The sequence below is a fragment of the Mesorhizobium temperatum genome, assembly GCF_002284575.1.
In the GTDB taxonomy this organism is placed as follows: domain Bacteria; phylum Pseudomonadota; class Alphaproteobacteria; order Rhizobiales; family Rhizobiaceae; genus Mesorhizobium; species Mesorhizobium temperatum.
The window spans coordinates 1-55,884 of record NZ_NPKJ01000044.1; the positions used below are offsets into that span (position 1 = coordinate 1).

Annotated in this window: 53 protein-coding genes, 1 tRNA gene, 1 rRNA gene and 1 pseudogene (1 of these 56 only partly in view); 22 read left to right on the forward strand and 34 right to left on the reverse strand. The window is 63.2% G+C overall.

From position 1 onward, the window contains the following. Positions 1-286 precede the first annotated feature (286 nt). The 3 genes from rrf (at position 287) to CIT26_RS14610 (ending at position 1,186) form a co-directional block, all read left to right on the forward strand. Positions 287-401, forward strand: a 5S ribosomal RNA gene (rrf, locus tag CIT26_RS14600). Between the two features lie 223 nt (positions 402-624). Continuing rightward, a tRNA-Met gene (locus CIT26_RS14605) sits at positions 625-701 on the forward strand. Between the two features lie 257 nt (positions 702-958). Further along, positions 959-1,186, forward strand: coding sequence for a DUF6429 family protein (locus CIT26_RS14610; protein ID WP_143747844.1), 228 nt, complete (start codon positions 959-961; stop codon positions 1,184-1,186). A gap of 186 nt (positions 1,187-1,372) precedes the next feature. Here CIT26_RS14610 and ftsZ read toward each other — a convergent pair whose 3' ends face one another. Together ftsZ and CIT26_RS14620 are read right to left on the reverse strand one after the other, a co-directional pair. Continuing rightward, positions 1,373-2,380 (reverse strand): cell division protein FtsZ, encoded by a 1,008-nt coding sequence (gene ftsZ, locus CIT26_RS14615; RefSeq protein ID WP_095493256.1) that lies wholly within the window; start codon positions 2,378-2,380, stop codon positions 1,373-1,375. Positions 2,381-2,643: 263 nt separating this feature from the next. Further along, the gene (locus CIT26_RS14620) at positions 2,644-3,429 is read right to left on the reverse strand and encodes an SDR family NAD(P)-dependent oxidoreductase (protein ID WP_095493257.1); all 786 of its coding nucleotides are present in this window, start codon (positions 3,427-3,429) and stop codon (positions 2,644-2,646) included. A 76-nt stretch (positions 3,430-3,505) separates the two neighbouring features. Between CIT26_RS14620 and uxuA the strand changes: the two genes are divergently transcribed. Further along, positions 3,506-4,690: a mannonate dehydratase gene (uxuA, locus tag CIT26_RS14625; protein ID WP_095493258.1), complete on the forward strand. Its 1,185-nt coding sequence runs from the start codon at positions 3,506-3,508 to the stop codon at positions 4,688-4,690. A 16-nt stretch (positions 4,691-4,706) separates the two neighbouring features. On the opposite strand, the gene CIT26_RS14630 is transcribed toward uxuA, so the two are convergent. From CIT26_RS14630 to CIT26_RS14655, 6 genes are all read right to left on the reverse strand, one after another. Then, complete coding sequence (locus CIT26_RS14630) at positions 4,707-5,600, reverse strand: sugar phosphate isomerase/epimerase family protein (protein WP_095493259.1); 894 nt, start codon at positions 5,598-5,600, stop codon at positions 4,707-4,709. Positions 5,601-5,727: 127 nt separating this feature from the next. Then, the gene (locus tag CIT26_RS14635; protein ID WP_095493260.1) at positions 5,728-6,666 is read right to left on the reverse strand and encodes an ABC transporter substrate-binding protein; all 939 of its coding nucleotides are present in this window, start codon (positions 6,664-6,666) and stop codon (positions 5,728-5,730) included. A 78-nt stretch (positions 6,667-6,744) separates the two neighbouring features. After that, on the reverse strand, positions 6,745-7,743 hold the full coding sequence (locus CIT26_RS14640) for an ABC transporter permease subunit (protein WP_095493261.1): 999 nt from the start codon (positions 7,741-7,743) through the stop codon (positions 6,745-6,747). After that, on the reverse strand, positions 7,740-9,284 hold the full coding sequence (locus CIT26_RS14645) for a sugar ABC transporter ATP-binding protein (RefSeq protein WP_095493262.1): 1,545 nt from the start codon (positions 9,282-9,284) through the stop codon (positions 7,740-7,742). Before CIT26_RS14645 ends, CIT26_RS14640 begins: the two co-directional genes overlap by 4 nt. Then, positions 9,281-10,660, reverse strand: a complete 1,380-nt coding sequence (locus tag CIT26_RS14650; RefSeq protein WP_095493263.1) for an FGGY-family carbohydrate kinase — start codon at positions 10,658-10,660, stop codon at positions 9,281-9,283. Before CIT26_RS14650 ends, CIT26_RS14645 begins: the two co-directional genes overlap by 4 nt. Then, positions 10,657-11,439 carry a DeoR/GlpR family DNA-binding transcription regulator gene (locus CIT26_RS14655; protein ID WP_095493264.1) on the reverse strand — a complete coding sequence of 261 codons (783 nt, stop codon included), beginning with the start codon at positions 11,437-11,439 and terminating at the stop codon, positions 10,657-10,659. The genes CIT26_RS14650 and CIT26_RS14655 overlap by 4 nt, the downstream gene beginning before the upstream one ends. A 200-nt stretch (positions 11,440-11,639) precedes the next feature. On the opposite strand from CIT26_RS14655, the gene CIT26_RS14660 reads away from it, so the two are divergent. The 4 genes from CIT26_RS14660 to ggt all read left to right on the forward strand — a co-directional run bounded on the left by CIT26_RS14660 (position 11,640) and on the right by ggt (position 16,507). Then, the gene (locus tag CIT26_RS14660) at positions 11,640-12,683 is read left to right on the forward strand and encodes a class II aldolase/adducin family protein (protein ID WP_095493265.1); all 1,044 of its coding nucleotides are present in this window, start codon (positions 11,640-11,642) and stop codon (positions 12,681-12,683) included. 1 nt (position 12,684) lies between these two features. Further along, positions 12,685-13,971, forward strand: coding sequence for an FGGY-family carbohydrate kinase (locus CIT26_RS14665; protein WP_095493315.1), 1,287 nt, complete (start codon positions 12,685-12,687; stop codon positions 13,969-13,971). Beyond that, positions 13,968-14,822, forward strand: a complete 855-nt coding sequence (locus tag CIT26_RS14670; RefSeq protein WP_095493266.1) for a TIGR01459 family HAD-type hydrolase — start codon at positions 13,968-13,970, stop codon at positions 14,820-14,822. Before CIT26_RS14665 ends, CIT26_RS14670 begins: the two co-directional genes overlap by 4 nt. A 98-nt stretch (positions 14,823-14,920) precedes the next feature. Beyond that, on the forward strand, positions 14,921-16,507 hold the full coding sequence (ggt, locus tag CIT26_RS14675; protein ID WP_095493267.1) for a gamma-glutamyltransferase: 1,587 nt from the start codon (positions 14,921-14,923) through the stop codon (positions 16,505-16,507). On the opposite strand, the gene CIT26_RS14680 is transcribed toward ggt, so the two are convergent. From CIT26_RS14680 to CIT26_RS14705, 5 genes are all read right to left on the reverse strand, one after another. Continuing rightward, positions 16,501-17,301, reverse strand: coding sequence for an ABC transporter ATP-binding protein (locus tag CIT26_RS14680; protein ID WP_095493268.1), 801 nt, complete (start codon positions 17,299-17,301; stop codon positions 16,501-16,503). The genes ggt and CIT26_RS14680 overlap by 7 nt on opposite strands. Then, the gene (locus CIT26_RS14685; protein WP_167391413.1) at positions 17,298-18,200 is read right to left on the reverse strand and encodes an ABC transporter ATP-binding protein; all 903 of its coding nucleotides are present in this window, start codon (positions 18,198-18,200) and stop codon (positions 17,298-17,300) included. The genes CIT26_RS14680 and CIT26_RS14685 overlap by 4 nt, the downstream gene beginning before the upstream one ends. Next, complete coding sequence (locus CIT26_RS14690) at positions 18,197-19,027, reverse strand: ABC transporter permease (RefSeq protein WP_095493269.1); 831 nt, start codon at positions 19,025-19,027, stop codon at positions 18,197-18,199. The genes CIT26_RS14685 and CIT26_RS14690 overlap by 4 nt, the downstream gene beginning before the upstream one ends. After that, entirely contained in the window at positions 19,024-20,010 is a 987-nt protein-coding gene (locus tag CIT26_RS14695) for an ABC transporter permease (RefSeq protein ID WP_095493270.1), read from the reverse strand. The genes CIT26_RS14690 and CIT26_RS14695 overlap by 4 nt, the downstream gene beginning before the upstream one ends. A gap of 275 nt (positions 20,011-20,285) precedes the next feature. Continuing rightward, positions 20,286-21,896 (reverse strand): ABC transporter substrate-binding protein, encoded by a 1,611-nt coding sequence (locus CIT26_RS14705; RefSeq protein WP_095493271.1) that lies wholly within the window; start codon positions 21,894-21,896, stop codon positions 20,286-20,288. Positions 21,897-22,166: 270 nt separating this feature from the next. Here CIT26_RS14705 and CIT26_RS14710 point away from each other — a divergent pair, with 270 nt between their 5' ends. Then, entirely contained in the window at positions 22,167-23,357 is a 1,191-nt protein-coding gene (locus CIT26_RS14710) for a M24 family metallopeptidase (protein WP_095493272.1), read from the forward strand. A 101-nt stretch (positions 23,358-23,458) separates the two neighbouring features. On the opposite strand, the gene CIT26_RS14715 is transcribed toward CIT26_RS14710, so the two are convergent. From CIT26_RS14715 to CIT26_RS14725, 3 genes are read right to left on the reverse strand one after another with little or no spacing between them, the layout of a single operon-like run. Further along, positions 23,459-23,878 (reverse strand): cupin domain-containing protein, encoded by a 420-nt coding sequence (locus tag CIT26_RS14715; protein ID WP_095493273.1) that lies wholly within the window; start codon positions 23,876-23,878, stop codon positions 23,459-23,461. Positions 23,879-23,882: 4 nt separating this feature from the next. Further along, positions 23,883-24,752 (reverse strand): phosphoenolpyruvate hydrolase family protein, encoded by an 870-nt coding sequence (locus tag CIT26_RS14720; RefSeq protein ID WP_095493274.1) that lies wholly within the window; start codon positions 24,750-24,752, stop codon positions 23,883-23,885. 11 nt (positions 24,753-24,763) lie between these two features. Further along, positions 24,764-25,960, reverse strand: a complete 1,197-nt coding sequence (locus CIT26_RS14725; protein ID WP_095493275.1) for a Tm-1-like ATP-binding domain-containing protein — start codon at positions 25,958-25,960, stop codon at positions 24,764-24,766. A gap of 112 nt (positions 25,961-26,072) precedes the next feature. Between CIT26_RS14725 and CIT26_RS14730 the strand changes: the two genes are divergently transcribed. The 7 genes from CIT26_RS14730 to CIT26_RS14760 all read left to right on the forward strand — a co-directional run bounded on the left by CIT26_RS14730 (position 26,073) and on the right by CIT26_RS14760 (position 32,768). After that, positions 26,073-26,756, forward strand: a complete 684-nt coding sequence (locus CIT26_RS14730) for a TetR/AcrR family transcriptional regulator (RefSeq protein WP_095493276.1) — start codon at positions 26,073-26,075, stop codon at positions 26,754-26,756. Positions 26,757-27,114: 358 nt separating this feature from the next. Next, on the forward strand, positions 27,115-28,431 hold the full coding sequence (locus CIT26_RS14735) for an ABC transporter substrate-binding protein (protein WP_095493277.1): 1,317 nt from the start codon (positions 27,115-27,117) through the stop codon (positions 28,429-28,431). A 73-nt stretch (positions 28,432-28,504) separates the two neighbouring features. Then, positions 28,505-29,410 (forward strand): carbohydrate ABC transporter permease, encoded by a 906-nt coding sequence (locus CIT26_RS14740; protein WP_095493278.1) that lies wholly within the window; start codon positions 28,505-28,507, stop codon positions 29,408-29,410. A gap of 1 nt (position 29,411) precedes the next feature. Then, positions 29,412-30,371 (forward strand): carbohydrate ABC transporter permease, encoded by a 960-nt coding sequence (locus CIT26_RS14745; protein WP_095493279.1) that lies wholly within the window; start codon positions 29,412-29,414, stop codon positions 30,369-30,371. Continuing rightward, complete coding sequence (locus CIT26_RS14750) at positions 30,368-30,577, forward strand: hypothetical protein (RefSeq protein WP_095493280.1); 210 nt, start codon at positions 30,368-30,370, stop codon at positions 30,575-30,577. Before CIT26_RS14745 ends, CIT26_RS14750 begins: the two co-directional genes overlap by 4 nt. Then, positions 30,574-31,683 (forward strand): ABC transporter ATP-binding protein, encoded by a 1,110-nt coding sequence (locus tag CIT26_RS14755; RefSeq protein ID WP_095493281.1) that lies wholly within the window; start codon positions 30,574-30,576, stop codon positions 31,681-31,683. Before CIT26_RS14750 ends, CIT26_RS14755 begins: the two co-directional genes overlap by 4 nt. Further along, on the forward strand, positions 31,683-32,768 hold the full coding sequence (locus tag CIT26_RS14760; protein WP_095493282.1) for an ABC transporter ATP-binding protein: 1,086 nt from the start codon (positions 31,683-31,685) through the stop codon (positions 32,766-32,768). Before CIT26_RS14755 ends, CIT26_RS14760 begins: the two co-directional genes overlap by 1 nt. Before the next feature lie 51 nt (positions 32,769-32,819). On the opposite strand, the gene CIT26_RS14765 is transcribed toward CIT26_RS14760, so the two are convergent. Continuing rightward, the gene (locus CIT26_RS14765; RefSeq protein ID WP_095493283.1) at positions 32,820-33,791 is read right to left on the reverse strand and encodes an AraC family transcriptional regulator; all 972 of its coding nucleotides are present in this window, start codon (positions 33,789-33,791) and stop codon (positions 32,820-32,822) included. Positions 33,792-33,883: 92 nt separating this feature from the next. Between CIT26_RS14765 and CIT26_RS14770 the strand changes: the two genes are divergently transcribed. Both CIT26_RS14770 and CIT26_RS14780 read left to right on the forward strand, forming a co-directional pair. Next, entirely contained in the window at positions 33,884-35,098 is a 1,215-nt protein-coding gene (locus CIT26_RS14770) for an MFS transporter (RefSeq protein ID WP_095493317.1), read from the forward strand. Positions 35,099-35,311: 213 nt separating this feature from the next. After that, complete coding sequence (locus tag CIT26_RS14780; RefSeq protein ID WP_095493284.1) at positions 35,312-36,607, forward strand: amidase; 1,296 nt, start codon at positions 35,312-35,314, stop codon at positions 36,605-36,607. Between the two features lie 7 nt (positions 36,608-36,614). Here CIT26_RS14780 and CIT26_RS14785 read toward each other — a convergent pair whose 3' ends face one another. From CIT26_RS14785 to CIT26_RS14800, 4 genes are all read right to left on the reverse strand, one after another. Continuing rightward, entirely contained in the window at positions 36,615-37,595 is a 981-nt protein-coding gene (locus tag CIT26_RS14785; protein WP_095493285.1) for a hydroxyacid dehydrogenase, read from the reverse strand. 1 nt (position 37,596) lies between these two features. Beyond that, positions 37,597-38,313 (reverse strand): FadR/GntR family transcriptional regulator, encoded by a 717-nt coding sequence (locus CIT26_RS14790; RefSeq protein ID WP_095493286.1) that lies wholly within the window; start codon positions 38,311-38,313, stop codon positions 37,597-37,599. Between the two features lie 2 nt (positions 38,314-38,315). Next, the gene (locus CIT26_RS14795) at positions 38,316-39,485 is read right to left on the reverse strand and encodes a mandelate racemase/muconate lactonizing enzyme family protein (RefSeq protein ID WP_095493318.1); all 1,170 of its coding nucleotides are present in this window, start codon (positions 39,483-39,485) and stop codon (positions 38,316-38,318) included. A gap of 68 nt (positions 39,486-39,553) precedes the next feature. After that, positions 39,554-40,441: a sugar phosphate isomerase/epimerase family protein gene (locus CIT26_RS14800; protein ID WP_095493287.1), complete on the reverse strand. Its 888-nt coding sequence runs from the start codon at positions 40,439-40,441 to the stop codon at positions 39,554-39,556. 400 nt (positions 40,442-40,841) lie between these two features. Here CIT26_RS14800 and CIT26_RS14805 point away from each other — a divergent pair, with 400 nt between their 5' ends. The 3 genes from CIT26_RS14805 (at position 40,842) to CIT26_RS14815 (ending at position 44,288) form a co-directional block, all read left to right on the forward strand. Next, on the forward strand, positions 40,842-41,897 hold the full coding sequence (locus tag CIT26_RS14805) for a sugar phosphate isomerase/epimerase family protein (RefSeq protein WP_095493288.1): 1,056 nt from the start codon (positions 40,842-40,844) through the stop codon (positions 41,895-41,897). Positions 41,898-42,050: 153 nt separating this feature from the next. Further along, positions 42,051-43,238 carry a Gfo/Idh/MocA family protein gene (locus tag CIT26_RS14810; RefSeq protein ID WP_095493289.1) on the forward strand — a complete coding sequence of 396 codons (1,188 nt, stop codon included), beginning with the start codon at positions 42,051-42,053 and terminating at the stop codon, positions 43,236-43,238. A 162-nt stretch (positions 43,239-43,400) separates the two neighbouring features. Continuing rightward, a complete protein-coding gene (locus CIT26_RS14815; RefSeq protein ID WP_095493290.1) occupies positions 43,401-44,288 on the forward strand; it encodes a sugar phosphate isomerase/epimerase family protein in 888 nt (295 codons plus the stop codon). On the opposite strand, the gene phnE (CIT26_RS14820) is transcribed toward CIT26_RS14815, so the two are convergent. The 13 genes and pseudogenes from phnE (CIT26_RS14820) to phnG all read right to left on the reverse strand — a co-directional run bounded on the left by phnE (CIT26_RS14820) (position 44,276) and on the right by phnG (position 55,337). Then, positions 44,276-45,826 (reverse strand): phosphonate ABC transporter, permease protein PhnE, encoded by a 1,551-nt coding sequence (gene phnE / locus CIT26_RS14820; RefSeq protein ID WP_095493291.1) that lies wholly within the window; start codon positions 45,824-45,826, stop codon positions 44,276-44,278. The genes CIT26_RS14815 and phnE (CIT26_RS14820) overlap by 13 nt on opposite strands. A 4-nt stretch (positions 45,827-45,830) precedes the next feature. Continuing rightward, positions 45,831-46,805: a phosphonate ABC transporter, permease protein PhnE gene (gene phnE, locus CIT26_RS14825; protein WP_095493292.1), complete on the reverse strand. Its 975-nt coding sequence runs from the start codon at positions 46,803-46,805 to the stop codon at positions 45,831-45,833. A gap of 74 nt (positions 46,806-46,879) precedes the next feature. Next, positions 46,880-47,788, reverse strand: a complete 909-nt coding sequence (phnD, locus tag CIT26_RS14830; RefSeq protein WP_095493293.1) for a phosphonate ABC transporter substrate-binding protein — start codon at positions 47,786-47,788, stop codon at positions 46,880-46,882. 146 nt (positions 47,789-47,934) lie between these two features. After that, positions 47,935-48,792, reverse strand: a complete 858-nt coding sequence (phnC, locus tag CIT26_RS14835) for a phosphonate ABC transporter ATP-binding protein (RefSeq protein WP_095493294.1) — start codon at positions 48,790-48,792, stop codon at positions 47,935-47,937. 93 nt (positions 48,793-48,885) lie between these two features. Then, positions 48,886-49,559: pseudogene (locus CIT26_RS14840) on the reverse strand (DUF1868 domain-containing protein). Between the two features lie 82 nt (positions 49,560-49,641). Further along, a complete protein-coding gene (locus tag CIT26_RS14845; RefSeq protein ID WP_143747845.1) occupies positions 49,642-49,998 on the reverse strand; it encodes a hypothetical protein in 357 nt (118 codons plus the stop codon). A gap of 162 nt (positions 49,999-50,160) precedes the next feature. Then, positions 50,161-50,778, reverse strand: coding sequence for a DapH/DapD/GlmU-related protein (locus tag CIT26_RS14850; protein ID WP_095493296.1), 618 nt, complete (start codon positions 50,776-50,778; stop codon positions 50,161-50,163). Continuing rightward, complete coding sequence (gene phnL, locus CIT26_RS14855) at positions 50,775-51,482, reverse strand: phosphonate C-P lyase system protein PhnL (RefSeq protein WP_095493297.1); 708 nt, start codon at positions 51,480-51,482, stop codon at positions 50,775-50,777. The genes CIT26_RS14850 and phnL overlap by 4 nt, the downstream gene beginning before the upstream one ends. A 2-nt stretch (positions 51,483-51,484) precedes the next feature. Then, positions 51,485-52,261 (reverse strand): phosphonate C-P lyase system protein PhnK, encoded by a 777-nt coding sequence (phnK, locus tag CIT26_RS14860; protein ID WP_065009749.1) that lies wholly within the window; start codon positions 52,259-52,261, stop codon positions 51,485-51,487. Continuing rightward, on the reverse strand, positions 52,258-53,151 hold the full coding sequence (locus CIT26_RS14865; protein WP_095493298.1) for an alpha-D-ribose 1-methylphosphonate 5-phosphate C-P-lyase PhnJ: 894 nt from the start codon (positions 53,149-53,151) through the stop codon (positions 52,258-52,260). Before CIT26_RS14865 ends, phnK begins: the two co-directional genes overlap by 4 nt. Continuing rightward, complete coding sequence (locus CIT26_RS14870) at positions 53,148-54,260, reverse strand: carbon-phosphorus lyase complex subunit (RefSeq protein WP_095493299.1); 1,113 nt, start codon at positions 54,258-54,260, stop codon at positions 53,148-53,150. Before CIT26_RS14870 ends, CIT26_RS14865 begins: the two co-directional genes overlap by 4 nt. 1 nt (position 54,261) lies before the next feature. After that, a complete protein-coding gene (phnH, locus tag CIT26_RS14875) occupies positions 54,262-54,873 on the reverse strand; it encodes a phosphonate C-P lyase system protein PhnH (RefSeq protein ID WP_095493300.1) in 612 nt (203 codons plus the stop codon). Further along, the gene (phnG, locus tag CIT26_RS14880; protein WP_095493301.1) at positions 54,873-55,337 is read right to left on the reverse strand and encodes a phosphonate C-P lyase system protein PhnG; all 465 of its coding nucleotides are present in this window, start codon (positions 55,335-55,337) and stop codon (positions 54,873-54,875) included. Before phnG ends, phnH begins: the two co-directional genes overlap by 1 nt. 122 nt (positions 55,338-55,459) lie before the next feature. On the opposite strand from phnG, the gene phnF reads away from it, so the two are divergent. After that, positions 55,460-55,884, forward strand: the 5' portion of a protein-coding gene (gene phnF / locus CIT26_RS14885; RefSeq protein WP_095493302.1) for a phosphonate metabolism transcriptional regulator PhnF. The gene runs 325 nt beyond the window's last position; the window shows 425 of its 750 coding nt (coding positions 1-425); it begins with the start codon at positions 55,460-55,462; its stop codon lies beyond the right edge, outside the window.

Here is a 55,884-nt window from a genome sequence, read left to right on the forward strand (position 1 = left end):
GTGTGGAAGAGCGGCAACGCTTGAAGCTTACCGGTACTAATAGTTCGATCGGCTTGATCGTTCTCATTCCCTATGCCCATCGCCAGCGCAATCCAAAGGATTGTCGCCCGACACGATGGTCTTTACCAGCGCTCACGCATGAGCGGCCCTACGGGCCAAAGCTTAAGCGAGGGCGCCGGAAAACCGGCGACGTGCAGTCGCGCTTGCGGGCTTATGCCCGAAGCAACCTGCAGAAAACGTCGCTTTGGCACAAAAACAGCTTCTCGAGCAACGTGCGCTTTGCCGACCTGGTGGTTATGGCGGAGCGGCTGCACCCGATCCCATTCCGAACTCGGCCGTGAAACGCTCCAGCGCTGATGGTACTTCGTCTCAAGACGCGGGAGAGTAGGTCGCTGCCAGGTCTGCAAAACGCATGTCGAAAAATCCAAATCTTCTCCTTACCAACAGGCCCGCCAATCGGGAGCTCGGGCCGCGCAAGCGGCCCTTTCATTTGGCGGNTGTCGAAAAATCCAAATCTTCTCCTTACCAACAGGCCCGCCAATCGGGAGCTCGGGCCGCGCAAGCGGCCCTTTCATTTGGCGGAACTTGTACCTAAGTAAAGCGCTGACTTGCTTGAAAAGTTGACGCGGGGTGGAGCAGCCCGGTAGCTCGTCAGGCTCATAACCTGAAGGTCACAGGTTCAAATCCTGTCCCCGCAACCAAATACACAAAACGGCCCGCCTCGCGCGGGCCGTTTTTGCGTTTGGGCCTGGCGACCGGTTTTGATCCTCGTCAGGGCCTGCAGAGGCAAAGCCGACACAGCGGGACAGAGAAAGTCAAATCCTCTCCCGGCAGCCAGTTTCGACATAAAACTCAAGCAATTTCTGGCGTCGGCGTCACACTGCACGCAGAGAAAGTATCCGTCCGGTGTGGGCCTCTGCAGACGCCGTTTTCCCGTGTTAGACTGCGTGGCATGGAGATGGACACCGACAAGATCGACAATGCCGTTCTGGGCCTGCTTTGGCTGACGCTGCATGAAGAGAGGCGCGCCTGGAAGGGGTTGGATTGGGATGCCCTGGATCGCTTGCACCAGAAGGGGCTGATCGCCAATCCAGCAAACAAGGCGAAGTCGGTGATTCTGACAGATGAAGGCCTGCGACGTGCCGAGGAGCAGTTTCGCACCCTGTTCACGCGGCCGGCGCCATGAGCGCTGGGCTGACCTTCCAATCCGCGGCAAGAGCCGCGCAGATGAAAGCGATAACTTAACCCGCAGGCTCATCCCGCAACAATTGCGGTTGGCAAGCCGTCCGCCCGACCACCGTCTGGCGGCGGTCTCCAGAGCGGCGTACCTTCAGTCGAAACCTGCCGCCGGCGCCGCCCATGGGGGCCCGGTTCAGTTGATACGGTTTTCCGACCCCGCCGTCAGCGGTATCTCAAGCCCCCGCCGCAATCCCGTCGCAACGACCGACACCCTGAATTTTCCTGCGAGCGCCTTGTCGAAAATGGCGCCGACAATGATATCGGCATCGGCGTCGACTTCCTCGCGTATGCGGGTGGCGGCTTCGTCGACCTCGAACAGCGTCATATCAGTGCCGCCCGATATCGAGACAAGGACGCCCTTGGCGCCCATCATCGACGCTTCGTCGAGAAGCGGGTTTGCGATCGCCGCTTCGGCCGCCTTCCTGGCGCGATCCTCCCCGGTGGCTTCACCGGTTCCCATCATCGCACGACCCATGTCGCGCATCACCGACTTCACATCGGCAAAGTCGAGATTGATCAGCCCTTCCTTGACGATGAGATCGGTGATGCAGCCGACGCCGGCGTAGAGGACGCGGTCCGCCATGGCGAAAGCGTCCGCGAACGTCGTCCTGGCATCGGCGATCCTGAAGAGGTTCTGGTTCGGGATGACGATGACGGTATCGGCGCTTTCGCGGAGCCGCTCGATGCCCTCATTGGCCGCATGCATTCGGCGGTTCCCTTCGAAGACGAACGGCTTGGTTACGACGGCCACGGTCAGTATTCCCGCATTCCGCGCGGCCTGCGCTATGACCGGTGCCGCACCAGTTCCGGTTCCGCCCCCCATACCCGCGGTCACGAAACACATATGCGTTCCCGCGAGATGATCCATGATTTCGTCGATCGATTCGACGGCCGCGGCATGGCCGACGTCGGGCAGGGAGCCTGCACCCAGGCCTTCCGTGACGTGCGCTCCCAATTGGATCAGCCGCGTTGCCTTCGACATGGTGAGCGCCTGAGCATCGGTGTTGGCAACGATAAATTCGGTGCCTTGCAAGCCTTCGGCGATCATATTGTTGATGGCGTTGCCGCCACCGCCGCCAACTCCGATGACGGATATCTTGGGCCTCATCTCCGAGATTGCCGGCCTCGTTGCGGTGTTCATTTGCCGTCTCTCCCCTTGAATGCGCTAGCGCAGCGGTCGGTGGAAGGCTTGTTATCCGCACACTGCAAGATTTTGGACAGTGAGCGAATCAGGACAGCCCAGCGTAACCAAGGGAATCAGACCGTTGAACCGGCTGCAAGTGCAGTATGCAAACTCGCGCATGTTACGCGCCATTGGTTTGCCGTCGGTGCTTCAGTTAGCGCCCTAGCCGAAATTGTCTGATGTCAGCGCCTCCCGGTAAGGCCGAGACCGATCTTCCTGTTCTACTTCACGCCGATGCCGGCCGTCAGGCCGCCATCGATCCTGTAGTCCGCGCCGGTGCAGAACCCAGCCTTCGACGAACACAGAAAGGCGATGAGTTCCGCCACTTCCTCCGGCTCGCCGATGCGTCCGATGGGGTGGGCTTCGCCGAAGCGCCTGTAGGCGGCCTCGACATCGGCATCGGTGCCATTCTCGCCGCGCGCCGCCTTTTCCAGGATCGGGGTGCGGATCGAGCCCGGGCTTACGGAATTGACGCGAATGCCGGAGCGCGCGTAGTCAAGCGCCAGCGAGCGCGTCAGCGTGTGGATGGCGCCCTTGGTCGTAGCATAAGCGGCGACGTTCTGCTGGCAGGCGAAGCCCTGCACCGAAGCCACGTTGACGATGGCGCCGCTGCCCCGCCTGATCATTTCCGGGATGCCGAAATGCGCGGTCAGGTAGATCGAGCCGACATTGACGGACATTGCCCGGTTCCAGGTGTCGAAATCGGTGCTAACAGCGGTTCCATATGGATGGACCGCCGCGGAATTGACGACGATATCGAGGCCGCCGAACCGCTCGACACCGGCCGCGACCGCGTCGCGAACCTGATCCGGCATGGAGACGTCGACGGCCATGACCAGCGCCCCGGCGCCGGAGCTGTCCAGTTCCGCTGTCATCGCCGCGTTGGCCGCGCGATCGATGCCGCAGGCGATGATCGCCGCGCCGCCCGCCGCAAGACGTCTGGCGGTCGCCAGGCCGATCCCGGTCGTCCCCGTCACCAGAGCGATCTTGCCGTCGAAATCCTTCATTGCGCAAACTCCTTTAATTTGACTTCCATTGTGGCCCAACAATACGGTTCTATTTTATCGCAAAGGGAAAGCCTCGATGGAACAGTGTTGGCGCTGGTATGGCCCGAACGACCCGGTGACGCTCGATCATGTCAAGCAGGCCGGAGCCACGGGCGTCGTATCCGCCCTGCATAATATCTACGACGGCCGCGCCTGGCCTTTGACGGACATCCTGGAGCGCAAGCGGATCATCGAGGCCGAAGGGCTGACCTGGTCTGTTGTGGAGAGCATTCCCGTCCACAATTCGATCAAGATCGGCTCGGCGGAAAGGCAGCGTTACGTGGGTTGGTACCAAGATACCATCCGCGCGCTGGCGAAGGCCGGCATAAAAACCATCTGCTACAATTTCATGCCGGTGGTCGACTGGACCCGCACCGACCTTGCCTATCGGCTTCCGACGACGGGCTACGCCCTGCGTTTCGATGCGATCGATTTTGCCGCATACGACATTTTCGTCCTGAAGCGCAGGAATGCCGAATTCAGCTATAGCGCGTCACGTATCGCCGAAGCGGAATCGCGACTGAAGGTACTGAGCGACGAGCAGATCGACAGGATTGAGCGCAATCTCATTGCCGGCCTGCCGGCGACCGAGCGCAGCTACGTCAGGGATAGTTTTCGCGAGGCATTGGCGGAATATGACTCGATCGGGCCGAAGGAGTTGCGCGACAATCTTGCCTGGTTTTTGCGCGAGATCATTCCGGTGGCCGAGCAGGAGGGAGTGCGCATGTGCATCCATCCCGACGACCCGCCATTCTCGCTCTATGGCTTGCCGCGGATCGTTTCGACCGCCGAGGACGCGCGTTTCATCCTCAACGCCGTCGACAGCCCGGCGAACGGCCTGACATTCTGCACCGGCTCCTACGGTACGCGCGCCGACAACGACATTGTCGGCATGGTCAAGGAATTCGCCGACCGGATCCATTTCGTCCATCTGCGCAATGTAACCATCGAGGATGACGGCTCCTTCTATGAAGCCGAGCATCTGGAGGGCGGCACCGACATGGCGCATGTCATCCTCGCTTTGATGCGGGAAGAGACGCGCCGTCGCAAGCAAGGCCGTGCCGACTGGCGGATTCCCATGCGTCCCGACCATGGCCATCTGCTCGCCGACGACATCGGCAAGACCAGGATCAACCCCGGCTACTCGTTGATCGGCCGCCTGAAAGGCCTCGCCGAACTGCGTGGCATCATGCGCGCTGTGGAACGTTTTGACCTGGCCTGAGGATCGCAAACAGGTGCTAAAGCTGATGGCTTGATGAAACAAGCTCGGCCTTGCGCCGTGCCGTCTCCAACCCGATGGCGATGAAGCGGCGCGCATGCCGGGCCAGTTCCATATTGTCGGTCCACAGATTGCGCCAGATGGCGGTTTTCTTCGACAGGTTCTCGTCAACGATCTCCGACGAGAAGGATTCGAAACTGAGGTCGTCGCTATAGCCGATTGCGGTCAGCGCATCGAAGGTCGCGGCGAAGTCGATGTTGCCGGTGCCGAGGAAGCCGCGATGGCTCTCGCCGATATGGACATAGCCGATCTTGTCAGCGGCGTGGCGGATGGCCAGCCCGATATCGGCCTCCTCGATGTTCATGTGGAAAGTGTCGAGATGCAGGAAGATGTTGTCGGAACCGATGTCCTCGATGAAGGCCAGCCCTTGCGCGGCGGTGTTGAGCAGATTGCTCTCGAAGCGGTTGACGATCTCGAGGTTGAGCGTAACGCCGGCGGCCTTGGCGGTCTCCGCGACCTTGGCAAGCGTTCCGGCGCTGCGGTTCCATTGATCGCGCGTCGGCGCCTGCGCCTGCAATCCATGGCTGGTGCTGAGGATGCCGGCGACCTTCTGGCCGCCGAGATCGCGGGTGAGCGCGATCGTGCGTTTCAGGATTTCGACGCCATGCGCGGCAATCGCCTTGTCGGCGCTTGAAATGTCGCCGTCGGCCGGTAGTCCGATGCTGATCGCCACGCCGAGATCGAGCTCGGCGATGCGCTTGGCCAGTCTGCCAATGTCGACATTGGCAGGGTCGAGATAGGAGAATTCGATCAGGTCGAAGCCGGCCTCTTTGGTGTTGGCCAGCGTCCGCTCGAGGTCGCCTTGCGCCGAGCTCGCCGACCAGACGAAAGAATGGATTCCAATGCGCGACATGATCGTCTCCTGCTGCTCGAGAGCATCGGACCCAAAGTGGGAACCGGTTCTGGGAAAAATCCGATGCTCAAACAAAAAATTCGTGCGGCCGGTCGTCCCGGCCGCACCAGCCCTGGGAGGCTCTAAGCTAGCGGGCCGCGGTCCAGCCCTTGTAGTCCTTCAGGTTCTCGGCCGTGATCAGCTGCGGGTCGAGCAGCACCGTCGCCTCGGCCGGCTTTTTGCCGGCAAGCACTTCAGCCGCCATCTGCAGCGACTGGCCAGCCATGACGTAAGGATCCTGCGAGGCCGAGGCCTTGATCATCGACGTGCCGGAAGAGAGTTCCTTCTCGATATCGGGCGCGCCGTCGACCGCGGTGAAGATGAACTCAGAGCGGTTGAGCTGCTTGGCCGCAAGCTGGGCGCCGATCGCCGTCGGATCGTTGATCGCGAACACCGCATCGATCTTGTCGAAACGGGTCAGCAGCGACTGGAACACCTTCAGCCCGCCGTCGCGCGAGCCTTCGGCATTCTGGTCGTCGGAGAGGATCTTGATATCCGGGTGTTTCGCGAGCACGTCCTTGCAGCCCTTCACCCGCTCCAGGATCGACGACGATGCCGGACCGTTCAGGATGACATAGTCACCCTTGCCGCCGGTATGGTCGACGAGGTACTGGCAGGCCGCTTCACCGGCCTTGACATTGTTGGTCATCACGGTGACGTCGGCGCCCGGCGCCGAGACGTCGAACGCGGCAACAACGATGCCCGCCGCTTGCGCCTTCTTAACCGCTGGTGCGATGGCCTTAGCATCGACGGCGTTGAGCATGATCACGTCGACGCCGGCCGCGATGAACGAGTCGACCTGCGAGACCTGCTTGTTGAGGTCGTAGTCGGCCGACACCGACGTCACCTCGACATTCGGGTTGATTTTCCTGGCCGCGTCCTCGATGCCCTTGATGGTGGCGACGAAGAACGGGTTGCCGAGCAAGCCGACCGATATGCCGACCTTGTTCAGATCCTTGGCCGAAGCCGGTGCGATGGCGACGGCCGCGAGGGCAACGCCGCAGAGCAGTTTAGCGATGGTCTTCATTGTTTTCCTCCTGATGCCCCGCGCCTCTCACGGTGCGTTACATGAAACCGGGTCGTTGACGCCGGCGACAAAGGTCAATCACGTTCTTGCTCCTGCCTGGAGCCTGTAGCGGTCGAGGGCGACCGCCACGATGATGACCAATCCCTTGATGATGTACTGCCAGATGTCCGAAACACCGGCCAGGATGAGCCCGTTGGAGAGCACTGCTATGATCAGGCCACCGATCAGCGTGCCCCAGATCGAGCCGACGCCGCCGACGAAGCTGGTGCCGCCGAGAATGACCGCGGCGATGGCGTCGAGTTCGTAGGACTGCCCAAGCTGCAACCCATTGGCAGCGTAGAGCCGGGCCGCCGACATGGCGCCGCCAAGGCCCGCCAGAAGGCCGGAAACGCCATAGACGAAGAGCAGCACCAGCGGCACCTTGATGCCGGTGAGGCGGGCGGCCTCGGCATTGCCGCCGACGGCATAGATCCAGGTGCCGAGCACGGTGCGCTTGAGCACCAGCCAGGACAGCACCACGACCGACAGAGCGATGATGACCAGCCAGGGGATGCCGAATAGCGAACCGTTGCCGATGAAGTCGAACGGCAGGTCCGAGTTGAACACTGTGGTGTCCTGGCCGAGCAGGCGGGCGACGCCGCGCACGGCGGTCAGCGAACCCAGCGTAACGATAAAGGGCGGCAGCTTGATATAGGCGACGAGCAGCCCGTTGATGACGCCGAAGCCGAGGCCGACCAGAATGGCCGCCGGCACGCCGAGCATACCCCACTCCGGCACCAGCGACACCATCACCGCCACCATCGCCGATGCGGCAAGAATGGAGCCGACGGACAGGTCGATGCCGCCGGTCAGGATGACGAAGGTCATGCCGGCCGCAAGCACGATGTTGATCGACGACTGCTGCGTGACGATCAACAGGTTGGTCTCGGTGAGGAAGCGCGGGTTCATGATCTGGAAGCCGGCCGCCAAAAGGATCAGGACCGGCAGCATGCCAAGGGCGGCGAAGGCGGTGCGCAGCCGCCGGCTCCTGCCGACAGCCTGGTCGCCCGCGCTCATCTCGGTTGCCTTGTCGGTCATCCCTTGGCCGCTCCCGTTGCAAGTTCCATGATTGCCTCCTGACTGAGCGGCTGGCCTGCGGATGCCGTCACCTCGCCAGCGATAGTGCCGTCGCGCATCACCAGCACGCGGTCGGCGACGCCGATCACCTCCGGCAGTTCGCTGGAGATCATCAGGATGGCGATGCCCTTCTTGGCGAGATCGTCGATCAGCCGGTAGATTTCCGACTTCGCCCCGACATCGACGCCGCGTGTCGGCTCGTCGAGGATGAGAACCCTCGGCTCGGTTTCGAGCAGGCGGGCGAGCAGCACCTTCTGCTGGTTGCCGCCCGACAGCGAGCCGGCGTTGGCCTGCACCGACCTGGTGCGGATGGAGAGGTCGGAAACGGCCTTGGCGGCGCGCCTTTCGGCCGTGGCGAAGTCGCGCAAGCCGCCGGCCCGCGCGTCCCTTGCGAGCACGCCCATGCTGATATTGTCGGAAATCGACATGTCGAGGAACAGGCCGAGTTCCTTGCGATCCTCGGTGAGATAGGCGATGCCGGCGTCCAGCGCCTCGCGCGGCGAGCCGATGGCTATTGGCTTGCCGTCGAGTTCCAGCGTGCCTGATGTGTGCCTGTCGGCGCCGAAGATCAGCCGTGCGAGCTCGGTGCGGCCCGAGCCGACCAGGCCCGCCAGCGCCAGCACTTCGCCCTTGTGCAGGTCGAAGGAACAGTCCTTCAATAGATTGCCGTCCGACATGCCCTGCACCGACAGCGCGATCGCGCGCGTGCTGTCCGGCGGGCGGTGATCCTTCTTGTAGAAGGCGGACAGGTCACGGCCGACCATCATCGAAACGAGGCGCGAGGCATTCAGGTCGGCGCATTCGAGCGTGCCGACATAGCCGCTGTCACGCAGCACGCTCACGCGATCGGCAAGCTGGTAGACCTCTTCCATGCGGTGGCTGATATAGATGATGGCGATGCCTTGCGACTTCAGCGTCGCAATGACCTCGAACAGCCTGTCCGTCTCGCGCGAGGTCAGCGAGGTGGTCGGCTCATCCATGACGATGATGCGCGCGCTGGTCGACAGCGCGCGGGCGATTTCGACCATCTGGCGTTCGCCAAGCGACAGGCTGGAGACCGTGGCGCGCGCCGAGAAGGAAACGCCGAGCCGCGCGATGATTTCCTTGGCGCGCCGATTGCACTGTTCGCGGTCGACGATGCCGAACTGTCTCGGCTCGTTGCCCAGGAAGATGTTCTGCGCGACCGTCAGATTGGGCGCCAGCGACAGCTCCTGATAAATGACGGCAATGCCGTTGGCGCGCGCCTTGATCGGGTCGCCGGTCGCGACGGGTGCGCCGTCGATCAGGATATCGCCGCCTGGATCCGGCCGATAGGCGCCGGACAGCACCTTCATCAGCGTGGACTTGCCGGCGCCGTTTTCGCCCATCAGCGCGTGCAGTTCGCCGGCGTGGACGGTCAGCGACACATCCTGCAAAGCGCGGATCGGGCCGAACGTCTTCGAGATGTGCCGCATCTCCAGCACCGGCTGGCGCACTGTTTCGATTTGGGCAGCGGCGGTCATCGGGCGTCTCCCGCTGCTGCAGCAACGATGCCGCGGTCGGCGGCGAGGCCGCGCCAGCTGTCGCGATAGAAGGCAAGCCCGGCGAAGCTTGAAGCGCGAACAGGCTCCGGCGCCTCGGCGGCAAATTCGCGTCCAACACTCTCGAAGGCAAGAGCCGCCGCTCCGGTGGCGCTGCCCTCCAGAGTGGCGCCCTGCATAAAGGCCTGGCCGGGACGCAGTTGCGCCAGCAGGGCGGCGAGCAGGCCGCCACTGTTCAGCCCGCCATCGACGATTACGGTGTTGTTCGAATGGATCAGGTCGAGACACAGATCGACCATCAGCGCGACATAGAGCAGCGCCACGGCCGCGCGCTCCTCCGCGTTGGGTGTGCGCCCGACCAGTTCGCCAGGATGGCCAGGCATCGGCCCGCCCGGCGCGAAGCTGGGCAGCGCCATGATGCCGGCGTTGATTACCTGCTGTAGCGTGGAGCGGGCGATGATGCCCTGCCAGCCGGCGCTGATCGTCGCGAATTCACGGCCGCCCATGAAGCGGATGGTCGGCACCGGACCGCCGTCGACATCGACATTGACGAGCATGTCGCGGTCGCGATCGAGCGCGTCGAGCGGGCAGTCCGGATTGAGCACGACGACCCAGGTGCCGGTCGAGACGACAGTGACCGGCCCAAGCTCCTGGCGGCGATAGGCATGGAGCGCCGCATTGCTGTCATGGACACCGTTGTGGATGGCGATCGGCCGCGCCGCCTCGCCGAAGCGCTGCTCGCCGATGACCGCGCCGGCACGCTCGAAGGCGGGCATCTGGCCGCGCCAGCCCTCGGCGTCAACCAGCGAGGAGAAATCGCGCTTGCGCGGCGCCCACAGATGCGAGTGGCAGCCGAGATAGGACACCTCCGACACCGCCCGGCCACCAAAGCGCCAGCTCCAGTACTGGGGATAACCGAGGATCGATTTGGCGGCGGCGAACGCGCTTGGTTGCACCGTCTTCAGCCACAGCATGTGGCGACCATAGTTGAAGCCGAGCGGCAGATGCGGCGAGAAGGTCTCGGCAAAATCCGGAATGCGGCGATCGATCTGCGCGGCAATCTCGGCCGGCGGCTCCTGCTCGTAATCGAGGATCGGATGCGTCAGCGCTGCATCGTCAATCAAGGCAAAGGTGCAGCCATGGCCCGAAACCATCAGCCCCTCTATGCCATTGATATCGACCGCCTCGCCGACGGCGCGAGCCGCCCAATCATGAAGCGCTGCCTCATCGAGCACGCTGAAGCCGCCTTTGCGCGTCCATTTCGGCTGGGTCCGGCGCTCGTCGAGGATCTGCCCGTCCTGATCGAAGACGAACAGCTTCGAGTTGGTCTTGCCGAAGTCGAGGACGGCCACTTTCACGGGACGGCTCCCGAGGAAGAGGCGATCCGCACCATGACGCCGGCGTCCTCCAGCATGCGCGCGTCGGCATCGTAGAGGCCGTCGTCGGTCACCAGCGTGCCGATGCGCGACAAGGGCAGCGCGACGTTGCGCGCATGGATCGACAGTTTGCGGCTGTCGGCCAGCACCACGATCTGGTCGGCGCAGAGGCTGAGTTCGACAATGGAGCGGACCAGCAGCGGATGCGATTCCAGCACGCCCTCCGGGCCGATGCCTTGCGCGCCAAGAAAGAACTTCGATGCGTAGAAAGGCACCGTCTGGGTGAGCGAATGAATGATGCCAGGCTCGCGATGAAGTTCACCCCCGGCAACAGTCAGGCTGCAATGGCCGTGGTCGCTCAAATAGGCGATGAGCGGCATGGAGTTGGTGTAGAGCCGGATGTTGCGGTCGGCGAGCTTGGCGCCGAGATGGAAACAGGTCGAACCGCCATGCACGATGACGGCGTCGCCATCGCGCACCATGGTGGCAGCGAGAGCGGCGATCTGCCGCTTGGCTTCGACCGCTAGATCGCGGTTCTCGTCGTAGGGCCTGGCATAGACGACGCCCGCCTGCGAAGCGCCATCGAGCGCCGAGATGCCGCCATAGACCTTTCGCGCTTCGCCGGCCTCATCGATCTTGTCGATATCGCGCCGCACCGTCGCAGCCGACACGCCGAGCCGCTCCTGCAGCTCGCGCACCGAGGCGAAAGGGCGGTCCCGCAACAATTCGACAATCTGACGCTGGCGGCCGGAGTCGCTCAACGGATACCCTCCCGAAATGCCATTTTGCCACGGCAATTGGTGCAACTTACTCAACGCGGATCAGATTGCAAGCTCGATTTGATGGGATAAGATCACTATTGACGTAACTTACTCGCATCTGCGATACCAGCGTCACTCGTTATTCCGGCTACGGGATATCCAAAGCCGTGGCCACGCGGCCGGTTTGTGAAGGAGTTTCGATGGTAATCAATGCGGATGCGCAGGAATTGGCTGCTTTGCGGTCGCTTTCGGCCAATATCGGGCGCGACCCGCATTTGACCCAGGCCGCGGGCGGCAACACTTCGCTGAAGGCCGGCGACACGCTCTGGATCAAGGCTTCCGGTACCTGGTTGAAGAATGCGCTCACCGAAGACATCATGGTTCCAGTGGCGATCCCGCCGCTGCTGAGGGCCGTCGAACAGCGCGACCCGGCCGCCGATCAGCCACAGGGGTTCGCCATCGAGGACCTCAACACACGCAGGCTGCGCCCCTCGATCGAGACCACGGTTCATGCGCTGATGCCGCAGCGCGTCGTTCTGCATGTCCACTGCGTCGACACCATTTCGCTCGCCGTGCAGGCCGACTGCGAGGCTCAAATCGCCAAGCGCCTCGATGGCCTCGAATGGGCGTATGTCCCTTATCGCCGGCCGGGCCTGCCGCTTGCCCAGGGCATTGCCGAGCGCCTTCGGCCTGGGGTCGATGTGCTGATCCTCGCCAATCACGGCCTGGTCGTCGCAGCCGAGACCGTCGCCGGCGCCGAGGCGCTACTGCGTCGCGTCACGCGACTTCTGGCGCGGCCGCCGCGCGAGGTGGCGGAGCCGGACATTGCCGCATTGACGGCGTTCATCGGAAAAACCGGCTATAGGTTGCCGGCGGATCGCGAAGCGCATGCGGTCGCGATCGATCCTGAAAGCTGCCGCATGGCGTCGGGGGGCAGCCTCTATCCCGATCACGTCATCTTTCTCGGCAAGGGTTCGGTCGTGGCGCGGCCTGGCGAGGACGTTCTGCGCGTCACCGAGCGGTGCGGCACGGCACCGGTGGCAATCCTGTTTCCCGGGCTTGGCGTGTTGATACGCGGCGACGCCAGTGCCGGCGCCGATGCCATGCAACGCTGCCTCGCCGACGTGACGGCGCGGGTCGACGTCGCGGCGAAGCTGAACTATCTGACCGCCGCAGAGAACGACGAACTGATCAATTGGGACGCCGAGCAGTATCGCCAGAAACTCAATGCAGCCGGCGGCTGACATGGCGCGTCCAATTGGCCCGCTTTCCATCGGTATCGACATCGGCACCTCAGGTGCGCGCGCCGTCGCTATGCGGTCGGACTTTTCGATTGCCGCGCGTTCCGCCGTCCCACTCGACAGATTTGGCCAGAACGCCCGCGAGCCCTCGGTGTGGTGGTCAGCGGTCGGCGCGGCGCTAACGGAACTGCTTGCAGGCGTCGATCTCGCGGCGGTCCGGTCGATCGCCGTCGACGGCACTTCGGGCACGTTGCTGCCGGTCGACGGCGCCGGCCGGCCGCTGGCCGAGCCGTTGATGTACAACGACAAGGTCGACGACGACGCCATTCTGGCCGTGATCGCGCGCGAGGCGCCGGCAGCGAGCGCAGCACGTGGGGCGACGTCCGGTCTCGCCAAGGCGCTGTGGTTTCAGCGCCAGTCCGGGGTCGCCGTTGTGCTGCATCAGGCCGACTGGATCGCGGGAAGGTTCTCCGGCCGCTTCGATATCAGCGACGAGAACAATGCCCTGAAAACCGGCTACGACATCGAGGCGCGGCGTTGGCCGGACTGGATCGCGGCGACCGGCATGCGCATGGAATTTCTTCCTCGTGTCGTCAAGCCGGGCGACGTCACGGGAACGCTAACCGCGAGCGCAGCGGACCTGTTCGGCCTGGCGCGTGACGTCGCCGTGGTCGCTGGGACGACCGATGGCTGCGCGTCGTTCCTGGCGACGGGTGCTGCGGCAGTTGGCGACGGCGTCACCGCGCTTGGGTCCTCGCTGACCCTCAAGATCCTCTCCGACCGGCCGATCTCGGCGCCGCAGTTCGGCATCTACAGTCACCGGCTGGGAGGTGCCTATCTGGCAGGTGGTGCGTCGAATTCGGGCGGCAAGGTGCTGGCGCAGCATTTTTCGCTCGCGCGCATTATCGAGCTGAGTGCAGCGATCGATCCCATGACGGAGACCGGCCTCGACTATTATCCGCTTCCCGCCGTCGGCGAACGCTTCCCCGTAGCCGATCCTGCTTTGCCGCCACGCTTGACGCCGCGGCCGGCGGACGACGCCGACTATCTGAAAGCGATGTTGGAGGGCATTGCCGAGATCGAGGCGCTCGGCTATCGCCGGCTTGCCGAGCTCGGCGCGCCTCGGCTGCTCTCGGTGAGAAGTGTCGGCGGCGGTGCGGCAAATCCCGCCTGGACCGCGATCCGGCAGCGCAAGCTGGGAGTCGGTTTTCTGCCGGCGCTTTCGGACGAGGCGGCCGCCGGCACGGCGCGGCTGGCGCTGATGGGCGCAATCGAAGCGGGGCTTTTGTGAGCACGAAAACGGTTGAACATCTCGACGGCATCGGAGCGCTGGTTGAGCGCTATCAGGTGTTCCTGCTCGATCAGTTCGGCGTGCTGCACGATGGTACGAACCCCTATCCGGGCGCTGTGGCGGCATTGTCGGCGCTGAAGCGGGCAGGCAGGACGATCGTGCTGGTCTCGAACTCCGGCAGGCGGGCGCGGCCCAATGAGGCCCGGTTGCTGAAGCTCGGCTTCGAACAAGGAAGCTGGGATCAATTTGTCTCTTCCGGCGAGATCGCGTGGCGGTCCTTTCACGAAATGGCGGTATCCGGAACGCTGCGCCCAAACACAAAGTGCCTGCTGATCAGCCGCGAAGGCGACCGCTCGGCGATTGAAGGCCTGCCGTTCGCGTTGACCGGGGACGGCGACGATGCCGAGCTGGTGCTGATCGCCGCCAGCGAGGGCGATCGCTACGACATCGAGCACTATCGCAGACTATTTGCACCGGCAGCGATGCGGCAGGTGCCGTGCTTCTGCACCAATCCCGACAAGATCATGCTGACGGCAGTGGGGCCTCGCTTTGGCGCCGGTCAGCTTGCGGATCTCTACGAGAGCCTCGGCGGCAGCGTCACCCGCATCGGCAAGCCTTACACCCCGATCTTCGACGCCGCGCTGGCGCTGGCGGGCAACCCGGACCGCAGCACCGTGGTCTGTGTCGGCGACAGCGTCGAACACGATATCGCTGGTGGAATTGGTGCCGGCGTGGCGACTGCGCTGGTCTTGTCCGGAATATTGGCGGATACCCCTGACCTGCCCGACCTTTTCGACAGTCTGGACGCCTACCCCGATTACACCACGGATAGTTTCAAATTCGCTGATTGACGCCGGGAATTTCCCAGGGTGATCACTGCCTCCTGGTCGTGCTACTTTCGAGGGCACAACTCTTGGCACCATCGCTAGTTCGGAGGCTATTGAACTGCATGCGTGATTTTCAACTCCCCGGGCGCTCGCCGGTTCGTGCGACGGAAGCGATGGCAGCGACATCACACCCGCTGGCGACGCTGGCGGCGGTCGAGATGCTGCGCTCCGGCGGCAATGCGATGGACGCGGCCGTGTGCGCGGCTGCGGTGCAGGCAGTCGTCGAGCCGCAATCAACCGGTATCGGCGGCGACTGTTTCGTCCTCTACTGTCCTAACGGCCAAGGCGAGGTTCTGGCCTTCAACGGCTCCGGCCGCGCACCGGCCGCGGCAGAGGCGCAATGGTATCTGGACAGGGGGCATGATGAACTGCCTGAGTCCGGTCCGCATGCGGTCACCGTACCGGGCGCCATCGACGCCTGGTGCCGGCTGCTCGAGGATCACGGCAAAAAGGGCATCGACGCCGCGCTCGCGCCCGCCATTCGCTACGCCGAGCAGGGCTACGTCGTCCAAGACCGCGTGGCCTTCGACTGGGCTGAAAGTGCTGCCTTGCTGGCCGCGGACGAACATGCGGCGCGGATTTTTCTGCCGGATGGAAAGGTGCCGCTGGCCGGCGAGCTGCACCGGCAGCTGCAACTGGCCGATACCTTGCGCATCGTCTCGCGTCGTGGCCGCGCCGGATTCTATGAAGGCGAGGTCGCCGACGACATGGTGTCGCGTCTGCGCGCCCTTGGTGGGCTGCATTCGCTCGAGGATTTTGCAGCCACGAAGGGGGACTATGTCAGGCCGGTCGGCACATCCTATCGGGGCTACGACATCCATCAGATGCCGCCGAACAACCAGGGGCTGACGGCACTGATCATGCTGAATGTGCTGTCAGGCTTTTCGCTCGACTCCCTGGAGCCGAACGGCGCCGAGCGCTTTCACCTCGAGATCGAGGCGGGGCGGCTTGGCTATCAGGACCGCGACAATTTCATCGGCGACCAGAACCATGTCCATGTTCCCGTGGAGCAGTTGTTGTCCAGATCCCATGCGGACCAGCTTCGCGCCGAGATCGATCCGGCGCGCGCGATGACGCATCTGCCTCGGCTTGAGCTTCAGCCGAGCGATACCGTCTACATCTCAGTGGTCGACCGCGACCGTAATGCGGTCAGCTTCATCAACTCGACCTTTGGTTCGTTCGGCAGCGGGGTGGTCGGCCCGAGGACTGGGGTCGTCCTGCAGAACCGCGGCAGCAGCTTCCGCCTGGCGGCGGACCACCCAAACCGCATCGCCCCGGGAAAACGCCCGATGCACACCATCATGCCGGGCATGGTGACAGCCAAGGGCCGGGCGATCATGCCGTTCGGCGTGATGGGCGGCGGCTACCAGCCGTTCGGCCATGTCCACCTGCTCACCAACATGATCGATTTCGGCATGGACCCGCAGGAGGCGCTGGATGCGCCACGAGTGTTCTACAGACAGAATACTGTGGAGGCGGAACGTGGCGTTCCGGCCGATGCGATCGCCGGCCTGCGCGAGCGGGGCCATCAGCTGTCGATCGCGACCGAGCCGCATGGCGGCGGCCAGCTGGTGCTGATCGACTGGGACAAGGGCACGCTTACCGGCGCATCCGATCCACGCAAGGACGGTTGCGCGCTGGGTTACTGACGATCGGCCGCGCCCTGCGAGGTCCTGTTCAGTTTTGGCGCCGCCGCCACCAGCGCCTTGCCGATCGCCGACTGCGGGGCACCGATGACCGCACGGGCGTTGCCGCTCTCGGCGACGCGGCCGGCATCGAGAATGACGACACGATGAGCGATGGCGCTAATGACGCCAAGATCATGCGAAATGAATAGATAGGCGATGCGTTCCTGGCGCTGCAGATCGAGCAGCAATTGCAGGATCTGTCGGCGCACGGATACGTCGAGCGCGGACACCGCTTCGTCGAGCACGATCAGCGACGGCTTTGTCGCGATGGCGCGGGCGATTGCGATGCGCTGGCGCTGGCCGCCCGAGACCTCGTGGATGGCGCGAGCGGCCAGATCAGCGCTCAGGCCGACGCGCTCCAGCAAAGCAGCGATGCGGCGCGTGCGCTCCGGTCGAGAGGCGACGCCATGGGTGCGCAAAGGATCGTCAAGCACGCGCGCTACCATGGCGCGCGGGTTGAAGGCGGCGAGCGGGTCCTGGAACACCATTTGCAAACGCGCGCGCCGGGCGCGCAAGGCAGCGCCGTTCAGGGACAGGAAATCGCCGCCCTCGAACTCGATATGGCCGGCGTCCGGTTCGATCAGCCGCAGCACCAGCCTGGCGATGGTCGACTTGCCGCTGCCGGACGGCCCGGCCAGCGCCAGCGTCTCGCCGGGCTCGATGTGGAAGGAAATGTCATCGACGGCGGCGATCGTCTTGCCGCCACGACGATATCGTTTGGTCAGGCCGGAAACGGCCAGCAATGGACTGCTCACCTCGTCGCTCCTGCCTGCCGCAGCAGCGGTTCGGCATCGAGGCCGAGATGGGCGTCGAGCAGCGCTCTTGTGTAGGCGTGGCGCGGGCTAGCGATGATCTGCGCCGTCGCACCGAGCTCGACCAGCTCGCCGTGCCGGAACACGGCGATGCGCTCGGCCAGCTCGGCGGCCAGCGCGATGTCGTGGCTGACGAACAGCAGCGTCATGCCGTCCTCCGCCACCAATTGCCGGATCAGCGCGACGATTTCGGCCTGCACGATTGTGTCGAGCGCGCTGGTCGCCTCGTCGGCGATCAGCAGTTTCGGACCGGCCGCGATCGCTGCGGCGATCGCCACGCGCTGCTTCTGGCCGCCGGAAAGCTGGTGCGGATAGGCGCGCAGAGCGGCGTCCGGGTCGGGCAGGCGGACACGTTCGAGCAGGGATTTTGCCTTGGCATAGGATTGCGACCAAGTAAGGCCGAGATGCGTGCGCGCGACTTCCGCGATCTGCTCGCCGATCGCCATTACCGGATCGAGGCTGGCCGACGGATCCTGGAAGACGAAGCCGATGTCGCGGCCACCGAGGGGCATGTGGCTTGTCGCAATGGCGGATGGCCGGCGCTCTGTCGCGCCCCCCTCTGTCCTGCCGGACATGTCCGGCAGGACAGAGGGGGGCGCGAAGGAATGAGGCAATCGAAGGTTGGGTAACTTCCACTCGATCGAGCCTCCAACTTTGGAAGATCCCGGCAGCAGCCCGGCAATGGCCAGCGCCAGCGTGCTCTTGCCCGAACCGCTCTCGCCGATGATGGCGAAGCGTTCGCCGGCGGCGACATCGAGGCTGACATGTTTCAGCGCCGCCACCTCGCTGCCGTCACGGCGATAGGTCACCGTCAGATCGCGGATCGAAAGCAGCGCCGTCACGACAGGCTCCTTCTCACCGCCGTTGTCTCGACGACGCCTTCACCGGCGAGATAGACGCCGAGCACGGTCAGCACGAGTGCTACGCCCGGAATGATTGACAAAAAGGGCGCGGTGCGCAGCACGGCGCGACCTTCGGCGATCATGCCGCCCCAGGTCACGCGGTTGGGGTCGCCGAGGCCGAGAAACGAGAGGGCCGCTTCGGTGAGGATCGCCGCTGCGACGATCACCGACGACAATGCCAGCACCGCCGGCAATGCGTTGGGCAGCACTTCGCGAAAGGCGATCTCCAGCGGATGCATGCCGATGACGCGGGCGCCGGCGACAAAATCGCGCTCGCGGATCGATAGCACTTCGGCACGGGCAACACGCGCCGGCCCCGTCCAGGCGCCGAGCGCGATCGCCGTGACGACGACGCCGAGCGATGGCCCGACGACGCTAACGAAGGCCAGCGCCAACAGGAAGCTCGGCACGGTCTGGAAGGCGTCGGTGATGCGCATCAGCACCTCGTCGACGAGGCCGCCGGCAAAGCCCGCCAGCGTGCCGACTATTGCGCCGACGGCAAGGGCTGCGGCTGCCGCCGCCAGCCCAACCACCAGCGAGGTACGGGCGCCGTGGAAAAGCTCGGCCAGCACGTCACGGCCGAGCCGGTCGGTGCCGAGCGGCAGCGACCAGTCCTGAAATGGCGGCAGCAATGCCGGCCCGGCAATGGCTTGCGGGTCGCCGGGAAAGAACAGCGATGCTGTCAGCGCCATGGCGAACAGCGCTACCAGGATGATCGCGCCGGCGATTGCTTCCGGCGCCAGAAGAAAGCGGCGAAGCGGGCTCACGCGCTCGCCTCGCTGGCGCCGACGCGCGGATCGAGGAAGGCGTAGGCGATGTCTACGAGAAGGTTGATGGCGATGACCAGAACGGCGCTGACGAGGATGATGCCGAGCAGCAGCGGCGTGTCTCGCGCCGCCACCGCTTCCTGCGCAAGCCGGCCAAGGCCGGGCACGGAAAAGACGCTTTCGATGACGACGCTGCCGCCGAGCATCTGCGCCGATTGCAGGCCGAGCATGGTGACCAGCGGCAACAGCGCGTTGCGGGCGACGTGGGCGAGCACGATGCGGCGGCGGGAAAGCCCTTTGGCGCGGGCGGCGAGGACAAAATCCTGCCGCCAGACCTCGGCCATGCCGGCGCGCATCATGCGCAGATAGAGTGCCAGATAGATGAAGCCGAGTGCGGACACCGGCAGGATGAGATGGCGGGCGATATCGGCCGCGCGGTCGAGGCCGGTCTTGCCCGACGCGATGCTCTCGATGCCGCCGATCGGAAACCAGCGCAGGTCGACGGCAAAGATGATGATCAGCACCAACGCGAGCCAGAAGCCCGGTACCGCATAGAGCGCCAGCGAACCGATCGACAGGAAGCGGTCGCGAAAACTGCCGGGCCTGGCGCCGGCATAGATGCCGAGTGCCGAGCCGAGCCCGAAGGAGAGCGCGGTGGCGCTGCCCATCAACAGCAACGTGTTGGGCAGGCGTTCGAGGATGACGTCGCGGATCGGCCCCGAGAAGGTGACCGACTGGCCGAGGTCGAGATGCAGTAGCGCCCAGAGGTAGTTCGCCAGCCGCGTCAACGCCGACTGGTCGAGGCCCCAACGATGGCGCAGCAATTCGATCATGCCGGCGTCGCCGCCGGTCGAGACGATATAGGCATCGACCGCGTCACCGGGCGCTGCTTCCAGCAAAAGGAAAGTGCCGATGACGACAATCAGCAGCACGAAGACGCTGCCGATGAGGCGACGGCGAAGGAGAATGAGGGCACGGGTCATGGCGCCCGGACATTGGCGGCAGAGCCAAGCCTTCGGTGCCGCGCTCTATGGCGCCCCCCTCTGTCCTGCCGGACATCTCCCCCACTTGGGGGGAGATCGGCGGTCATTGTCGTTTTCGCCAATCTCCAGCGTTGCAAAGCTGCCTTTAACGCCGAAGCTGCCAATCTCCCCCTTCGTGGGGGAGATGTCCGGCGGGACAGAGGGGGGCGCGACGGAGCTCTCATCATCCAAGCTGAGCACCCACACAAGCGACGCGCAAGTCTGGAGAGGCCTCCTTAGGTCTCCAGCCAGGTATCCGCCCAGTTAGATACCGCCCAGCGCGGGTTGTTGGCGACATTCGCAACCGTGTCTTTGATAACGCTGATGAAGCTCCATTCGGCGACATTGATCAGCGGCAGGTCGGTTGCAACTTGTCTCTGGAACTCCCTGTAGAGCTCGGTGCGCGCGGCGGGATCGAGCGTCTCGGACGCCTTGGCGATTAGGGCGTCGAGTTCGTCGTTCTTGTAGCCGCCCTGGTTGGAGAAAGGCACGCCGTCCGGAATGCCGCTCTGCACCAGGATGGTGGTCGAGATCGCAGGGTCGCCGCGGAACACCGGCGGCCCGACCGCAAGGTCGAAGGCGTGGTCGGTGTAGACGGCCTTGATATGCGCGGCCGAGTCGTTGTTGACCAGCTGGGCGTCGATGCCGATGGCGGCGAGCGCCTGGCGCAGATAGTCGCCGAATTGCTTGGTCTCGTTGAAGTAGGGCGCCGGCAGCAGCTTCAGCGAAAAGCGCTTGCCGTCGTCACCCTTGTTGTAGCCGGCTTCGTCGAGCAGGGCGTTGGCCTTGGCCACGTCGAAGGCATAGGTCGGCACGTCGGCGGTATAGAATTGCGGGTCGTTTTTCGGCACCGGGCCGGTGGCTGTGGCAGCGTAGCCGAGGAACACCGTCTTGACGACGAAATCCTTGTCGATGGCGTGGACGATCGCCTGGCGCACCTTCAGGTCGGCCAGTTCCCTGCGGCGATGGTTGATCTCGACGACGAGCTGATAGGTCAGCCCCTCATAACCCTTGGTGACCACCTTGAGGCCAGGCACCTTGGAGATGCGATCGAGATCGGCCAGCGGCACGGCGGAAAACGCGGCGAGCTGGATCTCTTCGGCCTCGAGCGCGCTTGCCGCCGAAGTGCGGTCGGGCAGCACCTGATAGATGATCTCGTCGAGGTAAGGTTGGTTCTTGACCCAATAGTCGGCATTCTTCTCCAGGCGGTAATATTCGCCTGACTTGTGTTCGACGAATTTGAACGGGCCGGTGCCGACAGGCGCATTGTTGGCCGGGTTCTCATCGATCTTTCCTGTCTCGTAGATGTGCTTCGGCACCACGCTGCTCAGCGCCGGCAACGCGTTGCGGATCAGCTGGAACGGTGTCGGCTTGGCGAATTTGAACACCGCGGTCAGTTCGTCCGGCGTGTCGACCGCCTCCAGATCCTTGAACACGGTGCGGCCGAGATTCTGCAGCGGCTTCCAGATTTGCAGCGCCGAGAACGCGACGTCGGCGGAGGTGAATGGTTTGCCGTCATGCCATTTGACGCCCTCGCGCAATTTGAACGTCACCGACAGGCCGTCGGCGGCGCCCTCCCAGCTTGTCGCCAGGCGCGGGTCGAGCCCGTCCTTGCCGTCAAAGGACGCCTCGGCCAGCGTCTCCACGATTTTGCTCGAGATAAAGAACACACCGTTGGAAGCGACGATCGCCGGGTTGAGGTTGCGCGGCTCGGAATCGGCGGCGACGACCAGCCGCCCGCCTTTCTTCGGTGTCTGTGCCCAGCCGATCGTCGGCAGCGCCGTCGATGCCAGAAGCAAAGCCGAACCGGCAAGCACGGTGCGTCGGGAAATCGTGACATTTGACATGATCGAACTCCGTCCCTCTCAGCCACCCGGGCCAATACCCTCGGACGCCGGACGGCATCCTTGCAAGGGTGATTATGAGCCTCGCCGAGGGTTTCGCCAGAGACGGATTTGGCGCATCCTCATGTGGCTTTGAAAATTTCGTCCGCTGGACCAGTTACAGGGAAGCGGTTCAATCCGACCTTATCTGGTAGGACCAGACTTATCTAGTAGGACCAGACTGGGCACCGCCGGCGATCCGAGCGGCCGGCCAGGGAATTCAGGGAGAGAAAGATGAACGTCGCCCCGGGTAAGAATGCCGTCAGCACCATCCCGTTCGACCACGCCAGAGTCGATCGGCTGATGGAGGAGGCCGGCATCGATGTGCTGCTCGCCACCTCCAAGCACAACACGCAATATCTGCTCGGCGGCTACAAGTTCATCTTCTTCGCCGCCATGGATGCGATCGGCCACAGCCGCTATCTGCCTATCGTCGTCTACGAGAAGGGTGGGCCGGACCACGCCGCCTATATCGGAAACCGCATGGAGGGCGCCGAGCACCAGAACAACCCGTTCTGGACGCCGACCTTGCACGCCGCCTGCTGGGGCACGCTCGACGCCGCCAATCTCGCGGTTGAGCACCTGACGAAAATCGGTAAGGGCGACGCCCGCATCGGCATCGAGCCGGCTTTCCTGCCGTCGGATGCCTACACGCTGATCCGCAAGGCGCTGCCGGACGCCAAGCTGATCGACGCGACTGATATGCTGGAGCGGATGCGGGCGATCAAGACGAAAGCTGAGCTGGAGAAGCTGCGCACCGCCTCCGAACTGATCACCGATTCCATGCTGGCAACCATTGCCTGGGCGCGTGAAGGCACGACCAAGACCGAGATCATCGAGCAACTCAGGCGCGAGGAGACCAACCGTGGCGCGCATTTCGAATATTGCCTGCTGACGCTGGGCGCCAGCCATAACCGCGCCGGCTCGCCGCAGGCATGGAAGAAGGGCGAGGTGATGTCGATCGATTCCGGCGGCAATTATCACGGCTATATCGGCGACCTCTGCCGCATGGGCATTCTGGGCGAGCCGGATGCCGAACTCGAGGATCTGTTGGCCGAAGTCGAGGCGGTGCAGCAGGCGGCCTTTTCCAAGGTGCGCGCCGGCACGCTGGGTGGTGAGATGATTTCCTACGCGGAAGGCGTGCTGAAGAAATCCAAGGTCGCCCCCTATACCGATTTCTTTGCCCACGGCATGGGGCTGATCACGCATGAAGCGCCGTTCCTGATGACTAACCATCCGGTGACCTATGAAGGCACCTATGCCGAAAAGCCGCTGGAGAAAAACATGGTGCTCTCGGTCGAGACGACGATGCTTCACCGGACGCGCGGCTTCATCAAGCTGGAGGACACCGTGGCGGTCACCGAGACCGGTTACGCTATGTTCGGCGATCGGGGCAGGGGCTGGAACAGGGGCGGGGTGGCTTAAAGCGCGTCGCGTTTGAATGGATTCAATGCGACGCGCTTTAAATTCTTGTTTTTGTGCATGTCGTTATCGCAAAACCGCTGCGCAGTTTTGCGCGACATGCATTAGCTGCCACCCGGCGGCAGCAGCCTGAAATCCGGCAGGTCGCGCAGCGCCAGTTCCGGCCCGGCCGGCGAATAGACGACGAAGAGCTGCATGGGCGCATCGCCGGTGTTCAGCGTCGAATGGAAGCGGCTTTCCGGCACATAAATGGTGCAACCCGGGCCGACCTTCTCAACGACCGGATTGCCGTTCTCGTCTTCGACCATCTGCTCGCCATTGCCTGATATGACGAAGATGATCTCTTCAGCACCCGGATGGTTGTGGCGCGTGTGACCCTTGCCGGACGGTAGGTCGACAACGCCGCCGGAAAAGCGCGTGGCGCCGTTCACCTCGGGAGCGACGGTCAGCGACAGTCTGCCCCAGTCGAAGCCGAAGGCGCTGACATCCTTCGGATACACGAACACCTTGCTCTTGTCGGTCATCGTCTCATCCCTTCTTTTTCTTGGCGATTGTCTTTTGCGCACCGCCAAGAGCAACAGCCTTGAAATCCGCGGTCTGCTTGGCGATCGCCGCTTCTGCCGGCAGCCGCTCCATGGAGCTGGCGCCGTAGAAGCCGTGCAGACCCTTGCACTGTTCGAGAATGTAGCGGGCGTCATCCGGCATCGAGATCGGCCCGCCATGGCAAAGCAGGATGACATCCTTGCGCACGACACGCGCCGCTTCAGCGATCGCGTCGATCTCCGTCACGCAGTCGTCGAGCGATTTGGCCGACGTCGCGCCAATCGAACCGCCGGTGGTCACCCCCATATGGGCGACGACGATGTCGGCGCCGGCCTTGGTCATGGCGCGCGCTTCATCGGGGTTGAACACATAGGGCGTGGTCAGGAGATCGAGCTCGTGTGCTGCGGCGATCATGTCGACCTCGAGCCCAAAGCCCATACCGGTTTCCTCGAAACTTTGCCGCATCTGGCCGTCGAACAGGCCGATGGTCGGAAAGTTCTGCACGCCGGAAAAACCTATCGTCTTCAGCTCGGCTAGCAGCAGCGGCATGATGACGAAAGGATCGGTGCCGTTGACGCCGGCCAGCACCGGCGTCTTCTTCACCACCGGCAGCACCTCATAGGCCATTTCCTTGACGATCTCGTTGGCGTTGCCATAGGCGAGCAGGCCGGCGGCCGAGCCGCGCCCGGCCATGCGGTAGCGGCCGGAATTGTAGATGATGATCAGGTCGATCCCGCCGGCCTCCTCGGCCTTGGCCGAAAGGCCGGTGCCGGCACCGCCGCCAACGATCGGCACGCCGCCGGCAATCATCTTGCGGAACTTTTCCAGAATCTTCTTGCGTGGTATCGCGGCCATGGCTTCGTCTCTCACTGTCTGGCGATGTCGAGGAAAGCCGTAACCGCAGCCTTAGCGAATTCGGGGTCGTTGATGTGCAGTGGCAGGCGCGTCACTCGGCGCGTGTTATCCGGCATGATCGTACGTTCGATAGCCTCGAAGAGTGCTGCATCGGCTTCAGGGTCGAAGAAGGCGCCGCCTTCGATGTCGAGCGCCGAGACGCCCTTTTCGGGAATGAGGAACCGGACCGGTCCCTCGCAAAGGCTCAGTCTTGCACCGATCCATTCGCCGATCTTGCGGCTTTCGTCAGGGGTCGTGCGCATCAGCGTCACATTGGGATTGTGCTCGTAAAACAGCCGCCCGCTATAGCGTTGTGGAACGGTCGGTGGCGCCCAGAAATTCACCATATCGAGCGCGCCGACCGAGCCGACATAGGGCAGTTTCGTGCGGGCGATCGCGCCGAAGCGGTCTTCCGTCGCCGGCAGAACGCCGCCAAACAGGAGGTCGCAGACTTCTGTCGTCGTGATGTCGATGACGCCGGACAGCAAGCCGCTGTCGGCCAGCTTCTCCATGCTGCGGCCTCCGGTCCCGGTGGCGTGGAAGACCATGCAGTCATAGGTCGAACGAAGCTGCTCGGCGATGGAAGTCACGCACGGCGTTGTGACGCCGAACATGGTGAGGCCGATCGACGGTCTGCCGTCGGGTGGCGGCGGCGGTTTTGCAGCCATGCCTGCTATCGCCTGGGCGGCATTGTGCAGCACGACACGAGACAGCCGGTTCAGGCCGGCCATATCGGTCACCGACGGCATCATGACGATGTCGGAGACATCGACGTAAGGTGCGGTGTCGCCCGAGGCGAGCGTCGAGATCATGATCTTGGGCAGGCCGAGCGGCAGCGCGCGCATGCCTGATGTGATGATCGAAGTGCCGCCACCACCGCCGATACCGATCACACCTGCTATATCGGTGCGCGATTGAACAAACCGGGTGAAAGCGATGGCCATTGCCGCCACCGCGGTGCCGCGGTCGTCGCTGCTCAGTACGGCACTGCTGCCACCGGGATGGTGGCCGGCGACCTCTTCGGCCGAGACATCGACCGGCACGGTTGCGTTGCGCGTTCCAACATCGATGCGGGCGACAGCAGCACCGGTGGCAGCGACCGCATCGGACAGAAAGGCGAGTTCCTCACCCTTGGTGTCGGCGGTGCCTACCACATAGACGCGCTTCATTGCGTTTCTCCGGTTCTAGGCGCGCTCGGCGTTGCCGCCTGCCGCTCTTTGCCCGGCCGTTCGGCATCGCGAAGGCCATTGCAATTTTTTGAGACGCGCGTATCGTATTGACATGAATGTCTCACGTCAACAAGCGGTGGTTTCCGACGATGCCGGTTCTGGAGCCGCGCGCGGACCGCGCGCGCGCACAAGGCGGTTGATGCTGGAGACGGCGACAAGGCTGATGCAGGCGGGCGCCACGCCCTCGGTCAGCGAGGTCGCCGAAGCGGCGGAAGTCTCCCGCGCGACCGCCTATCGGTATTTTCCAAGCCAGGCGGCGCTGGTCCAGGCGGTGGTCGACGAAGGCCTCGGGCCGATCCTCACCTGGAAATCAGCCTCGACCGATCCCGAGCGGCGGGTCGCCGAACTGTTCGATACGGCCATGCCGCGGATCGAAGCCTTCGAGGCGACCTTCAAGGCGGCGCTGAAGCTGTCGCTCGACCAGTGGGCGCGGCAGCAGGCAGGCACGCTAGGCGGCGAGCCGGCCTTCACGCGCGGCCATCGCGTCGATCTGCTCAAGGACGCGATCGCACCGCTCAAGAACCGGCTGCCGCCACGCGAATTCAAGCGCCTGGCGCAGGCCCTGTCGTTGATCTTCGGCGTCGAAGTGCTCATCATACTGAAGGATATATGGGGGCTGGACAGCCGCAAGATGATGTCGGTAGCGCAATGGGCAGCCGGCGCCCTGGTACGGGCTGCAGTGATGGAATCGATAACCGAAGGAGGCAGAAGCGCGCCGGCGACAGCTGCGGAATAGTATCGATCTGGTTCGACCAGATGGGGATGCCGATTACTGACAATAGTCGACGTGCCGTAGCGCGAACAAGGCCCCTGCGTATCAAGGAGTAGGAAAATTTAAGAAAAACAGACAGATGTTGCTGGAATCCGCTTGTCTGAGGCCCTGCCATCGTCCAAGAAAGAGCTTGACGTGCGTCCGAAATTGGTAATACCAGATCAGGACAATATAGCGGATTAAACGTGAGGGCTGCGATCCATTCCGGCTGGGCGAGGAGGCTCAAAAACCGGAACGGTGCCATCATGGGAGGAACTACCAGGGCCGGCCTCGCCGCCGGCTCGCATGATACGGTAGAATGCGCACAAGGGAGGAAATCATTATGCGCAAGACAATGACCAGTATGCTTGCTGGTATCGGCTTAGTGCTCGCCTGCGGAACGTCCGTCTACGCGCAGGATAAGGAACTCACCATATTCTGGGCTGAATGGGATCCGGCGAACTATTTGCAGGAACTCGTCAATCTTTACGAGGCCGAGAGCGGCGTGAAGGTCACGGTCGAAACCACGCCTTGGTCCGACTTCCAGACCAAGGCATTCACCGAGTTCAACGCCAAGGGCAGCGCCTACGACATGGTCGTCGGCGATTCCCAGTGGATCGGCGCGGCCTCCGAGGCCGGTCACTACGTCGACCTCACCGACTTCTTCAACAAGCACAATCTGAAGGAAGTGATGGCGCCGGCGACGGTGAAATACTACGCCGAATATCCGTCGAACTCCGGCAAATACTGGTCGATCCCGGCCGAGGGTGACGCGGTCGGCTGGTCCTATCGCAAGGACTGGTTCGAAGACCCGAAGGAGATGGAAGCATTCAAGGCCAAGTATGGCTACGATCTCGGCGTGCCGAAGGACTGGAAGCAGCTGCGCGACATCGCCGAATTCTTCCACCGTCCCGACGAGAAGCGCTACGGCGTCGCCATCTACACCGACAATTCGTATGACGCTCTGGTGATGGGCGTCGAGAACGCCATCTTCTCCTTCGGCGGCGAACTCGGCGACTATGCCACCTACAAGGTCGACGGGATCATCAACTCTGAGCAGAACGTCAAGGCGCTCGAGGCCTACAAGGAGCTCTATTCCTTCACCCCTCCTGGTTGGGCCAAGAGCTTCTTCATCGAGGACAACCAGGCGATCACCGAGAACCTGGCGGCGATGAGCATGAACTACTTCGCCTTTTTCCCAGCGCTCATCAACGAAGCCTCGAACCCGAATGCCAAGGCCACCGGCTTCTTCGCCAACCCTCCAGGACCGAACGGCGATCAGTTCGCCGCGCTCGGCGGCCAGGGCATCTCCGTCATCTCCTATTCCCAGAATCAGGAAGAGGCGATGAAGTTCCTGGAATGGTTCATCAAGGACGAGACGCAGAAGAAATGGGCGGAACTCGGCGGTTACACGGCAAGTGCCAAGGTGCTCGAGTCGCCTGAATTCCAGAACGCCACGCCTTACAACAAGGCCTTCTACGAAACTATGTTCAAGGTGAAGGACTTCTGGGCGACGCCGGAATATGCCGAGCTGCTCATCCAGATGAACCAACGCGTCTATCCGTACATCACCGGCAATCAGGGCACGGCCAAGGAAGTGCTCGATTCGCTCGCCGCGGACTGGAACGCGACATTCAAGAAATACAACCGCGTGAAGTAAACGGCACTAACGCTCGGAGGGGGCGGGAGCCCGCCCCTTCCGTTTTCTTTTCCGGACAAGGAAGGAACGGGCCTTGGCCACTGCAGTCTTGACCACCCTGGATCCCAACTCGCGCTCCGCCGCCCGCGGCATGAGCGACCTCACGATCCGCAATCTCTTCATCATTCCGACGATCGTTTTCCTGATCGTCTTCAACATCTTTCCACTGATCTATTCGCTCGGCTATTCGTTCACCGACTTTCGCGCGTCGAGCCCCGCGGCGGCCAATTTCGTCGGACTGCAGAATTACCGCGAGCTGCTCAACGACCCGTTCATCTGGTCGAATTTCGCCATCACCGCCAAGTATGTCATCGTCTCCGTAGTCGGCCAGGTCATCGTCGGCTTCGGCGTGGCGCTGCTGCTCAACCGCGATATCCCGTTGAAGGGCCTGCTGACGACATTGCTGCTGTTGCCGATGATGCTGTCGATGGCCGTCGTCGGCCTGTTCTGGAAACTGCTCTACGATCCGTCTTTCGGCATCATCAACTATACGCTCGGCCTCGGCTCCTTCGAGTGGCTGTCCAACCCCGACATGGCGCTCTACGCGGTTGCCATCACCGACATCTGGATGTGGTCGCCCTTCGTGATGCTGCTGTCGCTCGCCGGCCTGTCGGCAGTGCCGAAGCACCTCTACGAGGCGGCCGCGATCGACCGCGCCGGCTCGTTCTATACCTTTTTTCGCATTACGCTGCCCTTGGTCGCGCCGATCCTGATGATCGCGATCATCTTTCGCACCATGGAGGCGTTCAAGACTTTCGATCTTGCCTACATCCTGACCAGCCAGCCGACCACCGAGGTGATCTCGATTCGGCTCTACAAGATGGCGTTCCAGGAATGGCAGACCGGGCGTTCCTGCGCGCTCGCCTACATCGTGCTGATCATGATCCTGGCGATCACCAACATCTACGTCAAATACCTGAACAAGGTGAAGGAGCGCTAGCATGGCCGCTGTCACCACCTCTGCCGAGCGTTCGCTCAACAAGCTCGCCATCGTCGGCGTGCTGATCGTCACGATGATCTTCCTGGCGCCGATCTACTGGATAGCCTCGACGGCGTTCAAGCCGCGCAATCTCGCCACCACCATCCCGCCGACGGTGGTCTTCCAGCCGGAGATATCGCCCTTCGTCAAGCTGTTCACCAAGCGGTCGCAGTTGCGCACTGCGCCGACGCCGGAACAATACGCCGCCGCCCCGTGGTGGGAGCGGCTGGTGTTTGACGGCGGCGAGAAGGTGGTGCGCTCGGGCAGGGGCGAGGTGCAGTGGTCCGGCTATCCGAGCCGCTTCATGAATTCGCTGATCGTGGCCATCACCTCGACGATCCTCGCCGTCGGCATGGGCACCTTCACGGCTTACGGGTTCTCGCGCTTCAAGATAAAGGGGGAACAGGACCTGCTCTTCTTCATCCTGTCGACGCGCATGCTGCCGCCAGTGGTGGTGGCGATCCCGATGTTTCTGATGTACCGGGTCGTCGGCCTCAACGACACGCATTGGGGCCTGATCATCCTCTACACCGCCTTCAATCTCAGCTTCTCCGTATGGCTGATGAAGGGGTTCATGGACGAAATTCCGAAGGAGTACGAGGAGGCGGCCCTCGTCGACGGTTATACGCGCATGGAGGCCTTCTTCAAGATCGTGCTGCCGGAGGCGGCCACCGGCATCGCCGCCACCGCCGTGTTCTGCTTCATCACCGCGTGGAATGAATATGCGTTCGCGCTGATCATGACCAACCGACGCGCCCAAACGGCGCCGCCGTTCATTCCAAGCCAGGTCGGTTCCGGGTTGCCCGACTGGACGGTCATCGCGGCCGGCACCTTCCTGTTCCTGCTGCCTGTCGCCATCTTCACCTTCCTGTTGCGCAACCACCTCCTGCGCGGCATGTCCTTCGGAGCGATTCGCAAATGATCCGCCATGCTACAATCCAGCGCACGGCCGAGATCGTGATGGTGTGCGGCATCATCGCGCTCTGCCAGCCGTGGAATCTCTTCCTGCACCGCTACGGGCTGACGATCATCATCGTCGGGCTGCTGACGTTCATGATCACCGGCTGGGTCGGTCCAAGGCAGAAGCCGCAGGCGACCGGCGCGCCGGAAAAAGAAGGTCACGCATGACCCAGATCGAGCTTCGTGGCGTCCAGAAATTCTTTGGCGCCGTTCAGGTCATCAAGGACCTCAACCTCAAGATCGACGACAACGAGTTCATCGTGCTGCTCGGACAGTCGGGCTGCGGCAAGACGACGACGCTTCGCGCCATCGCCGGGCTGGAGACGATCGACGGCGGCGACGTCCTCATCGACGGCAAGCCGGTCCAGCATCTCAAGGCTGCCGACCGCGACATCGCCATGGTGTTCCAATCGTTCTCGCTCTATCCGCACATGAGCGTCTACGAGAACATCGCTTTTCCGTTGCGCGCCATGCGCAAGAGCAAGGCGGAGATCGACGGCGAGGTGCGCTCGGTCGCCAAAGTGCTGCAGATCACCGACCTGCTCGGCAAGAAGCCGTCGGCGCTGTCGGGTGGCGACATGCAGCGCGTGGCGATCGGCCGGGCGCTGGTGCGGCGGCCGAAGGCGATGCTGATGGACGAGCCGATCGGCGCGCTCGACGCCAAGCTGCGCGAGGAGATGCGCGCCGAGATCAAGCGGCTGCACATCAAGCAGGGCTCGACCACCATCTACGTCACCCACGACCAGATCGAGGCGATGAGCCTTGCCGACCGCATCGTCATTATGCATGAGGGCGTTCTGCAACAGGTAGGCAGCCCAACGGAAGTGTATACGCACCCGGCCAATTTGTTCGTCGCGCAATTCGTTGGCTCGCCTGTGATGAACGTCGCCAACGCGGCGGTGACGATGAACGGCTCCGGCGCCAGGGTCACCGTCGACGGGGCCGCGGAAGGGTTCCTTTTCCCGGCCGAACTGGTCGGCCAGCTCGACGCCGCGAACGTCGAACAGGACCGCCTTGCGCTCGGCATCCGCCCCGAAGGAGTGATGGTCTCGCGCGAGCCGGCGGACGGTTATCTGCCGGTCGAGGCGCACATCATCGAACCGCTTGGCTCCTACGATATCGTCGACCTCAAGGTCGGGGCACAGATGTTGCGCGCCCGCACCCGTTCCGGTTTCGTCGGCAAGCCGGGGGTTCAGGTCTTCGCCAAGCTCGACCCGGCGCAGGCGCACTTCTTCGACACGACAAGCGGCGCTTCGCTGGGGGTGAGACTCTGATGGCCCATATCCAGCTCAAGAATATCTCGAAGACATTCGGCAATCACACCGCATTGACCGGGCTCAATCTCGACATTGCCGACGGCGAGTTCTTCGTGCTGCTCGGCGAGACCGGCGCCGGCAAGACGACGACGCTGCGCATGATCGCCGGCCTGGAAAAGCCGGACGAGGGGCAGATATTCATCGACGGCGCTGATGTCGCTGACTGGGGTGCGGCCGAGCGCGACGTGGCGCTAGTTCTGCAGCAATACTCGCTTTATCCGCGCTACACGGTGCGCGAGAATCTCGAATTCCCGTTGAAGCCAAAAATCCGCCGCATCGAGCCCGACGAGATCAAGACGCGCGTCGACCGCGTTGCCAGGACCTTGCGCATCGAGCATCTGCTCGACCGCAAGACGGATCGCCTCTCTGGCGGCGAGATGCAGCGCGTCTCGATTGGTCGCGCCATCGTCAGGAAGCCCCGCGTATTCCTGATGGATGAGCCCCTTTCGGCGCTCGATGCCAAGCTGCGCGAGGCGCTGCGCACCGAGCTGAAGAACATCCAAATGAACCTTGGTCAGACCTTCCTGTTCGTGACGCACGACCAGATCGAGGCGATGTCGATGGGCGACAAGGTTGGCGTGCTCAACCATGGCCGCATCGTCCAGACCGGCACGCCGTATGAGATCTACAACAATCCGCGCGACACTTACGTGGCGAGCTTCGTCGGCTCGCCGCCGATGAACCTCATCGACGGCAAGCTCGTCAACGGCCGCGCGGTGATGGCACCGCTGAATTTCGAACTGCCTTTTGCGGGGGGTGCCAAGACGAGCGGTGCGACCGACGGTCGCCCGCTCGTCTTCGGTATTCGCCCCGAGGATGTCTATCTCGAGAGCGGTGCGCCAGTGGAAGCGCGCGTCCACGATGTCGAGAACCATGGCGTCGAAAAGATCCTTACGCTGCGGATCGGCGACGCCATGCTGCGGGCCACGGTGCCGGCCAGAACCGATGTCGAGATCGAGCAACCGGTGCGCTTTGCCTGGGATCCGGACAAGGTGGTGCTGTTCGACAAGGGTAGCGGAATAAGCCTTCGTCACGCGGGCTAGCCGCGCCTGTTGGGCGGGAGGATGCCAAGCGCTTGAAGCCTCTGGCCAGGCTTAGCCGGCTTGACGGGTTTCAGCCTGTTCCTCGGCTCGGAAATGGCTGGGAGCCGATCCGATGACGCGCTTGAACGCCCGACTGAAGGACGCGTCGGATTCATAACCCAGGCGCGCGGCGACGACGGAAATCTTCAGCCGGTCGCGGACCAGCCATTGCCGTGCCTGGTGCATTCTCACCTGGGTGACATATTTCGCCGGCGTTTCGCCGACTATCGTCGCGAAGCGTTCCGCGAAACCCGATCGCGAGGCGCCCATCATCCTGGCGAGCGTTTCCACCGTCCAGTCGCGGTTCGGTTCGAGGTGGATCGCGGCCAGCACGCGGCCGATCTCACGGTCTCTCACCGCCGCGATCCATCCGGACGAGTCGCCGCAGCCGCGCTCGACCCATGAGCGGATGACGGTGGCGGCCAGCACATCGGCAAGCCGTGCGAGGATGCCGCCGGATCCGACGCGCTCCATCGTCACTTCGCGCGCCATGGCCTCCAGCAGATGCGGGATGCCGGGTTCATAGGCTTCCAACTCGTGCGCGCGCATGACGTCCGGCATCATGCCGAGCAATGGGTGCAAACCGTCGAGATTGAAATACATGCTGCCGAAAAACAGCAGCGTCCCCGGCCGGCGACCTTCATTGGACATGCAGTAAACGTCCTTGCAGACCTCGGCGACCTTGTAGCCCTGGATCGGTGAAGCCTCAGTGCCCGGCTCGCTAGCCAGGACGTGTGCCGCACCGCGCGGCAGCAGCACCGCGTCGCCCGCCTTGAGCTCCACCCATTCGCCGGAGGGCTGCAGCAGCCAGCATCCTTTGCGGCCGATGAAATGAAACCGCGCCGCCGTCTGGGCCGGAAACTGGAGGCCCCAGGGCTCCTGCATTTCACAGCGTCCGTATTCGACACCGTCGAGCCGTAACCCGCGCAATATGTCTGTCAGCGGATCGCCGGTGATCGGAACTTTGGACGAATAGTCAAGCATGATGGGGTTTCTAGCATGGAAACTCCAGGCGGTCACTCCCTATGTTGCACTGCAGCCAAATGTTGCGCTGCAACCAGATCGGAGATCCCATCATGACCGAACCCGCGACAGGCGTCATGGACGCCGTTCTCGATCCCGCGGAAACCGACGAACGAGCCGAGCCGGCGTGGGGGGCGGTCATATCCCTCGCGCTCGGTGTGTTTGGGCTGGTGACCGCAGAATTCCTGCCTGCCAGCCTGCTGACGCCGCTGGCGCAGGACCTCGGTGTGACGGAAGGCACTGCCGGCCAAGCGGTGACAGCGACGGCCGTTGTCGGCGCGATAGCCGCTCCGACCATGGCTATCATCACCAAACGGCTGGACCGCAGGGTGGTCATGTGGGGGCTGACGGTGCTCCTGATCCTGTCGAACCTGGTGGCGGCGTTTGCGTCCTCGCTTCCCGTTCTTCTGATCGCCCGCATCATGCTCGGGATCAGCCTCGGCGGCTTCTGGTCGATGTCGGCAGCCATGGCGATGCGGCTTGTTCCGATGCGGCTGATGCCGCGCGCCATGTCGATCATTCTCACCGGCGTTTCGGTGGCGACCGTCTGCGCCGCCCCGGTCGGCGCCTATGTCGGCGACATCTGGGGATGGCGAACGGCCTTCATGATCGCGGCTGTTGTCGGCGCCCTAGCGCTGCTGGTGCAGATCGCCACCCTTCCGAAGCTGCCGCCGGCGGGCGTGGCAAGTGTTCGGACCTTGCTGGAGGTGATGAAGCGCCCAATGATCAGGGTTGCGCTTCTGGTGGTCCTGCTGGTCGCTTCGGGACACTTTGCCGGCTTCACCTATGTCCGCCCGTTTCTTGAGAAGGTGCCCGCGCTGGATATCGAGACGATCTCTCTGGTGCTGCTCGCCTTTGGCATCGGTGGCTTCTTCGGCAATTTTGCCGGTGGCTTCATCGCCGAACGCAGCCTCAAAACCGCCGTCGGCCTGGCGCCTCTGCTGATTGCTGTGGCGGCCGCCTTGCTGCTTACTCTCGGAGCCTCGCCAATCGTTGCGGCGATAGCGGTTGCCGCCTGGGGCTTTGCCTTCGGCGCGGTGCCCGTCGGGCTGCAAACCTGGCTGGTGCGAGCCGCTCCCGACCAGGCTGAAAGCGCCGGCGGGCTGATGGTCGCGACATTCCAGGTGGCCATTGCACTGGGCGCTGTTTTCGGCGGCCTGCTGGTCGATAATGCCGGCGTTGCCAGTGCTTTCGCCTATTGTGGGATCGCGACGTTGCTGGCGGCCTTGGCGGCGTTCTTGCTAGGCCCAAAGGCAGCCGAAAGGTGAGGGACAGTCAAACCGCGCGGCCGTCGAAGTCGAAAATCGGCACAGCGGCCAGATCGAGATCGTCTATGCAATGAATGTTGACGTAGGCGCTTCGTTCGCTCCCTTCGCTGACGACAGGGGTGCAAAAGTGCTTATGCCGGGTTATGTCTCTGCAGGCCACGCACCAGTCGTTGCCTGTAAGACGTTGCAGGCGTCCGGAGTCCGACACCGAAAATGCAATCTGTCCGCGACCGCCTCGAAGTCGTCCTTTCGCGTCTCGCCGTCCGCGCGGACAATGAAAGCGTATTCGTAAAACTCTATCCGGAAGCTGCACGGGCAGCAGCCGATGCCGCCGATACCAGGCGTAAGGCAGGCGTGAGGCTCGGGCCGCTCGACGGAGCGATCGTGTCGATCAAGGATCTGTTCGATGTCGCCGGCGAGCCGACCACAGCCGGTTCGTTGTTGCTCAGCACCGCGGCGCTGGCGCTGCAGGACGCCGTCATCGTGCGGCGGCTGCGGCAGGCGGGCGCGGTGATCTTCGGTAAGACCAACATGACTGAATTCGCCTTCACCGCGATCGGCGTCAATCCGCACTACGGCACGCCCGGCAATGCGACCGACGCCAGCCGGATTGCGGGCGGCTCATCCTCCGGCGCGGGTGTTTCCGTTGCCGAAGGCACGAGCGAGGCCTCGATCGGTTCCGACACCGGCGGTTCGGTGCGCATTCCGGCATCGCTGAACGGTGTCGTCGGCTTTAAGCCGACGGCGCGGCGCGTGCCGCGCGTTGGCGTTTTCCCGCTGTCCGACACACTCGACTCCATCGGCCCGCTTGCCCGCACCGTCGTCGAATGTGCCGCAGCCGACGCGGTGATGGCGGGCGAAGAACCGATGGCATTGTTGCCGCTTCCGCTGGACGGCCTGCGCATCGGCATTCCGCGCGGCGTGCTGTTCGACGATACGGAGGAAGAGGTCGCGGCGGCGTTCGACCGATTTGTTCGCAAGGTAGAGCTTGCGGGTGCACGCCTCGCCGATCTGCCCATCGATGATCTCCTTGCCGATTTGCGCGCGGTAACCAAGCGGGCGTCGATCGCGGCAATGGAGGGTGCCGAGGTCCATGCAGATTGGCTGGCAACAGGTGCGACGACGCCGGTCGATCCGCGGGTGAGCGAGCCGTTGTCGCGCGCCGCGGCCGTTCCCGCCACGGCCTACATAAGGGCGATCCGCCGCCGCACGGCGCTTGTCGCCGCCATGGACGAGCGGCTGGCGTCTGTCGATGTGCTGGCCCTGCCGACCACACCGGTCACCGCGCCGACCATCGTGTCGATGACCAGCGACGAAGCTCTATGTGAGCGTACGGAAGGCCTTCTGCTGCGCAACACGCAGGTCGCCAACCAGTTCGACCTCTGCGCGATCTCGCTGCCGATGCCGGAAATGGCGCGCCCGGCCGGGCTGATGCTGGTGGCGCGCAACGGCCATGACCACCGTCTCCTGCGCATCGCCGCGGAAGTCGAGGCACTGCTTGGCCGTTGAGGTGCCGTCAGGCGTCGGCCGGAAACCGCCGCCGGTAGTGCTCGACCACTTCGGGATTGCGCAGATTGACCGGCAATTTGTTAGCCAGCACCCGCAAGGTTTCATCAGCCGAACCGACGCCCATGCGCATCATCGACTGCTCGGTGATGCCTGCCATGTGCGGCGTGACGATGACATTGTCGAAGCCGAAATAGAGGTGATTGGGCGGCAGCGGCTGCGTCGCAAAGACATCGAGCGCGGCACCGCCGATACGGTCCTTTTGCAGCGCTTCGATCAGCGCGTCGTCGTCGATCACCGGCCCGCGCGAAATATTGATCAGCAGCGCATGCGGCTTCATTCGGCCGATGCGCTCGCGGTTGATCAGGCCGCGCGTCTCCGGTGTCAGCGGACAGCACAGAACGATGATGTCGCTCTGCTCGACCAGTGCGTCGATCGACAGGAAGCCGACCCTGTCCGGCGCCGGCCTCATGCTGCGCGTCGTCGCCATCACGTTCAGGTCGAAACCATGCGCCGCGATATGGCCGACTGCCTGTCCAATGGCGCCGAAGCCGACAATGCCGATCGTCTTGCCGGCGAGCTCGCTGGCGAGAATGGTGTGGTCGCGGCCGGCCAGCCAGCCCTTCGCCCGCAAGTCACGGTCTACCATGCGGAAACGCCGAAGCAGCGCCAAGGCCGCGAACATCACGTATTCGGCCACCGACCGTGCATTGACCGCCGGCACGTTTGCGACCAGGACGCCGGCTGCAGTGGCCGCTTCCATGGGGACCATGTCGAGCCCGGCGCCGTGGCGGATTGCGGCCCGGAGCTTCGTAGCGCCTTCGAAAAGCGCTGATGGCAGCGGGGCGCGAACGATGATGATATCGGCGTTCCTCGCCTCAGTCGCCAACGTGTCCGCATCGAGGGCGGAGGCGACGACGAGTTCACCGGCACCGGTCAGCATGGCGGAGGCGCGCGGGTGAAGCGTGTGTGTCGTCAGGATTTTAGGCATGTCAGACCTGTTCGAGCGCTGGACTGTGAGGTTCTGCCCCACCACCCTCGATCAGGCCTTTCCAGTAGCTTTCCGCACCTTGCAGATGGGCGCTCATCAGCGCCTGGGCGAGGTTGCCGTCGCGGCGCAGCAGCGCCTCGTAGATCTGGATGTGCTCGGCATGCGAGCGCACGCTGCGTTCGGGATCGTTGAAATAAATCGGCAGGCGTTGCTCGCCCATCATGTAATAGACGCTGCATATGTTGTGAAAGACGCTGTTCTTGGTCGCCCGCACGATCTCAAGGTGAAATTCGCGGTCCTCCTTGGCGAGACCCTCGCCCGCCGCAATGCGCTCTTCCGAAGCCTTCAGGATTTCGCGCAGCCGCTCGAAATTTTCCTCGGTGGCGCGCGAGCAGGCAAGCTCGGCGGCCTTGATCTCGTGGATCTTACGCAATTCGACCGTCTCGTAGATCTGGACCGGATCGAGCGGCAGGCCGGCCCTGGCAAAAAGCGCCATCGCCTCGACGCTGGCCTGCTTGGTGTCGATGTAGATGCCGGACTTGGCCCGGCGCTCGACGATGCGCATGGCTTCGAGGATAGCCAGCGCCTCGCGGATCTGGCCGCGGCTTACGCCGAAATGCTCCGCCAGTTCACGCTCCGACGGTGTTCGGCCCGTCGCCTTGTCGGAGTGGGAGAACAGATAGGCGGCGAGTTCCGCGAGAAGGTTCTTTTCTTTCATGATCAGCCGCGTAGCGCGTGCGCCTCCAGGAACCGTTCCGAAAGGGTGAATCCCAGTCCGGGCTTCTCGGGGATCGCTATCATACCGTCCTTTGCTTCGACAGTCTCCTCGATCAGATCGTGGATCATCGGGTTGGCGCCTAGCGAATATTCGACGGTAAAGCTAGCCGGCGAAGCAGCACAGACATGCAGCCCGGCAAAGAAGCAAGGCGCGCCGGCCCACAGATGCGGCGCAAAGCGCAGATTGAAGGCGCTGGCGATGGTGCCGATCTTCATCGCCTCGCTGATGCCGCCGCAGAAGGCCGGATCCGGCTGAAAGATGTCGGCCGCTTTGAGCGTGGCGAGGTCGCGGAAGGCATAGCGCGTCGCCTCGCTCTCACCGGTGGCGATCGGGATTGAGCCGGACGCCCGCACTTCGGCCATGCCGGGCTTGTCGTCGGCGATGACCGGCTCCTCGAACCAGGCCAGATCGAGATCGCCGGCGAGATAGATGAAGCGCTTGGCTTCCGCCACCGTATAGGTGCCGTGTGCATCGACCATCAGGTCGACTTCAGGGCCGAGCGCCTGTCTTGCGGCGCGGACGCGGGCGGCGGAATTGTGTGGGGTGCCGTCCATCGCGCCGATCCGCATCTTCAGCGCCTTGAAGCCGCCCTTGGCGATATAGGATTTCAGCTGGTCGCCGATCGCCTCGGTGGAGGCCCAGCCGCCGGAAGCGTAGGCCGGCATGCGGTCAAGCTTGCGGCCGCCGAGCAGCCGCCAGACCGGAACCTCAAGCGACTTGCCCAGAATATCCCACAACGCGATATCGACAGCACTAATCGCGGCGACGCTGATGCCGCGCCGCGCCAGCTGCGGCATGGCGTGGCCGTTTTGCGCGGCACTGTCGTGGCGCACGCCATTGTAGAGCATCTCCCAGATCACCCCGATGTCGGCCGGATCGCGGCCGATCAGCTGCGGGCCGACCTCATGGTTCAGCATGTGGACGAGGGCGCCATAGCTGCCGGTGCTGCCGGCGGCATTCTTGCCTTCGCCCCAGCCGACCAGCCCGTCGTCGGTCTCGAGGCGCAGGATGGCGGCGTCGAACGACGTCACCTGACCGAAGTCGCTGCGGTGCTGCTTCGCGGCTTCGATCGGTATGCGGACCCACCAGGCTTGGACCGTCTTGATGCGCATGTTCATCCTCTGCCTTGCCGCCGTTAGGGGCCGCCATCAGGGCGGAAGGGCTCGTTTCCAGAGATCGACTACTTGATCAGCGGCAGCAGCGTTTCGGCGGTGATGCGCATCTGGTCGGTGTAGAACTTTTCCGTGAGTACGCTGGAACCGTGGTCCTGGATGAATTTGAGCTGCTCCGGCGAGATGTCGACCGGGTTGCGTTCGACCATGTCGGGATAAGGAGCAGCTGGCGTGCGGTCGACAGGGGCGACGAACTCGTTGGTCAGCGCGCCGTCGTAACCGACTTCCTTCAGGGTGCCGACGATCTTCGGCCAGTCGATCTGTCCGAGACCGGCCGCGAAGCGGTTGTTGTCAGCGACGTGGAAATCGAACAGGCGCTTTCCGACCTGCCGGATGGCATCGTAGACGTTAAACTCCTCCATATGGAGGTGATAGGCGTCGAGGCAGACACCGCATTCGGGGCTGACCGCATCGGCCAGCGCCAGTGCCTGGGCGCCGCGGTTGAACAGATAGGTCTCGAAGCGGTTGAGCGGCTCGACCGCGATCTTGACGCCGACCTTCTTGGCATGGGTGAAGCATTCCCTGGTGGCGTCGACCACCCATTTCCATTCTTCTTCCTCGGTGCCGTCCGGCACCACCTTGCCGACGGTGGCGGGAACGAGCGTGATGATCTCACCGTCGAGTTCGCTCACCATCGTCAGCACGTCCTTGACATACTGCACCGAGCGCTCGCGCTGGCCCTGATCCTTGGCGGCGAGATTGCGCTCGCCCAGCATCAGCGTCACCGCCCCCCAGCAGCGGATGCCGTGCTCCTTCAGGAGTGCGCGCGTCTCGTCGGTCTTGTACTGCTCGGGCTCGCCGGAAATCTCGATCGACTCATAGCCGAACTTCTTGATGCGTTTGAGCGTCGTCTCCAACGGTTCCGCCCGCATCCAGTTGTGCGTCGAAAGATGCATGGTCTGTCCTTCCCAGAATTCGCCTGTAACAATTCGCCTGCGATGCACTCCACCAGAGTGCGCTGCATGATTTCCTCCCCAAGGCGCTCCCAGCATTTGTCGTAACTGGTTCGACCAATTGGGCCTGAAAAGAGGGTCTACAGCAATTTCATCTGGACGGCAAGAAATCCCACAAGTCAGCCTCGATCTCTGATTATTTCGTTGATTAAAATGGCGTATTTGCCTGCTGTCCGGCAACTTTCGCCGCTCTGGTTGCGAGTGGCGCCGCTTGACCAAGTGACCATATTTGGTAATACCAGAATGGCGGTGCATACAAGCGCCTGTCGAGAAAAGACCAAAGAGGCTGGCCCTGCTTTCAATCGGCGCTATGCTTGGTCGTGGATAATTAGGGAGGATGCCGATGCCGTCGACAATGAAGGGTCCCGGGCTGTTTCTGGCGCAGTTCGCGGGCGATGCCGCACCGTTCAATTCGCTGCCGTCGATCACCAGATGGGCGGCCGGACTGGGCTACAAGGGCGTGCAGATACCGACCTGGGACAGCCGGCTGTTCGACCTCGAGAAAGCGGCGTCTTCCCAAGCCTATTGCGACGAAGTGAAGGGCATCTGCACCGAGGCTGGCGTTGAGATCACCGAGCTGTCGACGCATTTGCAGGGGCAATTGGTGGCGGTGCATCCAGCCTATGACGCACAGTTCGACGGCTTCGCGCCGCCTGCGGTGCACAACAACCCGAAGGCCAGGCAGCAATGGGCGGTCGAACAGATGAAGTTCGGCGCCAAGGCTTCGAAGAATCTTGGGCTCACGGCGTCGGTGTCGTTTTGCGGAGCGTTGGCTTTTCCCTACCTTTATCCTTGGCCGCAACGGCCGGCGGGATTGATCGAGGAGGCGTTTTCCGAACTGGGAAAGCGCTGGAAGCCGATCCTCGACGTCTATGAGGACAATGGCGTCGATGTTGGCTACGAGATCCATCCGGGCGAGGACGTGTTCGATGGCGCGACCTTCGAGATGTTCCTCGAGGCGGTGGGCGGCCACAAGCGCTGCAACATCAATTACGACCCGTCGCATTTCCTGCTGCAGCAGCTCGACTATCTCGAATTCATCGACATCTATCACGAGCGGATCAAGGCCTTCCACGCCAAGGACGCCGAGTTCAATCCGACCGGCCGGCAAGGCGTCTATTCCGGCTATCAGAGCTGGACGAACCGGGCCGGGCGTTTCCGCTCGCTCGGCGACGGCCAGGTGGATTTCGGCGGCATCTTCTCCAAGCTCGCCCAATATGACTACGATTCATGGGCGGTGCTGGAGTGGGAATGCTGCCTGAAGCATCCGGAGGACGGTGCGGCCGAAGGCGCGCCCTTCATCCAGCATCACATCATCAGGGTGACGGAGAAAGCATTCGACGATTTCGCCGGCGGCGCGACCGATAAAAAGGTGCTGCGCGCCATGATGGGAATCTAGCGCTCTTTTTTCCCCTCCCTCTCGAGGGGAGGGTGGCCCGAAGGGCCGGGTGGGGTCGGTTCATGCCGAGCTCCACGCCCGGCGACCCCACCCCGACGCTACGCGTCGACCCTCCCGCAAGGGGGAGGGTAAGGAACAACGAGGGAGAAAATCATGGTCGGCGCATCGAAGTCGGAAACGGGAGGCGGCCCGATCCGCTACGGCATGGTCGGCGGCGGGCAAGGCGCCTTCATCGGTGCGGTGCACCGGATCGCGGCGCGCATGGACAATGAGTTCGTGCTGGTCGCCGGTGCCCTGTCATCCGACCCGGCGCGTGCAAAAGCGTCGGCCGCAGAACTCGGGCTCGATCCCACGCGCAGCTACGGCTCCTTCGCCGAGATGGCCAAGGCCGAGGCCAAGCGGCCGGACGGCATCGAGGCGGTGGCCATCGTCACGCCCAACAATGTGCATGTGCCGGCGGCGAAGGCGTTTCTCGAAGCCGGCATCCACGTCATTTGCGACAAGCCGCTGGCGACGACATTGGCGGAAGCGAAGAAGCTGGCGGCATTGGTCGAAAAGACTGGCAAGGTCTTTGTCCTCACCCACAACTACACCGCCTATCCGATGGTGCGGCAGGCGCGCGAGATGGTGGCCAAGGGGCAACTCGGCGACATCCGCATCGTGCAGTCGGAATATCCGCAGGACTGGCTGACCGAGGACCTCGCCGCTACCGGCCAGAAGCAGGCGGCCTGGCGCTCCGACCCCAAGCAGGCTGGTGCCGGCGGTGCGCTGGGCGACATCGGCACGCATGCCTACAATCTCGCACGCTTCGTCTGCGGGCTGGAGCTCGATTCGCTTTCCGCAGATCTCGACGCCTTCGTGCCGGGGCGGCAACTCGATGACAATGTCAACGTCATGCTGCGCTTCAAGCCGGTCGGCAAGTCGCATCCGGCCAAGGGGATGTTGTGGGCAAGCCAGGTGGCGCCGGGCCACGAGAACGGGCTGAAGCTGCGTATCTATGGCTCGAAGGGCGGGCTCGAATGGGTGCAGGCCGACCCGAACTATCTATGGTACACGCCGTTCGGCCAGCCGAAGCAGTTGATCACCCGAAATGGCGCCGGCGCGCTGCCAGTCGCCGGGCGCGTCAGCCGCGTTCCGTCAGGCCATCCGGAAGGCTATCTCGAAGGCTTCGCCAACATCTATCAGGAGGCGGCCCGCGCCATCCGCGCAGCGCGCCGCAAAGGCGGCAAGCCGGCTAAGGGTGTCATCTTCCCGACCATCCAGGACGGTGTCGAAGGCATGGCCTTCATTGAAGCCTGCGTGAAGTCCTCGAAGAAGAATGGAGCCTGGACGAAGCTCTGATCGGGGTGCTGATCTTCAGGTGATGCCGGCCTGCAAACGGCAGTTTCCCGCGCTTCCGGTGCTCACGCTCCGCTCCGGTTCTCGGAAACTACCATTTTTGGCTCGGCCTGACCTGAATCTCAACACCCCTTGTGCGATGGCCAATGATGGGGAGGGGCGTCGATGAAAATCGGCATGTGCATGTTCTTGTGGACGACGGCCGTGTCGAAGAGACACGAGCCACTGCTTAGGGATATCAAGGCGACCGGCTTCGATGGCGTCGAGATACCGATCTTCTCCGGCACGCCGGACGACTACAAGAAGCTCGGTGAACTGCTCGACGGCATCGGGCTGGAACGCACCGCCGTCTCGGCGATGGGCGATCCGGCGATGAATTTGATCGCGGCCGATGGTTCAACGCGCAAGGCCGGCGTTGACCATATGAAATGGGCGATCGACTGCACACAAGCGCTTGGCGCCAAAACCCTGAGCGGCCCGCTGCATTCGACGCTCGGCGCGTTTTCCGGCAGTGGGCCGACTGCGGCCGAGAAAAAGCGCTCCGTCGCCTCGCAACGCGCCATCGGTGACCATGCCGGAAAGAAGAATGTCACCATCGGGCTGGAGGCGCTCAACCGCTTCGAATGCTACCTGCTCAACACGATGGACGATCTGTCGGAGCATGTCGACGCAATCGACCGGCCGCACATCAAGGCGATGTACGACACCTTCCATGCCAATATCGAGGAGGCCGACGCGATCGGCGCCTATACGCGCAACCGCAAAAATGTCGTCCATATCCATATTTCGGAGAATGATCGCGGCGTGCCTGGGCGCGGCCACATTCCGTGGCATGAGACGTTTTCGGCGATCCGCAAGAGCGGCTATGACGACTGGCTGACGATCGAGGCCTTCGGCCGCTCGCTCAAAGATTTGGCGGCGGCCACCAAGGTGTGGCGCGATTTTTCGGAAAGCCCGGAAGCCGTCTATCGCGACGGCTACAAGCACATCAAGAGCGGCTGGAAAAAGGCTGCTGCGCTAGATGCAGCCGGGCCTTCTTCTCAGGCGATCTGAGCTGCCGGCGGACGGACGGAAACGCGCCGTTCATCGTTGCCGTTTGCGACGGTCCCCATCAGCTTGCGGCGGAGATAGCTGGAGATGTTGTCGAAGATGAAAACGACAAGCAGGATCAGCAGAACCATGTAGAAAACATTGGCCCAGTTGGTGTTGGTGCGCATGGCCTCCCACAATTTCAGACCGATGCCGCCGGCGCCGACAGCACCTATGATCGTCGCTGACCGGGTGTTCGATTCCCAGAAATAGAGGGATTGGCTGAGGAATACCGGCAGAACCTGGGGCAGCACCCCGTAGCGCTGCACCATTGCCGGCGTGGCGCCAACCGAGCGGATGCCCTCGCGCTGCTTGTCATCGATGTTTTCCAGCGCCTCGGAATAGAGTTTGCCCAAGGTTCCGGTGTCGGTGAAGAAGATCGCCGACATGCCGGCCAGCGGCCCCGGACCGAAGCCGCGCGTGAAGAACAGCGCCCAGATCAGCATGTCGACCGAGCGCTGGAAATCGAAAAAGCGCTTTGTTAGCTGGTTGGCTATCCGGCTCGGCGTGACGTTGCGCGCAGCCAGGAAGGCGAGCGGAAAGGCGACGATCGAGGCCAGCACCGTGCCGACAAAAGCCATGACGATGGTTTGCAAAAGTTTCAGCCAGACGTCGCCGTGCTGCCACTCGGCGTTGTTGAGGACGTTATCCCAGGCGAGCGCTGCGTTTGACCGCGACGGGTCGATGCGTGCCCCGGAAACGATCAGTGAAGCGACCTCGCCGAACGGTTTACCCCAGAACGGCGAATTCGTGTCGAACACGAAATTGGCCCAGCCGAAGAAACGTCTCCAGGCGACCACTTCATCATTTTGCACTTCAGCGCGGCCGAGAAATCCGAACGAGACATAGGCTGTCGAGCCTGGCCTGCGTTGCTCGATCCAGTCAGGCAGCGGCGTGCGCGGTGTCACAGAACTGTCCTTGGCAATGTCGAAAATGACGCTTTCGGCGCCGCGCGTCACGGTGACGAGGTTTGGCGTGATGGCGATCCGGCCATTGCCAAGGGTGACGGTCGCCGCCACAACGGCGTTTTCGCGCACCGTTTCAGGTGCAGCCGGAGCGGATTGGCCCGACGGGGCGGCCGGATTCTCTGCGGTCGGCGCGCCGGGCGCCATGAACGAATCCTGCGACGACTTGTTGGTGGCGATTGCCGGTGCTGGCGCTGCGTCGACCCGCCGCTCGATCACAGCCATCTGCTTGGCCATCCAGTCGGGATTTGGGTTGGATCCCAGTTTGGAAAAGCGGGAGTAGTCGATTGTCAGATAGTTGTCCTTGAACTCGATGTCGGGCCGGATTTCGTAAGACACCCAGTCGGCGAGATAAGCGCCGGCAAGGTTCCAGTTCGCCTTTTCGAGAACGGTGGCGATCGAGAAGAACCACGAACAATAGAAGGTGTAGAGAATGCAAAGAAGGATGCCGATCGGGGCGGCGTAGCGCTTCCATAGGGATCGCCGGAACGCGTCCGGATGGCGAGTAGCGATGTCGTTGATGGCATCGGCATTCATTGCATTACTCTCCGCGCCCGTATGCGAACGCCTGCCGGCCGACAAGACGGTGTCTCAGCCATGCCGAAAACTGGTCGACGGCGACAATCGTGCAGAACAGCAGAAAGACGATGGCGATGGTCTTGGCCTCATGGCCTCGGCCGATCGAAAGACGCAGCGATTCGCCGATGCCGCCGGCGCCGACGGCGCCGAGAATGGTCGAAGCGCGCACATTGATCTCGAAGCGGAGGAGGAAATAGCTCATGAAATTGGGCAGGACCTGAGGCACGATGCCGAACCACACCCGTTCGACCCAATTGGCGCCAACGGCGCGCAAGCCTTCTTCAGGCTTCATGTCGGCATTCTCGACCACTTCGAAGAACATTTTTCCGAGCGCGCCAACGGTGTGGATGCTGACCGCGATGATCGCCGGAATGGGTCCAAGCGAGAAGATCGCCAGAAAAAAGCCGGCAATGACAATCTCCGGAAAGGCGCGAACAATTTCAAGGAAGCGGCGCGTGACGAAACGGAGCCAGCGGCTGGCCGTGATATTGCCTGCAGCGAGGAAGCAGAGCAGGAAACCGAATGTGGCGCCCACAAGCGTCGAGAACAGGGCGATGTTCAGCGTCTCGATCATTCGGTGGAAATACTCCGGAATGTAGATGCTTTGGGTCAGGTAGACCCGGCCTTCGGGGTAGTCGAATTTGAGGCTGCCATCGTCATAGGGGGACGGCAGGTCGAACAGCGCGCGCACCGGCTCGAACCAGTCGCGCGGCTGCAATTCGGTGAAAAAGTCGGCGACGTAGGGAAGGCGGTCGAAAAACTTTCCGGCATTGGTCTCGTTGGCGAACCAGAGCGAGCCAGAGAGTGCAAGGAGCAGGAAAACCAGGCCGCCGATCGTGTAAAGGCGCCGGCGGGCGGCGAGGTCGCGCCAGTGCCGCTCGACAGTGGCTCCCTCCGGTGAAAGCGCAGGCGCGCGGTAAACGTCGGTCGCACTCATCGATAGATCCCCGGCCCCTGATGCGGCAACGCCGCCGCCGGCACATGGCCCCGGCGGCGTTGTAGCAGTTTGTTTTACGAGCCGATCTTCGCTTTACGGGCGTCGATGATCGGCTGATAGAATTCCGGGGTAACCGGCGAATAGCCCTTATAATCGCCGCCTTGTACCGCCGAGAAACAGGCCGGATCGGTTTCCGGAAGCTTGGTCAGGAAATCGGTGATCTTCTGCTTGGTGTCGGCGTCGATCGACGTACGCACGACCAGCGGGCCGTTGGGGATCAGCGGCGACTGCCACAATTCGACGAGGTCATCCATCTTGAGGACGCCCTTGTCGACCATCTTGCGCAGATTGCCCGAGCTGTAGCCGTCGTTGAAGTCGCCGACCCCGGAAGCCCAGGTCGTGCCGGCATCGAACGTACCCTTCAGGACTTCAAGGACAAGCTGTTCGTGGCCGCCGCCGAAACCGGTCGACGCGAAGTAGCTCTTCACATCCATGCCGATGTCCTTGGGCAGTGAAGTCACCGGGATCAGGTAACCGGAGGTCGAATCGGGATCGGCGAAACCGAGTTTCTTGCCCTTCATGTCGGCGAGCGTCTTGATGCCGGAATCGGCACGGGCGACCATGACCGCACGGTAGCCGGTCGAACCATCGGTCTGGATCGTCGTCAGGATCGGTTGAACCGCGTCCTTGTTTTCGAGATAGACTTTGGCGTAGGCGGAAGCGCCGAGCTCGGCAAAATCGAGCGTGCCGCCGAGCAGGCCCTGGATGACGCCGTCATAGTCGGCGGCCGGGAACAAGGAAACTTTCTCGACGCCAAGGACTTCCTTGATGTGGTCGGCGAAGCACTGGTAATTGCGCAGACGGTCGGCCTCGTTCTCGCCGCCCAGAATGCCGACGCGGAATTCCTTCAGGTCCTGTGCCTGGACCGCGCCCATCGCCATGGCGAGGATGGAAACGGCCCCGAAAAGTATCTTTTTAAACATTTCGCGTGTCTCCTGTTGGTTCCGGCATCGCGCCGGCAGCGTTCGAATTTTGACAGCGCCCTTGACGCGGGCTGGCGATCCAGGCGCTCTTTCGGTTGTCCATGGTCTTTTCCGGATACCGGTATCCACTTGTCGGGATCATGGAACTAGTAGCCAGGAAATGCGGGCTCGAGCGGTCCGGCGGATGCGACGATTTTTTGCTTGATGGTGACGCTGGTCGAGGTGATGGCCTCGGAGATTTCGCCGCCATTGCTGTCGGCGCCATAGACCATGCGCACGGCCTCCCGGTTGAGCTCTTCGGGCGGGCCGTCGAACACCACCTTGCCGGCGGCCATGCCGATGATGCGGTTGCAATAGGTGCGCGCGGTATCCAGCGTGTGCAGATTGGTGACGACGGTGAGGCCCTCGCGCAGATTGATGTCCTGCAGCGAATCCATCACCACCTTGGCGTTGAGCGGGTCGAGCGAGGCGATCGGCTCGTCGGCAAGGATGACTTTCGGCTGCTGCATCATGGCGCGGGCAATTGCAACCCGCTGCTGCTGGCCGCCGGACAACGTGCCGGCCGGCTGCAGCGCCGTGCGGGCGATGTCGAGACGCTCGAGCGCCGCGATCGCCTCGGCCCGTTCCTCACGGGAGAAGACACCGAGCAGATTGACAATGGTCGAGCGGTGATTGAGCCGGCCGAGCAGCACATTGGTCAGCACGTCGAGACGCGGCACCAGGTTGAATTGCTGAAAGATCATGGCGCAGTCGCGCTGCCAGCGCCTGAGCAGCGAACCGCGCAGGCTGGAGACTTCGGCGCCGTCAAAGAAAATCGACCCTTGGCTCGGATCGATGAGGCGGTTGATCATGCGCAAAAGCGTCGACTTGCCGGCGCCCGAGCGGCCGATGATGCCGACCATCTGACCGTGCGGGATCAAGATGTCGACATTGCTGACGGCGGTATTCTTGCCAAACCGGCGGGAGACGCCGCGGATTTCGAGCGTGGCTGAGGTTGCTGACATAGGCAAGTTCCAGTCCAGTCGCGTTTCGAAGGTCTGTTAACCTTCGCTAGCGCAGCCGCATGAACCTGCGGTGTCGGATTGATGTCAGTTTTGTTACCGCCCACAGGCCAGAGGCGACGCGCCGTCAACCCAGGACCAGAGCTCCTCGAAATGCTTCATGTCCTTGAAACGGCAGAATGCCGGAGCCCGCAACTCGATCACTGGAGCCTGACGGGCGAGCAGCGAAAGGCAATCATCGAACAGGTCTTGCCACTCGGATGCCCTTTCGTCATCGAGACGCCGGATCTGGTAGGCGAAAGTGATGTGGAACGCATAAGCGTCGTGATCGGGATGTTGGTATCCGAACGGCGCTGACAGCGCATCGCGCCAGGCGCGCATGACGCGCTCGTCCTCGTCCGACGCGCCGGCAACGGTCAGGCCGGTCGGCACGATATCGACAACCCTGACTTTGAACGCGCCAGGGCCCTCGACGCCCTTCAGCCGCTCTAGGTAGAGGCGGGTCATGTCGTCGATGCTGGTATCGAGAGGCGCATCGTCAGGCCAGTAGGGAAGCCGGCGGCGATATTCGATGATGCCCTGAAACAGCGTCATGTGCAGGCTGGAGATCGGCGTGAAGGCGAGCCGGTCGGCATCGGGCATCGCGCGCATTGCCGGGCTCGACGAGAAAATTGCCTGCGCTGTCGTAGCGCCTGCCGAGATGCACGGGAGGAGTCGGATTGGAGCAGGCAAAAAAATCCGGCGATCGACGGTTTGAGGGAGTGAAACATGACGATCTCCAGCAAAGACCGCGTCCTGTCCGAGTCATGTGTCAGGCATATGAAAACTGCCCGCAGGGCGAGAAAGGAACCTTCAAAGACAGGGGTTTAACAAGGGCTCGCGATCGACTTCGAGCAACTTGTCCATGTTGGCGGTGCTCTGGCTGAGGTCGACAGACTTGAGCGAATTGTAGAGTGCCATGCTCTCGCCCTCCAGCTCACAAGAGGCGGTGCCGCGTTGCGCTTGGCGCGTACGGATCTGGTTCTGCCGTTCGTCCAGCGCAGCTCGCGTGGTGTCCGAGTTCCTGATGATGAAGGCGTTCATGCGGTCGATCCCTGACTGAAGGAAGTCGAGAAAATCACGATCTTGCTTCGGAGCGCAGTTTTCACCGATCGCGTGGATTGATGCATAGATCATCCAGATGCAAAGGACCGCGCCGCGAGGATCCATCTTCGGCACCTGGTTGGCAGGCGCTTGTTGAGGCAAGAGAGCCACCAGCGCAACCAGGCAAAATCCTACCCATCGTCTGAGCATGCCAACCCTTACGTTTTTTCTTACGACTTTTTGCCCGGCAATCGTCAATTATAAGGCGACAGCGTTGAGCAAGGGACGTTAGCCGCCATATTTTTCCAAAAACGCTTCCGCCGCAAGCGCGCGAAAATCGCCGAGCGCGGCGCGTAGTCGGGCGTGGTCCCAGTCCCACCAGGCAAGTGCCTGATAGCGTTCCGCCGTGCGGCGGTCGAAGCGTTCGCGGATCGGCTTCGCCGGCACGCCGCCGACGATGGTGTAGGGCGCGACGTCCTTCGATACCACGGCGCCGGCGCCGACCGCCGCGCCGTCGCCAACGGTGACGCCGGGCAGGATGGTCGAGCCATGGCCCAGCCAGGTGTCGTGGCCGATGGTGACGCGCCTGGCGCGGCGCTGGGCGAAGAATTCGCTCTCGTGCTCGGCGTCGTCCCAATAGTCCGAGGCGCGATAGGTGAAATGGTGCAGCGTCGGCCGCCAGGTCGGGTGGTTGGTGGCGTTGATGCGCACATTGGCGGCGATGTTGGCGAACTTGCCGATCGTCGCGCACCAGACGCCGCAGTCCTGCATCATGTAGGAATAGTCGCCCAGCGTGCTTTCCGAAACCCGGCAGCGTTCGGCGATCTCGGTCCAGCGGCCGAGCGTCGAGTTCTCGACTTCCGCCGTCTCGTGGACAAGCGGCGTTTCCGACAGTTTTCGGGTCATGCGGCGATTTTCCCGGCGGCAAAAGCGGTCACGTCGATGACGCGGTCGGCCACCGCCTCGCGCACGTCGTGGTTGTGGCAGATGCCAAGCAGGGCGACGCCGGCCGCCTTCTTGGCCGCAATCAGCCCAATCACCACGTCGCGGTTCCTGGCATCGAGCGAGGCGGTCGGTTCGTCGAGCAGCAGGATCGGGTGCTCGGTGATAAAACCGCGCGCGATGTTGACGCGCTGCTGCTCGCCGCCGGAAAAGGTCGCCGGCGGCAGCATCCAGAGCTTTTCCGGCAGGTTGAGCTGCGCCAGCAAGGCGCGGGCCTTGTTGCGCGCAGCCTCACGGTCCGCGCCGCGCTGGACCAGTGGTTCGGCGACGACATCGAGGGCCGACACGCGCGGCACGGTGCGCAGGAACTGGCTGACATAGCCGATGGTGAGCCGGCGCACGGCAAGCACGGTGCGCGGGCTGGCCGTCGCGAGATCGATGAGCCCGTCCTCGTGCTGGACGATGATCTGGCCTTCATCGACGGCATAGTTGCCGTAGAGCATCTTCAGGATCGAGCTCTTGCCGGCGCCGGAGGGGCCGCCGAGCACTGCACATTCGCCGCTTCTGATCGAGAACGACACGCCGGTGACGACAGGCAATTTGATGCCGTCGCGCAGATGCATGATGAAGCTCTTGGCAACATCGGAGACGACGAGAGGGGTTGCCATAGTTACACCTGAAGTATCGAGGAAACGAGAAGCTGGGTATAGGGCGCGCGCGGGTCGTCGAGCACGCGATCCGTGAGGCCGCTTTCGACGACGCGGCCGTCCTTCATCACCATCATGCGTTGCGACAGCAGACGCGCCACCGCAAGGTCGTGGGTGACGACGATGGCAGCCAGGCCGAGATCGGTGACCAGGCCGCGCAACAGGTCGAGCAGGCGCGCCTGCACGGAAACGTCGAGGCCGCCGGTCGGCTCGTCCATGAACACCAGCCGCGGCCCGGTGACGAGGTTGCGGGCGATCTGCAGGCGCTGGCGCATGCCGCCGGAGAAGGCGCGTGGTTCGTCGTCGATGCGGTCCTCGTCGATCTCGACGCGCGACAGCCAGTCGACGGCGGTAGCGCGGATTTTTCCATAGTGGCGGTCGCCGACCGCCATCAGTCGCTCGCCGACATTGGCGCCGGCCGACACTGTCATGCGGAGCCCGTCGGCGGGGTTCTGATGGACAAAGCCCCAGTCGGTGCGCATCAGGAAGCGGCGCTCGGCCTCGCTCATGCGGTAGAGCTCACGGAACTGGCCGTCGCGCATGCGGTAGCTGGCGGTGCCGGAACTCGGCAGCAGCCGGGTCGACAGGCAGTTGAGCAGCGTCGTCTTGCCGGAACCGGATTCGCCGACGACGGCCAGCACCTCGCCCGGCCACAGGTCGAAAGTGACGTTCTCGCAGCCGACGCGCGAGCCGTAGAACTTGGACAGCGCCGAAACGCGCAGCAGCGGTTCGTCGGTCATTGCGCCGGCTCCATTGTTTCAGGCGCAAGGTGGCCGCGATGGCCCTCCGCCCGCCGTTTCTCGCAATGATCGGTGTCGGAGCAGACGAACATGTGTCCGCCATGGTCATCAAGGATGACCTCGTCGAGATAGACGTTCTCGGCCGCGCACAGCGCGCAGGGCTGGTCGAAGGTCTGCACCTCAAACGGATGGTCCTCGAAGTCGAGGCTGACCACATCGGTGAAAGGCGGCAGTGCGTAGATGCGCTTTTCCCGACCGGCGCCGAACAGTTGCAGAGCCGGCGAACGGTGCATCTTCGGATTGTCGAATTTCGGCGTCGGCGACGGGTCCATCACATAGCGGCCCTCGACCTTGACCGGGTAGGCGTAGGTGGTGGCGATGCGGCCGTGCCTGGCGATGTCTTCATAGAGCTTCACATGCATGAGGCCATATTCCTCCAGCGCATGCATTTTCCGCGTTTCCGTCTCGCGCGGCTCGAGGAAGCGCAGCGGCTCGGGGATCGGCACCTGGTAGACCAGCACCTGGCCTGTTGTCAGCGGATATTCGGGAATGCGGTGGCGGGTCTGGATGATGGTCGCCTTAGCCGTTTCGGTGGTTACAGCGACATTGGCGACCTTTTTGAAGAAGGCGCGGATCGAAACGGCGTTGGTGGTGTCGTCGGCGCCCTGGTCGATGACCTTCAGCACATCGTCCGGGCCGATTATCGAAGCCGTTACCTGGACGCCGCCGGTGCCCCAGCCGTAGGGCATCGGCATCTCGCGTGAGGCAAACGGCACCTGGTAGCCGGGGATGGCGATGCCCTTGAGGATCGCGCGGCGGATCATCCGCTTGGTCTGCTCGTCGAGATAGGCGAAGTTGTAGGTGGCGATGTCGGTTGCTTGTGCGGTCATTCCGCGGCCTCCCTTTTCTCCTCGGCCTTGCCGGCATTCTCGCGGGCGTCGTGCTCGGCGCGCATGCGGCGCACCAGGTCGAGCTCGGCCTGGAAGTCGACATAGTGCGGCAGCTTCAGATGCTCGACGAAGCCGGTCGCTTGGACGTTGTCGGAATGCGAGATGACGAACTCTTCGTCCTGGGCAGCGGCGACAACGTCTTCGCCGAATTCCGAAGCGCGCAACGCCCGATCGCACAGCGCCATTGCCATCGCCTTGCGCTCGCTCTGACCGAAGACGAGGCCGTAGCCGCGGGTGAATTGCGGCGGCGCCTTGGCCGAGCCCTTGAACTGGTTGACCATCTGGCACTCGGTGACACGCACGGAGCCAAGCGGCACGGCGAAGGGCAGCTCCGGCACGTCGAGTTCCAGTTCGACCTCACCGATGCGAACCTCGCCGACGAAGGGATGGTTGCGGGCATAGCCGCGCTGGGTGGAGTAGCCGAGCGCCAGCAAAAAGCCCTCGTCGCCGCGTGACAGCGCCTGCAGGCGGATGTCGCGCGCCATCGGGAACTCCAGCGGCTCGCGGGTGATGTCGCCGGGGACATGATCCTGCGGCATGTCGCCATCAGGCTCGATCAGACCTTCGCGGGCGAGGATCGCGGAGACGCGCTGCATGGCTTCCGCCTCGCTGGCGCGCTGCAGCGGCTCGGCGACGTCGCCGCCCGCGGCGAGTTCGGGATCGAGCAGCCGGTGAGTGTAGTCGAAAGTCGGGCCGAGCAGCTGGCCGCCGGGCAGGTCCTTGTAGGTCGCCGACACGCGCCGCTCGACCAGCATCGCGCCGGTGTCGATCGCCTTGGTGTAGCCGAAGCGCGGCAGCGTGGTGCGATAGGCGCGAACCAGGAAGATCGCCTCGATCATGTCGCCGCGCGCCTGAACGATGGCCAGCGCCGCCAATTCACGGTCGTAGAGCGAACCTTCGCTCATCACTCGGTCAACGCCGAGCGCCAGCTGCTCGACGATCTGGTCGAGGCGAAGCGCCGGCACGGAACGGTCTCCGCGGCGGCGGTCGGCGAGCAGGGCGTGGGCGTTGGCAATGGCCGCTTCGCCGCCTTTTACCGCGACATACATATCATGCCTCCATCGTCTTGATGCGCGTCGTGCGCGGCAGGCAGGCAACGCCGTCAGGGGTGGCGAGGACGATGTCGATACCACGGGGAAAACGCTGGTTGTTCTGCTTCCACTGCTCGACGAAGTGGCGCGGCATCTGCGCCGGCGCGATTGTCGCGGTTCTTTCGATGCCAGGACCTTCGAGCAACAGAGGGGCGCCTGAAACGAGATCGCCGACCTGCAGGATCAGCGTCGTGGAGCGGTCGGGATAGTCCTGGGTGCCTTGTGAAAAGCCGTCGAGCGCCATCATCTCGGCCGGCGTGGCGATCAGCGCGAAATGCGCGTCGGCCGGCGTATTGGCCAGCGGCGCGCCGGTGTGGAAGCCGAGCCAGGATTTCACCGCTGCTGGGGCCTGCAAAACGGGGTCGAGCCAGAGCGGCGTGTCGTTGTCGCACAGCGCCAGCGCGATGGCGCCCGCGGTGGCCGACAGCGGCGCCGGCGGGCGGGCAAAGATCGGTAGGGGCTGCAGGGTGCCTGGCCGCGCCATCGCATCCATCACGGCGCGGAACACTGTCTGGGCGTCGAACACCGGATCGGCAAAGCTGCCCTCGATCGCTTGCGTTGCGATATCCATCAGTCTTCTCCGCGTACCATGGTGAAGAAATCGACCTTCGTTGCCTCGGTCTCGGCGCGCCGCCGTTCACGTTCGCTGGCCAGTGCGGCCTGAAGCGGCGCAATGAGTTTGGTCTCGACCTCGTTACGGCGGGTGGGATCCTGCCAGAGAGCGTCCGCTATCGCTGCCAGTTTTGCTTTCTGCTTGTCACGGCCCATCGTATAGCAGTGGCCGACCTGCCCGGATGTGAGTCGGACAGTGGCGCGGGTGACCGTCGCCTCGCCGACGTTGAATGGCGCGCCGCCGCCGCCGATGCGGCCACGCACGGTGACCAGGCCGGTTTCGGGGCCGCGCAGGAGTTCTGCTTCCGAAGGCAGGCCGGCTGCGTTCCAAAGGCGGACGATATCGTCGCCGGTCGATTGCGCCAGCGTCGCCATGACGGCCTTGCGCTCAAGCTGCTGATCGCGCGCTTCCTGTTCTCGCATGGCCGTCGTCCCTTCTCGTTGTAAATTTGTATAATGATGTAGACAATTATACAAATTATACCTATTCTCTAAAGCGTGTCCATGACGGATGGATGACAGGGCGAAAAAGATCGGGGCAAGAGATGATCGGTCAGCAGATCGCCAACAGCTTGGAGCGGCGCACCGGCGTCTCGCTGTGGCGGCAGATAGCCGATCAGATCCTGCATTCGATCGCCATCGGCGACTTTGCCGAGAATGCCGCACTGCCGCCGGAAGTCGCACTGGCCGAGCGCTATGGCGTCAACCGCCATACGGTGCGCAGTGCCATCGCAGCACTAGTGCAGGATGGCGTGCTCAGGGCCGAACAGGGGCGCGGCACCTTCGTGCTGTCGCGCAAGCGCCTGTCCTATCCGATCGGCGCGCGCACCCGTTTTTCGGAGGGCTTGCAAGGGCAGGCGTCGGAGCGTCGCAGCGTGCTGCTCGAATCGGCGGTCGAACCGGCCAGCCGGCGGGTCGCCGAAGGCTTAGGTCTTGCCAAGGGTTCCAGCGTCATCCGCCTCGAGACACG

What these genes read in the sequence shown, in the direction of transcription:
- CIT26_RS14735 (WP_095493277.1), top strand. Translation starts at nt 27,115, where the DNA reads ATGCGCAAGACAATGACCAGTATGCTTGCTGGTATCGGCTTAGTGCTC.
- CIT26_RS14620 (WP_095493257.1), bottom strand. Translation starts at nt 3,429, where the DNA reads ATGAAGGATTTCGACGGCAAGATCGCTCTGGTGACGGGGACGACCGGG.
- phnH (WP_095493300.1), bottom strand. Translation starts at nt 54,873, where the DNA reads ATGGATATCGCAACGCAAGCGATCGAGGGCAGCTTTGCCGATCCGGTG.
- ftsZ (WP_095493256.1), bottom strand. Translation starts at nt 2,380, where the DNA reads ATGAACACCGCAACGAGGCCGGCAATCTCGGAGATGAGGCCCAAGATA.
- CIT26_RS14730 (WP_095493276.1), top strand. Translation starts at nt 26,073, where the DNA reads ATGAATGTCTCACGTCAACAAGCGGTGGTTTCCGACGATGCCGGTTCT.
- phnD (WP_095493293.1), bottom strand. Translation starts at nt 47,788, where the DNA reads ATGTTTAAAAAGATACTTTTCGGGGCCGTTTCCATCCTCGCCATGGCG.
- ggt (WP_095493267.1), top strand. Translation starts at nt 14,921, where the DNA reads ATGCGTGATTTTCAACTCCCCGGGCGCTCGCCGGTTCGTGCGACGGAA.
- CIT26_RS14795 (WP_095493318.1), bottom strand. Translation starts at nt 39,485, where the DNA reads ATGCGCATCAAGACGGTCCAAGCCTGGTGGGTCCGCATACCGATCGAA.
- CIT26_RS14850 (WP_095493296.1), bottom strand. Translation starts at nt 50,778, where the DNA reads ATGACCCGAAAACTGTCGGAAACGCCGCTTGTCCACGAGACGGCGGAA.
- phnE (WP_095493291.1), bottom strand. Translation starts at nt 45,826, where the DNA reads ATGAATGCCGATGCCATCAACGACATCGCTACTCGCCATCCGGACGCG.
- CIT26_RS14610 (WP_143747844.1), top strand. Translation starts at nt 959, where the DNA reads ATGGACACCGACAAGATCGACAATGCCGTTCTGGGCCTGCTTTGGCTG.
- CIT26_RS14635 (WP_095493260.1), bottom strand. Translation starts at nt 6,666, where the DNA reads ATGAAGACCATCGCTAAACTGCTCTGCGGCGTTGCCCTCGCGGCCGTC.
- CIT26_RS14715 (WP_095493273.1), bottom strand. Translation starts at nt 23,878, where the DNA reads ATGACCGACAAGAGCAAGGTGTTCGTGTATCCGAAGGATGTCAGCGCC.
- CIT26_RS14785 (WP_095493285.1), bottom strand. Translation starts at nt 37,595, where the DNA reads ATGCCTAAAATCCTGACGACACACACGCTTCACCCGCGCGCCTCCGCC.
- CIT26_RS14845 (WP_143747845.1), bottom strand. Translation starts at nt 49,998, where the DNA reads ATGGATCCTCGCGGCGCGGTCCTTTGCATCTGGATGATCTATGCATCA.
- CIT26_RS14640 (WP_095493261.1), bottom strand. Translation starts at nt 7,743, where the DNA reads ATGACCGACAAGGCAACCGAGATGAGCGCGGGCGACCAGGCTGTCGGC.
- CIT26_RS14660 (WP_095493265.1), top strand. Translation starts at nt 11,640, where the DNA reads ATGGTAATCAATGCGGATGCGCAGGAATTGGCTGCTTTGCGGTCGCTT.
- CIT26_RS14750 (WP_095493280.1), top strand. Translation starts at nt 30,368, where the DNA reads ATGATCCGCCATGCTACAATCCAGCGCACGGCCGAGATCGTGATGGTG.
- CIT26_RS14695 (WP_095493270.1), bottom strand. Translation starts at nt 20,010, where the DNA reads ATGACCCGTGCCCTCATTCTCCTTCGCCGTCGCCTCATCGGCAGCGTC.
- CIT26_RS14790 (WP_095493286.1), bottom strand. Translation starts at nt 38,313, where the DNA reads ATGAAAGAAAAGAACCTTCTCGCGGAACTCGCCGCCTATCTGTTCTCC.
- CIT26_RS14630 (WP_095493259.1), bottom strand. Translation starts at nt 5,600, where the DNA reads ATGTCGCGCATTGGAATCCATTCTTTCGTCTGGTCGGCGAGCTCGGCG.
- CIT26_RS14725 (WP_095493275.1), bottom strand. Translation starts at nt 25,960, where the DNA reads ATGAAGCGCGTCTATGTGGTAGGCACCGCCGACACCAAGGGTGAGGAA.
- phnE (WP_095493292.1), bottom strand. Translation starts at nt 46,805, where the DNA reads ATGAGTGCGACCGACGTTTACCGCGCGCCTGCGCTTTCACCGGAGGGA.
- CIT26_RS14755 (WP_095493281.1), top strand. Translation starts at nt 30,574, where the DNA reads ATGACCCAGATCGAGCTTCGTGGCGTCCAGAAATTCTTTGGCGCCGTT.
- CIT26_RS14745 (WP_095493279.1), top strand. Translation starts at nt 29,412, where the DNA reads ATGGCCGCTGTCACCACCTCTGCCGAGCGTTCGCTCAACAAGCTCGCC.
- CIT26_RS14780 (WP_095493284.1), top strand. Translation starts at nt 35,312, where the DNA reads ATGCAATCTGTCCGCGACCGCCTCGAAGTCGTCCTTTCGCGTCTCGCC.
- CIT26_RS14720 (WP_095493274.1), bottom strand. Translation starts at nt 24,752, where the DNA reads ATGGCCGCGATACCACGCAAGAAGATTCTGGAAAAGTTCCGCAAGATG.
- CIT26_RS14865 (WP_095493298.1), bottom strand. Translation starts at nt 53,151, where the DNA reads ATGACCGCACAAGCAACCGACATCGCCACCTACAACTTCGCCTATCTC.
- CIT26_RS14815 (WP_095493290.1), top strand. Translation starts at nt 43,401, where the DNA reads ATGAAAATCGGCATGTGCATGTTCTTGTGGACGACGGCCGTGTCGAAG.
- CIT26_RS14810 (WP_095493289.1), top strand. Translation starts at nt 42,051, where the DNA reads ATGGTCGGCGCATCGAAGTCGGAAACGGGAGGCGGCCCGATCCGCTAC.
- CIT26_RS14765 (WP_095493283.1), bottom strand. Translation starts at nt 33,791, where the DNA reads ATGCTTGACTATTCGTCCAAAGTTCCGATCACCGGCGATCCGCTGACA.
- phnL (WP_095493297.1), bottom strand. Translation starts at nt 51,482, where the DNA reads ATGGCAACCCCTCTCGTCGTCTCCGATGTTGCCAAGAGCTTCATCATG.
- CIT26_RS14645 (WP_095493262.1), bottom strand. Translation starts at nt 9,284, where the DNA reads ATGACCGCCGCTGCCCAAATCGAAACAGTGCGCCAGCCGGTGCTGGAG.
- phnC (WP_095493294.1), bottom strand. Translation starts at nt 48,792, where the DNA reads ATGTCAGCAACCTCAGCCACGCTCGAAATCCGCGGCGTCTCCCGCCGG.
- CIT26_RS14710 (WP_095493272.1), top strand. Translation starts at nt 22,167, where the DNA reads ATGAACGTCGCCCCGGGTAAGAATGCCGTCAGCACCATCCCGTTCGAC.
- CIT26_RS14800 (WP_095493287.1), bottom strand. Translation starts at nt 40,441, where the DNA reads ATGCATCTTTCGACGCACAACTGGATGCGGGCGGAACCGTTGGAGACG.
- CIT26_RS14705 (WP_095493271.1), bottom strand. Translation starts at nt 21,896, where the DNA reads ATGTCAAATGTCACGATTTCCCGACGCACCGTGCTTGCCGGTTCGGCT.
- phnK (WP_065009749.1), bottom strand. Translation starts at nt 52,261, where the DNA reads ATGACCGACGAACCGCTGCTGCGCGTTTCGGCGCTGTCCAAGTTCTAC.
- CIT26_RS14805 (WP_095493288.1), top strand. Translation starts at nt 40,842, where the DNA reads ATGCCGTCGACAATGAAGGGTCCCGGGCTGTTTCTGGCGCAGTTCGCG.
- CIT26_RS14665 (WP_095493315.1), top strand. Translation starts at nt 12,685, where the DNA reads ATGGCGCGTCCAATTGGCCCGCTTTCCATCGGTATCGACATCGGCACC.
- phnG (WP_095493301.1), bottom strand. Translation starts at nt 55,337, where the DNA reads ATGCGAGAACAGGAAGCGCGCGATCAGCAGCTTGAGCGCAAGGCCGTC.
- uxuA (WP_095493258.1), top strand. Translation starts at nt 3,506, where the DNA reads ATGGAACAGTGTTGGCGCTGGTATGGCCCGAACGACCCGGTGACGCTC.
- CIT26_RS14770 (WP_095493317.1), top strand. Translation starts at nt 33,884, where the DNA reads ATGACCGAACCCGCGACAGGCGTCATGGACGCCGTTCTCGATCCCGCG.
- CIT26_RS14870 (WP_095493299.1), bottom strand. Translation starts at nt 54,260, where the DNA reads ATGTATGTCGCGGTAAAAGGCGGCGAAGCGGCCATTGCCAACGCCCAC.
- CIT26_RS14760 (WP_095493282.1), top strand. Translation starts at nt 31,683, where the DNA reads ATGGCCCATATCCAGCTCAAGAATATCTCGAAGACATTCGGCAATCAC.